Annotated in this window: 39 protein-coding genes, 1 pseudogene and 1 CRISPR repeat array (1 of these 41 running past the window's edge); of the genes and pseudogenes, 16 read left to right on the top strand and 24 right to left on the bottom strand. The window is 69.2% G+C overall.

The annotated features are described in order from the left end of the window. A CRISPR array of direct repeats spans positions 1-1,614; the repeat unit is 28 nt; unit sequence GTTCGCTGCCGCGCAGGCAGCTCAGAAA; it begins 3,461 nt to the left of the window's first position. Positions 1,615-1,884: 270 nt separating this feature from the next. Beyond that, complete coding sequence (locus ACFO6Q_RS04455; protein WP_380019340.1) at positions 1,885-4,245, top strand: winged helix-turn-helix domain-containing protein; 2,361 nt, start codon at positions 1,885-1,887, stop codon at positions 4,243-4,245. Between the two features lie 160 nt (positions 4,246-4,405). Next, a complete protein-coding gene (locus ACFO6Q_RS04460; protein ID WP_380019341.1) occupies positions 4,406-7,399 on the top strand; it encodes a choice-of-anchor Q domain-containing protein in 2,994 nt (997 codons plus the stop codon). 61 nt (positions 7,400-7,460) lie between these two features. Here ACFO6Q_RS04460 and ACFO6Q_RS04465 read toward each other — a convergent pair whose 3' ends face one another. Then, complete coding sequence (locus ACFO6Q_RS04465; protein ID WP_380019342.1) at positions 7,461-8,927, bottom strand: SdrD B-like domain-containing protein; 1,467 nt, start codon at positions 8,925-8,927, stop codon at positions 7,461-7,463. Positions 8,928-9,466: 539 nt separating this feature from the next. Here ACFO6Q_RS04465 and ACFO6Q_RS04470 point away from each other — a divergent pair. The 4 genes and pseudogenes from ACFO6Q_RS04470 to ACFO6Q_RS04485 form a co-directional block, all read left to right on the top strand. Beyond that, positions 9,467-9,646, top strand: a pseudogene (locus ACFO6Q_RS04470) (hypothetical protein); the annotation flags it as partial. Between the two features lie 144 nt (positions 9,647-9,790). Beyond that, complete coding sequence (locus ACFO6Q_RS04475) at positions 9,791-11,557, top strand: SIR2 family NAD-dependent protein deacylase (RefSeq protein ID WP_380019343.1); 1,767 nt, start codon at positions 9,791-9,793, stop codon at positions 11,555-11,557. After that, positions 11,550-12,965, top strand: coding sequence for an argonaute/piwi family protein (locus tag ACFO6Q_RS04480; protein ID WP_380019344.1), 1,416 nt, complete (start codon positions 11,550-11,552; stop codon positions 12,963-12,965). The genes ACFO6Q_RS04475 and ACFO6Q_RS04480 overlap by 8 nt, the downstream gene beginning before the upstream one ends. Positions 12,966-13,013: 48 nt before the next feature. Next, positions 13,014-14,258, top strand: coding sequence for an SIR2 family protein (locus tag ACFO6Q_RS04485; protein ID WP_380019345.1), 1,245 nt, complete (start codon positions 13,014-13,016; stop codon positions 14,256-14,258). A 421-nt stretch (positions 14,259-14,679) separates the two neighbouring features. Here ACFO6Q_RS04485 and ACFO6Q_RS04490 read toward each other — a convergent pair whose 3' ends face one another. The 8 genes from ACFO6Q_RS04490 to ACFO6Q_RS04525 all read right to left on the bottom strand — a co-directional run bounded on the left by ACFO6Q_RS04490 (position 14,680) and on the right by ACFO6Q_RS04525 (position 24,541). Continuing rightward, positions 14,680-14,886: a hypothetical protein gene (locus ACFO6Q_RS04490; protein ID WP_380019346.1), complete on the bottom strand. Its 207-nt coding sequence runs from the start codon at positions 14,884-14,886 to the stop codon at positions 14,680-14,682. Between the two features lie 277 nt (positions 14,887-15,163). Next, positions 15,164-15,652 (bottom strand): TPM domain-containing protein, encoded by a 489-nt coding sequence (locus ACFO6Q_RS04495; protein ID WP_380019347.1) that lies wholly within the window; start codon positions 15,650-15,652, stop codon positions 15,164-15,166. Continuing rightward, positions 15,652-16,560, bottom strand: a complete 909-nt coding sequence (locus tag ACFO6Q_RS04500) for a TPM domain-containing protein (RefSeq protein ID WP_380019348.1) — start codon at positions 16,558-16,560, stop codon at positions 15,652-15,654. Before ACFO6Q_RS04500 ends, ACFO6Q_RS04495 begins: the two co-directional genes overlap by 1 nt. A gap of 236 nt (positions 16,561-16,796) precedes the next feature. Next, the gene (locus ACFO6Q_RS04505; protein WP_380019349.1) at positions 16,797-17,426 is read right to left on the bottom strand and encodes a LemA family protein; all 630 of its coding nucleotides are present in this window, start codon (positions 17,424-17,426) and stop codon (positions 16,797-16,799) included. Between the two features lie 137 nt (positions 17,427-17,563). Continuing rightward, positions 17,564-18,322, bottom strand: a complete 759-nt coding sequence (locus ACFO6Q_RS04510; protein ID WP_380019350.1) for a TerC family protein — start codon at positions 18,320-18,322, stop codon at positions 17,564-17,566. A gap of 65 nt (positions 18,323-18,387) precedes the next feature. Next, positions 18,388-18,750: a diacylglycerol kinase gene (locus ACFO6Q_RS04515; RefSeq protein WP_380019351.1), complete on the bottom strand. Its 363-nt coding sequence runs from the start codon at positions 18,748-18,750 to the stop codon at positions 18,388-18,390. Positions 18,751-18,911: 161 nt separating this feature from the next. After that, positions 18,912-21,632, bottom strand: a complete 2,721-nt coding sequence (locus ACFO6Q_RS04520) for a protein kinase domain-containing protein (protein WP_380019352.1) — start codon at positions 21,630-21,632, stop codon at positions 18,912-18,914. Between the two features lie 158 nt (positions 21,633-21,790). After that, the gene (locus ACFO6Q_RS04525; RefSeq protein WP_380019353.1) at positions 21,791-24,541 is read right to left on the bottom strand and encodes a protein kinase domain-containing protein; all 2,751 of its coding nucleotides are present in this window, start codon (positions 24,539-24,541) and stop codon (positions 21,791-21,793) included. A gap of 452 nt (positions 24,542-24,993) precedes the next feature. Between ACFO6Q_RS04525 and ACFO6Q_RS04530 the strand changes: the two genes are divergently transcribed. From ACFO6Q_RS04530 to ACFO6Q_RS04545, 4 genes are all read left to right on the top strand, one after another. Beyond that, a complete protein-coding gene (locus ACFO6Q_RS04530) occupies positions 24,994-25,689 on the top strand; it encodes a response regulator transcription factor (RefSeq protein ID WP_380019354.1) in 696 nt (231 codons plus the stop codon). A gap of 46 nt (positions 25,690-25,735) precedes the next feature. Further along, the gene (locus ACFO6Q_RS04535) at positions 25,736-27,199 is read left to right on the top strand and encodes an ATP-binding protein (RefSeq protein ID WP_380019381.1); all 1,464 of its coding nucleotides are present in this window, start codon (positions 25,736-25,738) and stop codon (positions 27,197-27,199) included. A 76-nt stretch (positions 27,200-27,275) separates the two neighbouring features. After that, positions 27,276-28,565, top strand: coding sequence for an ATP-binding protein (locus ACFO6Q_RS04540; protein WP_380019355.1), 1,290 nt, complete (start codon positions 27,276-27,278; stop codon positions 28,563-28,565). Further along, positions 28,562-29,113 carry a response regulator transcription factor gene (locus ACFO6Q_RS04545; RefSeq protein WP_380019356.1) on the top strand — a complete coding sequence of 184 codons (552 nt, stop codon included), beginning with the start codon at positions 28,562-28,564 and terminating at the stop codon, positions 29,111-29,113. Before ACFO6Q_RS04540 ends, ACFO6Q_RS04545 begins: the two co-directional genes overlap by 4 nt. Positions 29,114-29,137: 24 nt before the next feature. Here ACFO6Q_RS04545 and ACFO6Q_RS04550 read toward each other — a convergent pair whose 3' ends face one another. The 8 genes from ACFO6Q_RS04550 to ACFO6Q_RS04585 all read right to left on the bottom strand — a co-directional run bounded on the left by ACFO6Q_RS04550 (position 29,138) and on the right by ACFO6Q_RS04585 (position 38,154). Further along, positions 29,138-30,208 (bottom strand): winged helix DNA-binding domain-containing protein, encoded by a 1,071-nt coding sequence (locus ACFO6Q_RS04550; protein WP_380019357.1) that lies wholly within the window; start codon positions 30,206-30,208, stop codon positions 29,138-29,140. Then, a complete protein-coding gene (locus tag ACFO6Q_RS04555; RefSeq protein WP_380019358.1) occupies positions 30,205-30,609 on the bottom strand; it encodes a DUF3037 domain-containing protein in 405 nt (134 codons plus the stop codon). Before ACFO6Q_RS04555 ends, ACFO6Q_RS04550 begins: the two co-directional genes overlap by 4 nt. Next, positions 30,593-31,363, bottom strand: coding sequence for a HipA family kinase (locus tag ACFO6Q_RS04560; RefSeq protein ID WP_380019382.1), 771 nt, complete (start codon positions 31,361-31,363; stop codon positions 30,593-30,595). The genes ACFO6Q_RS04555 and ACFO6Q_RS04560 overlap by 17 nt, the downstream gene beginning before the upstream one ends. 438 nt (positions 31,364-31,801) lie before the next feature. Then, the gene (locus ACFO6Q_RS04565) at positions 31,802-32,782 is read right to left on the bottom strand and encodes an isoaspartyl peptidase/L-asparaginase family protein (protein ID WP_380019359.1); all 981 of its coding nucleotides are present in this window, start codon (positions 32,780-32,782) and stop codon (positions 31,802-31,804) included. A 55-nt stretch (positions 32,783-32,837) separates the two neighbouring features. Next, on the bottom strand, positions 32,838-34,145 hold the full coding sequence (locus ACFO6Q_RS04570) for a sensor histidine kinase (RefSeq protein WP_380019360.1): 1,308 nt from the start codon (positions 34,143-34,145) through the stop codon (positions 32,838-32,840). Positions 34,146-34,219: 74 nt separating this feature from the next. Then, positions 34,220-34,951, bottom strand: a complete 732-nt coding sequence (locus tag ACFO6Q_RS04575) for a response regulator transcription factor (protein WP_380019361.1) — start codon at positions 34,949-34,951, stop codon at positions 34,220-34,222. A gap of 310 nt (positions 34,952-35,261) precedes the next feature. Further along, positions 35,262-37,418 (bottom strand): peptidyl-dipeptidase Dcp, encoded by a 2,157-nt coding sequence (gene dcp / locus ACFO6Q_RS04580; RefSeq protein WP_380019362.1) that lies wholly within the window; start codon positions 37,416-37,418, stop codon positions 35,262-35,264. Positions 37,419-37,536: 118 nt separating this feature from the next. Further along, on the bottom strand, positions 37,537-38,154 hold the full coding sequence (locus ACFO6Q_RS04585; RefSeq protein WP_380019363.1) for an arylesterase: 618 nt from the start codon (positions 38,152-38,154) through the stop codon (positions 37,537-37,539). On the opposite strand from ACFO6Q_RS04585, the gene ACFO6Q_RS04590 reads away from it, so the two are divergent. Both ACFO6Q_RS04590 and ACFO6Q_RS04595 read left to right on the top strand, forming a co-directional pair. Next, complete coding sequence (locus ACFO6Q_RS04590; protein ID WP_380019364.1) at positions 38,153-38,839, top strand: ABC transporter ATP-binding protein; 687 nt, start codon at positions 38,153-38,155, stop codon at positions 38,837-38,839. The two genes, ACFO6Q_RS04585 and ACFO6Q_RS04590, sit on opposite strands and share 2 nt — an antisense overlap. Next, complete coding sequence (locus tag ACFO6Q_RS04595; protein WP_380019365.1) at positions 38,836-41,316, top strand: ABC transporter permease; 2,481 nt, start codon at positions 38,836-38,838, stop codon at positions 41,314-41,316. Before ACFO6Q_RS04590 ends, ACFO6Q_RS04595 begins: the two co-directional genes overlap by 4 nt. A 40-nt stretch (positions 41,317-41,356) precedes the next feature. On the opposite strand, the gene ACFO6Q_RS04600 is transcribed toward ACFO6Q_RS04595, so the two are convergent. Next, on the bottom strand, positions 41,357-41,698 hold the full coding sequence (locus tag ACFO6Q_RS04600; protein WP_380019366.1) for a hypothetical protein: 342 nt from the start codon (positions 41,696-41,698) through the stop codon (positions 41,357-41,359). Positions 41,699-41,825: 127 nt separating this feature from the next. Here ACFO6Q_RS04600 and ACFO6Q_RS04605 point away from each other — a divergent pair, with 127 nt between their 5' ends. From ACFO6Q_RS04605 to ACFO6Q_RS04620, 4 genes are all read left to right on the top strand, one after another. Next, the gene (locus ACFO6Q_RS04605; RefSeq protein WP_380019368.1) at positions 41,826-42,164 is read left to right on the top strand and encodes a DMT family protein; all 339 of its coding nucleotides are present in this window, start codon (positions 41,826-41,828) and stop codon (positions 42,162-42,164) included. Between the two features lie 4 nt (positions 42,165-42,168). Beyond that, positions 42,169-42,972 (top strand): DUF4097 family beta strand repeat-containing protein, encoded by an 804-nt coding sequence (locus tag ACFO6Q_RS04610; RefSeq protein WP_380019369.1) that lies wholly within the window; start codon positions 42,169-42,171, stop codon positions 42,970-42,972. Positions 42,973-43,053: 81 nt separating this feature from the next. Then, positions 43,054-45,969, top strand: a complete 2,916-nt coding sequence (locus ACFO6Q_RS04615; protein ID WP_380019370.1) for a hypothetical protein — start codon at positions 43,054-43,056, stop codon at positions 45,967-45,969. A 161-nt stretch (positions 45,970-46,130) separates the two neighbouring features. Beyond that, entirely contained in the window at positions 46,131-46,844 is a 714-nt protein-coding gene (locus ACFO6Q_RS04620; protein WP_380019371.1) for a DUF3761 domain-containing protein, read from the top strand. A gap of 57 nt (positions 46,845-46,901) precedes the next feature. On the opposite strand, the gene ACFO6Q_RS04625 is transcribed toward ACFO6Q_RS04620, so the two are convergent. The 6 genes from ACFO6Q_RS04625 to ACFO6Q_RS04650 all read right to left on the bottom strand — a co-directional run. Next, positions 46,902-47,744, bottom strand: coding sequence for a DUF4097 family beta strand repeat-containing protein (locus ACFO6Q_RS04625; protein WP_380019372.1), 843 nt, complete (start codon positions 47,742-47,744; stop codon positions 46,902-46,904). 70 nt (positions 47,745-47,814) lie between these two features. Continuing rightward, positions 47,815-48,888 carry a choice-of-anchor Q domain-containing protein gene (locus ACFO6Q_RS04630; RefSeq protein ID WP_380019373.1) on the bottom strand — a complete coding sequence of 358 codons (1,074 nt, stop codon included), beginning with the start codon at positions 48,886-48,888 and terminating at the stop codon, positions 47,815-47,817. Between the two features lie 149 nt (positions 48,889-49,037). After that, a complete protein-coding gene (gene mazG / locus ACFO6Q_RS04635) occupies positions 49,038-49,847 on the bottom strand; it encodes a nucleoside triphosphate pyrophosphohydrolase (protein ID WP_380019374.1) in 810 nt (269 codons plus the stop codon). Positions 49,848-50,025: 178 nt separating this feature from the next. After that, positions 50,026-50,832, bottom strand: a complete 807-nt coding sequence (gene cysQ, locus ACFO6Q_RS04640) for a 3'(2'),5'-bisphosphate nucleotidase CysQ (RefSeq protein ID WP_380019375.1) — start codon at positions 50,830-50,832, stop codon at positions 50,026-50,028. Next, positions 50,829-51,389 (bottom strand): ADP compounds hydrolase NudE, encoded by a 561-nt coding sequence (gene nudE / locus ACFO6Q_RS04645; RefSeq protein WP_380019377.1) that lies wholly within the window; start codon positions 51,387-51,389, stop codon positions 50,829-50,831. Before nudE ends, cysQ begins: the two co-directional genes overlap by 4 nt. 40 nt (positions 51,390-51,429) lie before the next feature. After that, the coding region (locus ACFO6Q_RS04650; RefSeq protein ID WP_380019378.1) for a FecR domain-containing protein at positions 51,430-52,213 on the bottom strand (784 nt) is incomplete at its 5' end.

Here is a 52,213-nt window from a genome sequence, read left to right on the forward strand (position 1 = left end):
AAGCTGCCGGAGATCACCGACATGGTTCGCTGCCGCGCAGGCAGCTCAGAAAGTGTGGAACGACAGCGGCTGCGGGCTCGGCCCGTTCGCTGCCGCGCAGGCAGCTCAGAAATTACCCATGTTCGTGACTCCTCGATTGTTGGTGTTCGCTGCCGCGCAGGCAGCTCAGAAAAGCGTGACGGTCAGGGTCTGCGGAACGACATCGTTCGCTGCCGCGCAGGCAGCTCAGAAAGACAAGGCGGGCAAGGCGCCGGCCAAGAAGGCGTTCGCTGCCGCGCAGGCAGCTCAGAAAATTCGGGAGAGGTCACTTCCGTGCTGCCGCACGTTCGCTGCCGCGCAGGCAGCTCAGAAATTGTACGCCGCAGCCAGGACCTTGGCCGACAAGTTCGCTGCCGCACAGGCAGCTCAGAAAATCGGCCAACGCTGTACGCACTGTTGAAGCGCGTTCGCTGCCGCACAGGCCGCACAGAAAAGCTGGGAGAGGGAAGTCCCAAGAGTCTTTCGCGTTCGCTGCCGCACAGGCAGCTCAGAAAAGACAAGCGCCCAGATCATCATGGAGAGTGTGGTTCGCTGCCGCACAGGCAGCTCAGAAACTCTGACTCCCCCGAGTTCCCCCGGATACCCCGTTCGCTGCCGCACAGGCAGCTCAGAAATACGCCGATCCGCTCGGCCCCGCCCTCATCGAGTTCGCTGCCGCACAGGCAGCTCAGAAAATTGTAGAGGCCGAGGACGAAGGCAGCGGCGAGTTCGCTGCCGCACAGGCAGCTCAGAAAAGCACAAGCACCGCGGCGAGCACCGACAGAATGTTCGCTGCCGCACAGGCAGCTCAGAAAATAACGGAATTGGACCGAGCCGCGTACATCGTCGTTCGCTGCCGCACAGGCAGCTCAGAAAGGCTGGAACTGCGCGATGAACTGCCGATAGTTGTTCGCTGCCGCACAGGTAGCTCAGAAATGCGCGTCGATCGACGACTTAATGAACCCGGCGTTCGCTGCCGCACAGGCAGCTCAGAAAAAGGAGAACGCGGCCGTCTCCCTGCGCAACGAGTTCGCTGCCGCACAGGCAGCTCAGAAAATGTAGAACTGCCGGCTGATCGACGCGTCGATGTTCGCTGCCGCACAGGCAGCTCAGAAAGATCAGGTCGATCTTGATCTGCGTGCTGGCGAGTTCGCTGCCGCACAGGCAGCTCAGAAAGAGTGCAGCCGTTTATAGAACTGGCTGATGAGGTTCGCTGCCGCGCAGGCAGCTCAGAAAAAGACTACGCAGGCGACATCCTCGCGGAGTTGGTTCGCTGCCGCGCAGGCAGCTCAGAAAAGCGAATGCGATCGCTGGGCATTCACCCTGAGGTTCGCTGCCGCGCAGGCAGCTCAGAAATTCGCCTTGTTCTTGGGATTCGGCGCCGCCTTGTTCGCTGCCGCGCAGGCAGCTCAGAAATTTGGGGCCGCATGGCGGTGATCTACGGGGGAGTTTGCTGCCGCGCAGGCAGCTCAGAAAAACTCAGCCCCCGTCGACGCAATCGATTTCTGGTTCGCTGCCGCGCAGGCAGCTCAGAAAGTGGACGAGTCGCAGGCCGTGACCGTGGACGAGTTCACCGCCGCGCAGGCAGCTCCCAATCCATCGCGTAAACACTCCCCCGTCCGAAGCGCCCTGCCCGGCATCCTGCAGGCCCAGGCACATCGCGAAGGCGGCGTCGCCTACGTCTGCCACGGCCTGCATTGCGAGCCGCCCGCGACCGAGCCGGATGTGCTGGCCGCGTACTGACCGGCGCATTCCGCGCGGAGCGTGCCGCGCGCGCATCGGCACCCGCCCTCATGCCCATGGGCGCTGGGCTAAACTGCCTGCGTGAAAGAAACCTTGTGGGCCTTTGGCGAATTTCGTCTGCACGTGGCTGCGCGCGAGCTCCACCGCGGCGATCGGCTCGTCGAGCTGGGGCCGCGTGCGTTCGACGGGCTGGTCTGGCTGCTGCAGCACGCCGATCGCGCGGTCGGGCGCGACGAGCTGGCGGCGGCCGTATGGGGTCGCGCCAACGTCACCGACACGCAGATCGACCAGCTCATTCGCAAGCTGCGCCGCGTCCTCGGCGACGCCGGCGGCGAACAGCGCCTCATCCGCACGGTGCCGCGCTTCGGCTATCGCTGGGTCGCGCCGACGCATCCCGTCGAAGACGTCGAAGGCCTCACCCGCGAGCCGCCGGCGCACGCACCGGCGCCGCCGCATCCCGGTGCGCTACGCAGACGGCCGCCCCGTTCCGTGGTGCTCGCGTCGGTACTGGTCGCGACCGGGCTGGCGCTGAGCGGCTCGGGCGACCGCGGCGGAGTGCTGCGCGCCGACGCGCCGGCGGACGGCACGTACGCGGTAGCCGTCATGCCGACGCGCGTCGACGAGGACACCGACGAATCCTGGCGCTGGCTGCGCATGGGGCTCATGGACCTCGCCGCGTCGCGGCTGCGCGAAGCGGGCCTTCGCGTGGTGCCGCTCGACAACGTGCTCGTCCTGGCCGATGCGGACGGCGGACGAATCGATGCCGACGGCGTGGCCGCCGCCACCGGCGCCCGGCAGGTGATCGAGACGCGCATCCAGCGGACGTCGCTGGGATGGCGCCTGCACGCCACCCTGCACGACGGCGCGGCCGACGAACGCGATGCGGAAGCGCAGGCGCCCGATCCGATCGTCGCCACGCGCGACGCGATGGATCGCCTGATGTTCACGATCGGCCGGCCGCTGAAGGCACCGTCGGGCGACGCGGGAATGGGATCTCCCGATGCCTGGCTGCATCGGCTCGACGCGGCGCTGTACGCGCGCGACCTGGACAACGCCCAGGCGCTGATCGACCAGGCGCGCGACACGCTGTCGTATCCGGATCATCCCGAGCTGATCCTGCGCCAGGCCGAGGTGGCGCGCGAGCGCGGCGACTTCGAGTTCGCCCGCGAGCGCTACGCGGCCGCGCTGTCCTCGCGCACGCCGCAGCGCCTGGACGCCCGGTCGCGCGCGCGCGCCTTGCTCGGCCTGGCCGTGACCGAAGTCAAACTCGACAACGCGGCGCGCGGCAGCGAACTCCTCGCCGAGACCGTTTCCGCGACGGAAGAGGAATCGCTGGTCGACCTGCACGGCATGGCGCTGGCGAACATCGCCGTGCTGCAGGCCCTGCGCGGCAGCAGCGACGGCGCGACCAGGGTCTTCGCCGACGCGCGGGCTGCACTGAAGATGGCGGGAGACTCGCTGACGCTGGCGCGCGTGGACGCCAACCAGGCCGCGTCGCTCGCGCTGATGCACAGGCACGCCGAGGCCAGCCTTCTGCTGGACGGCGCGATCGAACGCATGCGGCGATTCGGGCCGACCGACACGCTGGCTTCCGCGCTCGGCAACCGCATCCACCTGGATCTCGCCCTGCTCCAGCCGCTGCATGCGCTCGCCGTCGCCGAACAGGCCGAAGACTTCCTCGACAAGGTGGGCGAACCGCGGCAGAAGGCGATCCTGCGCCTGCAGCAGATCCGCGCGTTCCTGGCCAACGGCCGCTACGCGCAGGCGCGGGCGCACCTGGCCGCCATCGAAGTCACCGTGCCGCAATCGGATCTGGACGCGCTCGCCTCGAGCCTCAAGGAAATGAAAGCCAGGCTCGCCTGGGCCGAAGGCGACGAGAACGCGGCGATCACGCTGGCCGGCGAGGCGCTGGACGCGGTCACGCCGGACAAGCCGCCGACGCTGGCGACCTCGCAGCGGCTGAGCGCCCTCAGCCTGGAACGCCTGCGCGCGCTGCACCGCGCCGGCCGCCTCGACGAGGCCGCCAGCGAGGCGAAGCGATTGGCCGGCTGGGCCGCTTCCCGTTCCGATCCGCTCGTGCAGCTGCGCGCGGACGTCGCCGCTGCCGAGCATTCCCTCGCCCGCGGCGACCGGGCCCGGGCGGATGGACTGTTCCGCAAGACACTCCAATCCACCGCCTCGATCGCCGTCGCCGACCGCGTGGACGCGATCCTCGCCTGGGTCGGCGCCCTCCTCGACGGCGGAGCCGTCGACGAAGCCGGCCGGGTGATCGCGCGGATCACGCCCTGGGTGGACCAGTGCTTCGAATGCAGCCTCGCGCAGGCGCGGCTGTACCGCGAGCTGGGCCAGTGGGCCGCCGAATCGGAAGCCCTGCGCAGCGCGCGACGCCTGGCCGGAGAACGCGCGATCCCGCCGGCGGCCGTGGCCTGGCGCGCGGCGCCCCTGCCCCTGCAGGGCGCGGCGGGCGCTCCGGGCCCGGATTGACGTCGGCCAGAAATCCCTTTGTTCACAATGCGTTGCCGGGCGCGATCAGGCGCAATCTAGGGTGCGTGCATGCGCCTCGTCCGCAATGCACGCAGAGTCGGGCGATACCGCCCGAGCGATGGCCGGGCGGCACACCGCACCCAGGAGCGAAGTCGTGTCCATGCCCATCCGTCTCATGTTCCATTGCGCCGTGCTGGTGTCGCTGTGCATTCTCGCCGCCGCTTCGGCGCGCCCGCTCTCCGCCGCCACGCTGGCTGTCGACACCTGCCTGGACGACGGCAGCGCCGGCAGCCTGCGCGCCGTCGCCGCGGCGGCCGCGAACGGCGACGTCGTCGACCTGTCCTCGCTCACCTGCGGCACGCTCACGCTCAGCCAGGGCGCGATCCAGATCGGCACGCTCGGCGAGTTCGATCCTTCCGCGCCGCCCTTCGACCTGGTGTTCCGCGGCCCCGGCGCGGCGCAGCTCACGCTGGCCGGCTCCGGCAGCGACCGCCTGTTCGCCGTGCTGCGCATGGGCCAGCTGCGCTTGGAAGGACTCACGCTGAGCGGCGGCGTGACGCCGGAGGTCGATCCGATCGACGCCAGCCTGGCCGCCATGGGCGGCTGCCTGTTCGCGGTCGACGACCTGTACCTGAAGGATTCGGTGCTCGGCAACTGCCGCGCCATGTTCGGCGGCGGCGCCTTCTCGGTGATCGGCAACATCACCGCGGAGGACAGCGAGATCTTCGGCAACGTCAACGAAGTGCCGCCCGGCGTGTCGAGCTCGCAGGCGGCCGGCAGCGCGGCGATGGCGATGAACGGCGGCCAGTTCGGCAAGGGCGACGTCACCCTGATCCGCAGCCGCGTGCACGACAACGTCGCCACGGCGCCGGCCGTGCTCGGCGGCGCCCTGTTCGTCAACGGCAACCTGACGCTGACCGACAGCCGCCTGCACGACAACCAGGCGCACGGCACGACGGCCGGCGCGCAGGGCGGCGGCGCGGCGGTGGTGCGCAACACGACCATCACGCGCAGCCGCATCGACCACAACGCCGCCTTCGGCGCCGCGCTCGGAATGGGCGGCGGCCTCTACAGCGCGAACCTGGCGCTGACCGTCACCGACAGCGTGATCGACGCCAACCGCGCGGCCGGCTCCAACCAGGCCATCGGCGGCGGCCTCTACACGCAGAGCCTCTCCGATCCGGGCCTGATCGTGAACAGCACGTTCTCGGCAAACCGCGCCGAGATCAGCAGCGGCGCCGGCGCCGCCGCCGTCGACGCCGAAACGCGACGCCTGCTGTCCGGCTTCGGCATCGGGCAGGCCTCGCTCGACGGTTTTCCGGTGGGCTCGGCCACCGGCGGCGCGATTTCCGCGCAGCAGGCGCTGACGGTGAGAAACAGCACGATCGCCTTCAACTACAGCTCCGGCACCGGCGGCGGCCTGATGCAGACCGGCGGCAACGAAGCCCTGCAGTTCGAGGCGCCGCTGGTGCTGGAAAGCTCGATCGTCGCGCGCAACGACGCGCAGTCGGAGAACGACCTCACCGGCGCGGTCAACGCCGGCTTCGTCGTCGATCTCAGCGGCAGCCACAGTCTCGTGCAGATCGTGCGACCTGCCATCGCGCTGCCGCCCGACACCTTGCGCGTGGACCCGCAGCTCGCCGCGCTGGCCGACAACGGCGGCGGCACGCTCACCCACGCCCTGCGCTTCGGCAGCCCGGCGATCGACGCCGGCAGCAATCCGTCCGGACTGCCCTTCGACCAGCGCGGCGACGGTTACGCGCGCACGCTGGGCGCGGCCACCGACATCGGCGCCTGGGAGTTCAACCTCGACGACGTCCGCTACCTCGTCACGCCGACGGTCGCGGGCAACGGCACCCTCTCGCCGGACACGCCGCAGGAAACCGTGCCCGGGGAAACCGTCGCCTTCGTGCTGACGCCCGCACCCGGACACCAGATCTGGGCGATCGACGGCAGCTGCGAGGGCGCCCTCGTCGACGACGTCTACACCACCGCACCGGTCACCGGCGACTGCAGCGTGAACGTGCAGTTCGTCGACAGCGCACAGATTCCGCTGGCGAACATCGCCCCCGGCACGATCGACCTGTCGCTGGCCTCCGGGGAAACCGGCGGCGGCATTCTCGCCATCGGCAACGTCGGCACCGGCCTTCTGGAGTGGTCGCTGCACGACGCGCTGGCGAAGAGCCTCCGCACGCCGCTCGCGCCGGCGGAAAAACCATCGCAGCGCGGCGACGTCACGCTCGGCACGGCCGCGACGCGCAGCGGCCCGGCGCCGGTTTCATTGACCGGCCTCGGCTCCGTGCGCGGCGCGCTGGCGCTTTCGCAGACCGGCAATCTGACGCCTTCGCCGACGACCTCCGCCGCGTGCAAGGAAGACAACGACCTGTACACGGTTGAAAACCACTATCTGCGGCGCTTCTACTTCGCCGACCACGCGGGCGTCGGCACCGCCGTGAGCATCCAGAGCGTGGACGTCGGCGTCGAGTCGAGCACCGGCCAGACCATTCACGTCAACCTGTACACGGTGCCGGCCGGCACGGTGGCCGAGACGATTCCGCTCGCCGACCTGGTGCCGATCGGCTCCGGCAGCATCACCGTTCCGGCCGGCATGGCGCTGACGACGATCAACGTTCCGGTCAGCGCGATCGTCGCCGACACCGCAGCGAACGACCTCGTCGTCGAAGTGGTCGGCGACGGCACCGGCGACGGCACCCACTTCTACATGGGTTCCACGCCGTCACCGGAAACGCATCTGAGCTTCTTCATGGCGCCGGAGTGCGGCATCGACACGCCGGTCACGCCGGCCAGCATCGGCTTCCCGAACATGCACGTGATCCTGGTCGTCAACGTCGACGACGAGCCGCCCGCGCTGCCCGGCTGCCAGAACCCGAACGACATCCCGTGGCTGAGCGCGTCGCCGGCATCCGGCAGCACCGCCGCGGGCGACAGCAGCGAGGTGAACATCGAGGTGGATGCCGGCGGACTCGCGCCGGGCGACTACAGCGCACTCGTGTGCGTGGCCAGCAACGACATGGGCGGGCACCCGCTGACGGAAGTGCCCGTCCACCTGAGCGTGACGCCGCCGGTCGATACCGACTGCCTGTTCGCCGACGGCTTCGAGGAAGGCGGCGACGGGCGATGCCCCGGCCGCTGATGCCGCTTGAGGAAATTCCCGTTGCGCGCGCCGCAGGCGGTGCGCGCAACGGGGCGACGCGTCACTCCACCTCGAAGCTCTGCAGCGAGACCGGCGTGCTCGTGCTGGTGGTGCTGGCGTTGTTGTCCTCGTCCGGATCGGGGATGCCGGATGCCGGCGTGACGGTGCCGGTGTTGGACAGGATCGCCACCGCGGCGGGCGTGATGCCCTCGATGGTGATGCGCACGCTGCCGCCGACCGGCAGCGTGGGCAGGGTGCCGGAGACGTCGTTGCCGTTCACCTGCACCGGGCCGCACACGGCGCCGCCGGCTTCGCTGCCGCAGAAGGCGCTGACGCCGGTGATCTCCACCGGCACCAGGTCGCCCCAGCTGGCGCCGTCGGCGGCGGTCGGGCCGGGGTTGGTGATGGTCAGCGTGTAGGTGATCGGCTGTCCGCCGCCGACGCTGGCCGGGCCCTGCTTGACGATCTGCACGTCGGCGCTGACGAAGCCGAAGTCGGCCGCCGCCTGACTGCCGCTGGTGACGGTCACCGCCACGTCGTTGGGCGTGTGCAGGGCGACGTCGGCGGGCACGTTCGGATCGGTGGTCACCGCGTGCACGACGTAGTCCGCGCCGGCCGGGATGTTCGCGAACGCGTAGTGGCCGCTCGCGTCGGTCTGCGTGGTTCCGACGATCACGTCGTCGCCGGTGTCCGGCGTACCCCGCGTGTCGACGATCTGCACCGGGATGTTCGCCGGCAGTCCGGGCTCGCCCGCCTGCAGCGCGCCGTCGAGGTTGGCGTCGTAGTACAGCGTGCCGGCGATCGCGCCGGCGGCGAGCGTGCACGGCGCCAGCGCGATGTCGTCGAGGGCGAAGTCGTTGCCCAGGCCGCCGCTGCTGTTGTTGTCCAGGCGCAGCTCGATCTGCGTCGCGCTCGCGCTGTTGAATACCGCGGCGTACTGGTGCCAGAACGGCGGGTTCGCCTCCGGGATGTCGCCGGTGGTGGCCACCACCACGCCGCCGCCCGGCGGATCGACGCCGACGCGGCGGATCACCGTGGCGAGGTTCGGCAGCAGCAGGTCGTTGACGTTGCTGTTGACGTTCATCACCCAGAAGCTGACTTCGAAGTTCGTGTTCGGCGCGACGGTCAGCGTCTGCGAATAGAACGTGCCCGGCTCGATGCTCGCGTTGAACACGGCGAAGCGGTCGTCGTCCAGGCCGGTGGTGTGGCCGAGCAGCTGGCTGTGCCAGGTGCTCCACGGGCTGTCCGGCCCGGTCGCGTTGACGATCACGTATTCGCCGTCGTCGGGGCGGTAGCTGACCCACGGCGCGTACAGGTAGGTGGTCTGCGTGCCGAGCCCCGGCGCCGGCGCCGCCTCGCCGTAGGTGCCGCTGCCCGTGCCGAACGTGCCGTCGATCAGGTTGGCGCCGACGACGCCGCCCTGCGCCGAGCAGGTGTCCGGCGACGGCACCGGCGGACCCGGCGGACCGTTCGCGTGGGCATTGGCCATCGCCAGCAGCAGCGCCGTCAGCAGCATCGTACGTTTCATGTCGCTCACCTCGATTTCGTGAAAAAAGGCGCGCGCAGCCGCATTCCCGGCTGCGGGCTCGAATGCCATCAGGGATTGGCGATGCGCGGCCAGGCACCGCGCGGAGGAACGCCGCCGACCGAGGCGATCGGTGCGAGCCGGCCCGGCGCGCCTGGGGCGCGCCCGCGTCGGTCGGAGGCGTTCATGACCGCGGCGGGGCGCGTCTGCGGAAGCGTCATGCCGCTCGCGGAGGCGCCCTGTCACGGGACAGGGAGGAGGCTAACAGAGAACTACGTCACAGTTTTGATGGGGTGACGGTTGTTCATGATTGACCCGAGGGGTGGGGAGCACGGAGAGGCCTGCGCAGCGAGGCGTGCGGGTCGGGAGGCATTCGAACGGTGCGCGGCGCCCGATAGCTAGCACCGAAGGCAATTCGGTGCCTTTCCTACCTTCGGGGGAATGAAGAGATCCAGCTGCGACTGGAGTGGCGGCTTGCGACCCAAAGCAGACATTGATGAAATAAGCCTGCCCTTTATCTCTCGGCCCAGATGAGGTCCTAAGGCTTCCGCTCGGACTTCATCGAGCATCAGCTCGCACATACGGTACGCGATCCACTGGGCCACGCCTAGAACCGTGCGACTATCTTGCTTGCGCGTCAGAAGATGATGCAGGCATGGGCCGACTTTCTAGACACTTTAGGCATTGGTCAAGAGGGCCCAGATAGAGCACGGATTGCTTGACCCATGCACTTGGCGTCCGTCCAGGGAATAGTTCAGGAGGTCCTTAGCTCCCGACTCAAGTTCGCCTCGGATATAGTCGAGGAATGGGAAGATGGCTACGCATTGAACCTTCCGCGTTCAACGCACGGAATACAGGGGTTTCAAATGACGTCAGAGATTGCGGAAACGGAGTTCCTGCGGAACTTCAGTCAGGACGGACCGCGCTTGATGTGGTTCTTGGGGGCTGGTGCGTCACGCAGCTCCGGTCTCCCCACAGCCACGGACATCATCTGGGATCTGAAGTGTAGGCTCTACTGCGCGCAACAGAATCAGGATATTCAATCTCACGATGTAGGTAACAAGGCCATACGCGCCCGAATTCAGGGCTACATGGATAGCCAAGGGTATCCGCCTCTCTGGGACCCCCATGAGTATTCGTTCTATTTCAACCAGCTGTTCGGTGCCGACTACGGCGCACAGCAGAGATACTTAAAAGAAGTACTGTCGACTGGCAAGATTGCTTCCAGCATCGGTCACCGCGTTCTTGCCTCATTACTTAAGATGGGAAAAACTCGGCTAGTATTCACTACGAACTTCGATGAAGTCGTGGAAACTGCCTACTCAGCGGTCGCAGGCGCCAACCTTCCCGTCTTTCACCTCGAAGGCTCCTATGCCGCAGTAAATGCGCTCAACGCGGACCAGTTTCCGATTTATGTGAAGCTGCACGGTGACTTCCGCTACCAGAGCATCAAAAACCTCGCCAACGATCTGCGGCATAACGACGAGGAACTCCAGAGATGCTTCGTGGCCGCCGCCACCCGATTCGGCCTCATTGTTTCTGGGTACAGCGGGCGGGACGAGAACGTCATGTCGATGTTCAAAGAGGCCATGGATCAGAACAACGCATTCCCGCAAGGGTTCTACTGGAGCGCACCACGGCTCGCCGATGTCGCAACCAGCGTTACTAATCTGATCGACTACGCTCAGACCAATGGAATCAACGCTCGGCTGGTGCAGACCGGCACGTTCGACGAAATGCTTTCAAAGATCTGGCGGAACACATCGGGAAAACCCGCTAACCTCAATGCGAAGGTCCGGAGTGCGACGGCCAAGCCCGCGGCCATCACGCTACCACCTTTAGGTAATCAATACCCGATTCTTCGCACGAATGCGCTGCGAATCAGCAGGCTGCCGGAAGCATGCGCAGAAATTGCGTACGACGGTGAAATCGACATCGGCGACGTGCGCTCCAAGTTGTTCGAGGTTCAACCAGATTGCACGGTGGCTTACACCGACCGCATACTGTTCTGGGGCGATAGGGCCAATGTCGAGAAGGTCCTCGACCCTGCGCGGGTCCGAGCGATCGATACATTCAAGCTGGATGACTTGACCAAGTCCATCAATGAATCTGGCATCATCAAGTCGTTCGTCGAGGAGGCAATTGCCAAGGCGCTGATTGCCAACAAACCATTGCTTCTGCGAAGAGCCAAGAGAACGTGGTACGCAGTGGTCAAGCATGACAAGACCAATAGCGAGACCTTCAACGTCCTGCGCAGAACTCTTGGGTTCAACGGCGGGCTGGGTAGCATCAGCGCCAGCATCCGCGGCTTGGCGGACGTGCATTGGGCCGAAGCCGTGTCGATACGCGTCGAGGAACGCAACGGCGTACTTTGGTTGCTACTGCGACCAGATATCTGGATATCGCCCTTGAAGGCGCGGCAAGAGGCTGCGGAGTTCCTTCGCCAGAAAAAACTTAAGCGATATAACAACCAATCCTACGAGCTGCTCAGTGCTTGGATCGGCATTCTTGTTGGGCCCGTTGGCGGTCCCGGGTCGGCCGAGTTGGTTGCCCATCCAGGCAGCCAGTATCCAGCGTCGTTCGAGATCAACATGCGCTCCGCTTATAGCCGACGGGGAGCCGCGAATGGCTAACGATGCAAACGAACTCCCAGGCCACTTCGCCATCAGGGAGCCCTCCCTGCTGTTCGCCAAGAGCCGTACGGACACTCATCCTCTGCGAGGCTTGAGGGATATCGGACCGTACAGTGCAGACTTTGGACTGCCCAGCCAAGTCCGGCTGGCCTATCTGGCACCTGGCAACCTGATGCGCAAGATCGATTCGATCGTCAACGAGCTAGGCGGACAGCATCGGCCTAGGGAGGCGCGGAACTACTACATCGCCTATGACGGGTTTGAGCAGGTATTTCGCTGCGCGCTCGTCCCCGCGACAGATGCATTGCGTATCGCCACTGCTCCGGAATGCGATGCATTGGCAGCGGCAGGCGACGGAAAGGCGCTCACCGAGGCGATCTTTCGGGGGCTCGCCGGCCTATTGAGACTTAGACACGCTTTCGACGTGCTGATCGTCTATTTGCCCGCCACCTGGAAGGCGTCTTACCAGTACGAAGGATTCGACCTTCATGACTGGATTAAGGCCAAGTTAGCACCATTAAATGTCCCGATTCAGATTATCAACGAAACAGCCTTACAGCGCACCTGCCGGGCAAACGTAATGTGGGGCATTAGCGTTGCTCTTTATGCGAAGGCGGGAGGCATTCCATGGAAGCTGGCCGACTGGGACAAGGACGAGGCGTACATTGGCTTGAGTTACGCCATCAAGCAGCTTGACGACGGTGTCGAGTACAGCACCTGCTGTAGCCAGGTCTTTGATCCTGACGGCACTGGATTCGAGTTTGTGGCCTACGACACTCGCGAGTTCACGACTGATAGGAAGGGCAATCCTTATCTAAGCTACCAGGAGATGCAGTCGGTTCTCTCGAAGAGCCTCCTGCTGTACCAGAACGCGCACGGCGGACGAACTCCGAAGAAGATCTACGTCCATAAGTCCAGTCATTTCACCGAGGATGAGATCCAGGGCGCTTTCGACGCGTTTGATGTAAACACAGAGCTGGAACTGGTTCAGGTTGTTCGTGCCAATAACTGGTACGGCCTGAAGGTTGACCGCGGGCGAGAGGGATCTGGGCCGGCCGGATATCCCGTAGATCGCGGCACCTGCCAGCCGCTTACGGAGAACGAGTGTCTCCTGTGGACACAGGGCAGCGTAGGTGGAATAAATCAAGAGCACGCTAACCGGCCGGTTTTCAAGGAGGCTCCCTTGGCGCCGCTACCCAAACCTATCTTGCTGCGTCGTTTCACTGGCGACGGCGGCTGGTACGCAACCTGCTCAAGCATCCTCGCGCTGACCAAAGTAGATTGGAACAACAACACGCTCTACAAAACACTCCCCGTGACGTTGGTCTACTCGCAGATATTCGCAGAAGTAGTGAAGCAGTCGTCAGCTATCGTCAACGACGTTTACGACTACCGGTTCTTTATGTAAAGAGGTATCGCTGTGCTCGGCGATATAAAGCGTTCGAGCGGGAACTGCGTGCGTCCGAAACGCAAGAACATTACGGGGGCTGCGAAGTCGATGAAAGTGTTTTTATTGGGCGCCGGCGCATCTAAGAGCTATTCGGAGTCTCCCACCGGAGTGCGGATGCCCATCGCGCGTGATTTTTTTGAGACCTTTGACACGCTAAACATCAGCACAAATTCCTGGGTTCTGCAGGAAGGATTGATTGGATATTTGGGTCAACAAGGGATTGACGCCTTCACGCACCTCCGATCAGGCATAGACATTGAAGATCTGCATTCGACAATTGCTCGTGACCTCTATACCGCCAAGGCGTCGGATAATCCACTCGCCTGGATATGGCCGTGGAAGGCGTACAACGAGCTTGTCTTTCTATTCGCCAGCGTTCTCAACGAGATTCAGAATGGTCCTGTTTCATCCCCGCACCTCAGGCTTGCGCGTGCGATATCGGCCACCGATACAATCGTGACGTTCAATTGGGACACATTGATGGACCGAGCGCTCGAAGCGCAAACGTCGTGGACAATCGAGCGTGGCTACGGCATCACGCCCAGACAGATATTCGATCATGGGTGGCGTGATCCAATCCCTGCCGATACCGACGTGGCAGTGGGGCCGCGCCTATTGAAGCTCCACGGGTCGACGAATTGGCTGACAGCCCATCCGACCATGGAAAGAGGCCAGTTCGAACTCACACATAGTTTGGACCCGGCCACGGTACATGTCTTTAGGCATGCGGCAGGCCCATACGCATGCTACGCCGGCCGCTACATGCCGGGCTACGTCCCCTTCTCCTATGGCTACTACCCACCGAACCTTGATGCACCTGGTCGAGAAGCACCGCCAGGCCATATCCTTGTCCGCGCGAGAACCAAGGGCTTGAGGCCGGAAGGAACTGCCAGCGATGACGGGCTCGTGTCGATGCCGCTGATCATCCCGCCTGTTCGTGAGAAAACCTACGACTTGTACGGAGGGTTGTTCGGTGAGCTTTGGAGCGTTGCCGAAGACGGTTTGGCTCAGACTGACGAGATCATTGTCATTGGATATTCATTTCCTCGCACTGACGTTCGTTCGCGAGCGCTCTTCACCAACGCATTCATGCGACGCCGGACCATGCCAAAAGTTACGATTATTGATCCGGCGCCAGAGCGTATCGCCGAACTGTTCGGCATCGAGTTCGGGATCCAGTCTTCCCATCTGCGGGTGATAAAGGACTATTTCACTGACCAGTTCGACATCGGTGCTGCGCTTCAGCCGTGACCTGGTACTCCATCTAGCCGATAACGGCCTTCGCGCAAGTAGGGTGCACGCGAACTTCTAATTCGACGCCAAGCACAACATCTGAAGGAACGGCGTTGAAGTGCACCGAATAGAGTGCTTTGCACGACAACAAAATGTTGGCGGTAGCCAACAAACATACACGGGGCACACCAACCACCATGCGTGCGATCAAGCATCACGACTTCTTCGGAAATCTCCGGAGTGGCGACGCTTAGCTAGGGAGGGATTTCGGGGCGACTGTCCGCTTCTGGCCGAAAGCAGTCGCTTCCCAACCAGCCACCTGACCAATTCAAGGCTCTCGTCGCTCTTCCCCCGAGTCGACGTGACCAATATTCCCAGGCGGACAGCTTCTCAGCTAAGGAGAAACCGCCGGGCGGCGCGAGCCGCCCGGCGCGACGCGCTAGCGTCGTCCGCCTTTGCTTTCCAGGCGCTGCAACCGCCGCCGCAGGAGTTCCTCGCACAGCGCCGTGATCTTGCGCGCTTGCGGACCATAGAACTCGACCGAGCCATAGCCGGTATGAATCCGTACGCGGCGCTTCATCGCCGGAATATGGCAGGACAACGCGTAGCGCAGGTTAGCGATCAGCAGAGCTTGTTCGTCATTCATGACGCTTCTCCGATTCGCCCGCGATCCGGAGTGGGTCGCTGTGGGCGAACCCTCCCAGCGCCGCGCGCAGGCGGGTCAAGGCCGCGCGCAGCGCGCCCGAAGGGCCTGGCCTTGACGCGCCGAGCACGGCGCTACACTGCGACGACCACAGCGAGCCCTTCTTACAACCTCGCCTCGTGTGAGCTCGCGATGCCAGCGCGACGAAGCGACGGCGCACAATCTGTGCGCAACGCTCCTCCCCTCGCGCCAATCACAACGCCATGCGCCGAGCGCGCAACTACAACAACACCGGCCGATCCGGCAACTCATCCGGATTGCTGCGCCCATCGGCCGGGAAGTGCCGCACGAGGATCGCGGTGATCGCCTCGACGCCGGCGATGGCGCCGCGCTGGTAGTCGCCGGCGGTGAAGTGGCGCTGGATCAGCGCGCAGACCTCGTGCCATTCGTCGGCGGCCACCTTCGCGGCGATGCCGCGGTCGGCGAGGATCTCGATCGCGTGGTCGGCGAGCAGCACGTAGACCAGCACGCCGGTGTTGCCTTCGGTGTTCCACACGCGCAGGCGGGCGAAGGCCTCCTGCGCGCGTTCGCGTGCGCCGACTCCGCGCAGCGCGTCGAGCGGCGGGAGGGAGCCTTCGACGGCGAACACGATCTCGCCGAGGTGGCGGTGCTCGCTGGCCTTGATGGCGTGCTGGATGGCGTCGAGCACGGCCGGCGGAAAATGCCGCCGCGCGGAGCCGAGATCGAACAGGTGCCTGAGTGCGCGCATCACCAGCTCCCCGAGGCGCCGCCGCCGGAGAATCCGCCGCTGGAGCCGCCGCTGAAGCCGCCTCCGCCGCCGCTCCAGCCGCCGCCTCCTCCACCGCCCCAGCCGCCGCCTCCGCCGCCGAAGCCGCCCCAGCCGCCGCGGTTGGCGAAGCCGCCGCCTCCGCCGCCGCCGAGCAGGCCGAGGAACAGCCCGAACAGGCCGGCGCCGATGCCGATCGGAATCCATCCGCTGAGCAGCCAGCCGGCGCCGCCGGTGAGTGCGGCGACGAGGCCGGCGCGCGGCGGCGTGGACAGGCGTCCGAACATGCCGCGCGCCCAGAAGCCGATGAAGATCGCGATCATGAACGCCGCGCCGGGGTCCATGCCCTCGCCGCGCTTGCTGTCCTCTTCGGTCAGCGGCGGCGGCAGCGGTTCGTCGTTGATCAGCTTGGTGAGCGCGCCGAGCGCGTCCTCGATGCCGCCGTAGTAGTCGTTGGCGCGGAACTTGGGCGTGACGTACTCGCGGATGATGCGCGCGGCGGCGGCGTCGGGGATTGCGCCTTCCAGGTCGCTGCCCACTTCGATGCGCACGCGGCGGTCGTTCTTGGCGACGATGAACAGCACGCCGTCGTGCGTCTTGCCGTCGCTGCGCGACAGCTTCCACACGTCGGTGACGCGGATGCCGTACTGCGCGATGTCCTCGGGCGCGGTCGTCGGCAGCATCAGCACGGCGACGCGCGAACCCTTGCTCTGCTCGAGCGCCTGCAGCTGCGATTCCAGCGTCTGCTTCTGCTGCGCGTCGAGCGTGCCGGTGAGGTCGGTGACGCGCGGGCCGAACGGCGGAACCGGCTGCAGGTCGCCGTCGGCCGCGAATGCGGCGACGGCGACGAGGCAGAACAGCGCGGCCAGCAAGCCATGCAGCGCGCGCATGGCCAGGCGCCTTGGGCCGCTCGGGTTCACGTGTCCGCCTCCTCGACGGGTGGCGAACTGGCCTGTTTCGCGTGCGGGAGAAAGCCCGCGCGAGCTCGCCCCGGGTGAGCCTCCGGAAGCTCCCTCATCCGCCTTCGGCACCCTCCGGCCGCCGGCAGGCGGCCGTCGATCCCGCAAGCGGGCGAAGGGGAAGTGGAACCCTGGATGCTCACGCCCGTGTTTCCAGCGAGAGCGTTCTAGTGCGCAGGTTGCGGCTGCTGCGGCTGCGGCTGCGAGGGTTTATTGAAGTCCACCGTCGGCGCCGTCGAAATCTGCTTCTCGTTCTCGACCGAGAAGTTGGCCTTGGTCTTGTAGCCGAACAGCATCGCGGTCAGGTTGGTGGGGAACGAGCGGATGTAGGTGTTGTAGTCCTGGATCACCTGGATGTAGCGGTTGCGTGCAACGGTGACGCGGTTCTCGGTGCCTTCCAGCTGCGCCTGCAGGTTCTGGAACAGGCCGTCGGCCTTGAGCTGCGGGTAGTTCTCCGAGATCGCCATCAGGCGCGACAGCGCGCTCGACAGTTCGCCCTGCGCCTGCTGGAAGGCCTTCATCTTGTTCTCGTCGGAAAGGTCGTCGGCGCTGAGGTTGATCTGGCCGACCTTGGCGCGCGCCTCGGTCACCTTGGTGAAGACCTCTTCCTCGTGCTGCGCGTAGCCCTTGACCGTGTTGACCAGGTTCGGCACCAGGTCGGCGCGGCGCTGGTACTGGTTGAGCACTTCGGACCAGGCGGCCTTGACGGCCTCGTCCTTGGACTGGATCTGGTTGTACCCGCAACCGCTCAGCAGCGTGGCGAGCAGCAACAACGAAATGAACCGGATCGCGCGCATGTTCCCTCTCCGTTGACGGCCAGGCCCGGGCTGCCGGGGGCGTGCGCTACTCTGGCGTGGAGGCCGTTCGTGCGCAAGCGGGCGTAGGCATTTCTGACAATCGGACGCCCCGGCTCCCGGCCGGCGGCGGCCGCGCCTCAGCCGTCGCCGACGCCGATGCCGCGCTCGTGCCGCTGGCGGCGGCGGCGTTCGGCCAGCAGGTTGAGCGATTCGACCGCGGCGGAGAACGCCATCGCGAAGTAGATGTAGGCGCGCGACACGTGCACGCCCAGGCCGTCGCACACCAGCACGACGCCGACCAGGATGATGAAGGCCAGCGCCAGCATCTTGATGGTCGGGTGGCTGTCGATGAAGGCGCCGACGGGGTTGGCGACGAAGATCATCACCAGCACGGCGAGGATGATCGCCGCGACCATCACCGGCAGGATGTTGACCATGCCGACCGCGGTGATGACCGAATCGAGCGAGAACACGATGTCGATCAGCGCGATCTGCGCGATCACCAGCGCGAAGCTGGCCGAGGCGCGGCCGCCGGCCTCCTGCTCCCCGCCGCCGATCGCGTCGAGGATTTCCATCACGCCCTTCACCACCAGGAAGATGCCGCCGCCGATCAGCACCAGATCGCGGATCGAGATGACCTGGTCGAACAGGTGGAACAGCGACGAGGTGCGGTCGTCCATGCCGGCCAGGTGCGCCAGCGAGAGCAGCAGCAGGATGCGCGTGACGCAGGCGAACGCCAGGCCCAGGCGGCGCGCGCTCGACCGCCGCTCCGGCGCGAGGCGGCTCACCGCGATCGAGATGAAGACGAGGTTGTCGACGCCGAGCACGATCTCGAGCGTGGACAGGGTCAGCAGCGCAATCCAGGTTTGCGGGTCAGTCAGCAGATCCAACCGCAACTCTCCACGTGCGTCCGGGACCGGTCAGTGCATGCATTCCCGCGATCACGCACGATCGCGAGGAATCACCGCCAGAGTATCAGGCCCCAGCACAGCAGGACATTGAACATCAGCAACAGAACGGCGGCCGAGCCCATGTCCTTGGCGCGGCCGGCGAGTTCGTGGAACTCCGGGCTGGCCTTGTCGACGATCGCCTCCACGGCGGAATTGAGCAGCTCCGCCGACAGCACCAGCAGCAGGCTGCCGCAGAGGATCGCCTTCTCGATCGGGCCGTGGCCGAGCCACAGGCCGAGCGGGAAGAAGATCACGAACAGGTAGCCTTCCAGGCGGAACGAGGCCTCGTGCCGCCAGGCCGCGCGCAAGCCGGCCATGGACCACTGGAAGGCGCGCCAGATCTGGCGCGGACCGCGCGGTTCGGTGCTGGGCATGTCAGGAAGCTGCGCGCCGGTGGTCGACGACGATGCGGAGTGACGGCGACCGTTCGGGGATCGGCATGGCGCTGGCAAGGGTACGGACGAGGGCTCGCTATGATGCCATCCGCAATCGCCGCACGCACCGGGCGCGGCGGGCCGGCGACCGGGCCGCCCGCTCAGCGCGTGGCCTGCAGCTGCGCCAACGCCTTCCGGACGCGTTCGTAGGTGCTGCCTTGCGCCGCGTCCTGCTGCTCGTACCCGGCCATCGCCGACTGCAGCAGGGGGATGGCGGCCTTCGGATCGGTGGCCGCCTTCACCAGGCCGTGCAGGGCGTCGAGCCTGGCCTTCCACAGCTGGTCTTCGCCGCCGGTCTTGAGTCCCTCTTCGTCGATGGTGTCGAGCAGCCTGGCCGCTTCGTCGAACTTCTTCAGGTCGATCTTCGTCGCGGCGAGGAAGAACGTCGCGTACTGCGTGTCGGTGTTGTCCGGCGATCGCAACTCGCCGAGCCGGCGACGGACCAGGGTCAGGGTCGCCTCGGCCTCAGGCAGATCGCCGTGTTCGTACCGGAACTGGCCCACCGGCAGCAGCGCCGCGTAGGTGTGCGGGCTGTCGTCGCCGAACCGGGCGCGCACGCCCTCGTAGCCCAGTTGCGCGTAGTGCAGCGCCTTGTCCAGGTCGCCGCGCTGAAACTCCAGGTAGGAAAGATCGCTGAGCAGCCCGAGCGTCCTGCTGTGCTGCGGCCCCAGCAGTTCCATCATCGGTCCTTCGGCTTGGGCGAAGAGCTTTCCGGCGGCGTCGGATTCGCCCGCGAAGGAATGCGCCTTGCCCAGCATCTGCCGGGCGAAGGCGAGCTGGAGCTTCTGGTCGCCGGGGCGCGCGGCGATGTCGTCGACCAGCGTCTGCGCTTCCCGCTTGGCCTCGTCGAATCGTCCCAGCCCGGTCAGCGCGATGACGACGTTCGAGCGCAGGTTGTCCATCGCGGCCGTGTCGTCCGGTCCGGATCGGCGCAGCAGCGCGATCGCGTTGCGGCACTGCTCCAGTCCCTTCTCGTACTCCTTCTGGTTCATGTAGTAGAGCATCCAGGCCGATGCGACCCGGTATTTCACCGCAGGGTCGGTCGTTCCCGACGTCGCCGCGTCGAGCACGTTCAGCTCCGCCAAGCTCGCCTCCGGCGTGGAGGTCTTGGTCAGGTATCCCGCCAGCAGGGAACGCGCCTTCAATGTCCCCGGCCCCGTCGGGCCCTCCTCGCGTTCGTACAGGACCAGGCCGCGCCGTATGGCCGTCTCGGCTTCCTTGTGCAGGCCGATGGCGGAGAACAACCCGGCCAGATTCGTTCGGATCGAGGCTTCGGTGGCCGGCTGCGCGTCGAAGCGTTCGGCGATGCGGTCCTGCGCGCTGAGCAGCACGTCCTTCAGGGTGGCTCCGGCGCCCTTGGCGGCGACGAAGGGATTGGCGCGGCTGATCAGGTCGTCTTCGAGGAAGCGGTTGATCGCGTTGGCGCGCTCGAGTTCGCGCTGCGCCGCGTCGCGCGCGCGCGAGGCGTCGCGGTAGAAGCCGAACGAAACGATCACGCCGAGCAGGAGCGCGCCGACGAGCGCGACCAGGTACGGCCGCCGTGCGCGGCTCCTGGCCAGCTGTTCGCGCGCGATCCGCGCCTGCGCCTCGTCCTCGCGCAGCCGCTGCGCCTGCGCATGCCGCGCCTCGCGGCTGCGCAGCCGCGCCGCCAGCTCGCCCGCGCCGGCCAGGCGACGCGCCGGATTGCCGTCCGTCGCCAGCCGGATGTCCTCGCGCACCAGCTCGTCGCCGATGTCCTGCTCCCAGCCCGAGGCCATCGGCCGGCTCAGGTCGCCCGCCAGCATCTGGTACAGCAAGATGCCCAGCGCGTACACGTCGCTCTGCACCGTCGGCGCATGGCCGGCGAACACTTCCGGTGCCACGTACAGCGGTGTACCCGTCGACGAGTCCGTGCCGATGCTCTGCGTCGCGGTCAGGCCGAACTGCGTGATGCCCAGCTCCTCCAGCCGCTCCGGGTCCAGCAGGCGTCCGCTGCCGAAGTCCGTCAGGCGGATCCGCCAGCCGTCCTCCTGCCCCGCGATCAGCACGTTCGCCGGCTTCAGATCCTTGTGCAGCACGCCCACGCCGTGCGCCGCCGCCACCGCGTCGGCGATCTGCAGGAACAGGCCCAGCCGCGCCTCCGTCGACAGCGACGCCAGGCCTTCGCGCGACCAGTCGTACAGGCTCTCGCCGCCGTACTCGCATTCCAGGAAGAACGGCGCGCTCTCGAAGTTCCAGTCGATCAGCTCGACGAAGTGCTCGCGGTCTTCCAGTCCTTCCTGCAGCACCCGCGACAAGGTCGCTTCGCGCTTGAGTGCGCGCAGCCGTTCGCCGTCCACGCCGAACTTGTACACGCGCCGCTCGTGCGTCTTGGCGTGCTCGGCCAGCCACACCTCGCTGCCGCGGCTGCCGCCGAGCTGGCGCTGCAGCACGAAGTTCTTCCGCCCGGGCACCGCCTGCCCCGCGCCCAGCTGCAGCTGGCTGGCCAGCTTGCGTCCCATCTTGCTGCGCTCGACCGTCGCGTTCAGGCGGTAGCCCACGCGCGGCTGGGTCAGCAGCAGTTCCGCGTTCGCCTCGCCCAGCGCGCGGCGCAGCTTGGTGATCGCGTTCGGCAGCACCTTGTCCACCGTCACGCGGCCCGCCCACACCTCGCGGAACAGTTCTTCCTTGGTCACCACCTCGCCTGCGTGGCGCAGCAGGTACGCCAGCACTTCCAGCGCACGACGCTCCACTTCCACGCGCAGGCCCGACACGCGCAACTCGAACGTCGCCTCGTCGAACTCGGCGCTGCCGAACCGATAGCGATACCAGGTGGGCGCCGAGGCGCCCGCATCGTTGCTCATGGCCTTCGCTCCTGCGACCCGTCCGATACGGCGCGGGCAAGCTCCCTCCCGCGCGGCGCACGAGGCTGCGCGCCGAGGCGATCATACGACGGCCGGCGCCGTCAACGAATGTCTACGTACGGAAGAACCGCTAGATCGCCGCGGGCGTCATGCACGGTTCAGGCCGGCTTGCGCCCGATCGCCGCCAGCGCCTGGCTGGCCCGCTCGTACAGCGCGCCTTCGGCGGCCGATTTCTGCTGCAGGCCCTCGAGGGCGGATTTGAGCAGCGGCGCGGCGCCGCGCGCGTCGCCGCGCCTGGCACGCAGCAGGCCGCGCAGGGCATCGCAGCGGAACGCCCATGCGCCGTCGGACGGGCCGCCGACTTCCAGCGCCTTCGCATCCAGCGCATCGATCAGCGCGGAAGCCTCGTCGAGTTCGCCCTGGTCGAGTTCGACCGCGGCCAGCCAGAACGTGGCGATCTGGGTCTGCGGATTGTCCCTGGACAGCTGCTGCGAGAGCTTGCCGTACGCCGGGCGCAGCCGCGCCTCGGCCTCCTTCGCCCGGCCGCTCTCGTACAGCGCCTGGCCGAGGTTGATCAGCGTGAGATTGGTGATGTTGTGGTCGGGCCCGAGCTTGGCGAGGAAGCCGTCGCTGACGCGCTGCGCGTACTCCAGCGCCTTCGGCCAGTCCGCGCGCCGGACCTCGATGTCGTAGAGGTCGCTGAGCAGGACCAGGTTGCGCGTGTGGTCCGCGCCGAGCAGGCCGACGATGGTCTTCTGCGCGTCGAGCAGCTGCCGCTCGGCGGTCGTGTCGTCGCCCTTGGCCGTGTAGGCGCGCGCGACGCTGGCCTTGGCGAAGGCGAGCACGAGTTCGTTGCCCTCGCCGCGCGCGGTGATCTCGTCGATCAGGCTCTGCCCTTCCTGCAGCGCCTCGTCGGGCTTGCCGACCTGGGTCAGGATGCTGATCAGGTCCATGCGCATCGAATCGCGCGTGGCGACGGCGTCGGGGTCGGCCTCGCGGATGGTCGCGATCGCGGTGCGGAATTCCGGCACCGCCTTGGTGTATTCGCCGCGATTGGCGTCGTAGGTGGCCTTCGCCGAGGACAGCAGGTACTTCGACCACGGATCGGATGAGCCCGCGGTCAGCGCCTCGAGGGTTTCGACTTCCTTGCGCGCCTCGTCGAACTTCGACGTGCGCGTGAGGATGCGCGCGAGCATCGAGCGCGTCTTCAGCGCGTCGCGGCTGGTCGCGCCTTCCTCGCGTTCGTAGAGCGCCAGCGCCTGCTGCGCTTCGGCGGCCGCTTCGGGAAACAGCTCCAGCATGTTCAGCGGGGCGACCAGACTCGCGCGGATCGAGGCTTCGGTCAGCGGCTGCGCGGCGAAGCGCCTGGCGATGCGGTCGCGCGCGCCGAGCAGCGCGTCCTTGAGCGAGACGCTCTGCCCTTTCGCGGCGACGAACGGATTGGAGTTGCTGATCAGTTCCTCGTTGAGGAAGCGGTTGATCGCGGTGGAGCGTTCCAGCTCGCGCTGCGCCGCGTTGCGCGCATCCTGCGCCGCGTCGCGCGCGTTCAGCGCTTCGCGGTACAGCAGCAGCACCACGGCGACACCGGCGATCACCGCCGCCGCCAGCGCGACCAGATACGGCCGCCGTGCGCGGCTCTTCGCCAGCTGCTCACGCGCGATCCGCGCCTGCGCCTCGTCCTCGCGCAGCCGCTGCGCCTGCGCATGACGCGCCTCGCGGCTGCGCAGCCGCGCCGCCAGCTCGCCCGCGCCCGCCAGCCGACGCGCCGGATTGCCGTCCGTCGCCAGCCGGATGTCTTCGCGCACCAGCTCGTCGCCGACGTCCTGCTCCCAGCCCGAGGCCATCGGACGGCTCAGGTCGCCCGCCAGCATCTGGTACAGCAGGATGCCCAGCGCGTACACGTCGCTCTGCACCGTCGGCGCATGGCCGGCGAACACTTCCGGCGCCACGTACAGCGGCGTGCCGGTCGACGAGTCCGTGCCGATGCTCTGCGTCGCGGTCAGACCGAACTGCGTGATGCCCAGCTCTTCCAGCCGCTCCGGGTCCAGCAGGCGTCCGCTGCCGAAGTCCGTCAGGCGGATCCGCCAGCCGTCCTCCTGCCCCGCGATCAGCACGTTCGCCGGCTTCAGGTCCTTGTGCAGCACGCCCACGCCGTGTGCCGCCGCCACCGCGTCGGCGATCTGCAGGAACAGGCCCAGCCGCGCCTCCGTCGACAGCGGACCCAGACCTTCGCGCGACCAGTCGTACAGGCTCTCGCCGCCGTACTCGCATTCCAGGAAGAACGGCGCGCTCTCGAAATTCCAGTCGATCAGCTCGACGAAGTGCTCGCGGTCTTCCAGTCCTTCCTGCAGCACCCGCGACAAGGTCGCCTCGCGCTTGAGCGCGCGCAGGCGTTCTCCGTCCACGCCGAATTTGTACACGCGCCGCTCATGCGTCTTGGCGTGCTCGGCCAGCCACACCTCGCCGCCGTGGCCGCCGCCGAGCTGGCGCTTCAGCACGAAGTTCTCGCGTCCCGGCACCGGTTCGCCGGGGCTCAGTTCCAGCTGGCTGGCCAGCTTGCGTCCCACCACGACCCGCTCCACCAAGCCGCTGAGGCGATAGCCCACGCGCGGCTGGGTCAGCAGCAGCTCCGCATTCGCCTCGCCCAGCGCGCGGCGCAGCTTGGTGATCGCATTCGGCAGCACCTTGTCCACCGTCACGCGGCCCGCCCACACCTCGCGGAACAGTTCTTCCTTGGTCACCACCTCGCCCGCGTGGCGCAGCAGGTACGCCAGCACTTCCAGCGCACGACGCTCCACCTCCACGCGCAGGCCCGACACGCGCAACTCGAACGTCGCCTCGTCGAACTCGGCGCTGCCGAATCGGTACCGGTAATAGGTGGGCGCCGCGGCGCCTGCGTCATGGCTCATGGTCTTCGACGTCGTTCCAGGACCCGCGGCGAAAGCAGGTCGTCGATTCGGGTGCCCGCAGCGCGCGCCACACGGCACCGGCCCGCGCGCTCCCGCGGCCGCGAATGATACGACGCCTGGCCCGGCCGACTGACAGCGCCAGTCGTTACCCAATCGTTACCGAAACGTTATTCAGCCGTGCCGACACGCGCCGGTTCGTTACCGACGCTGACGGCGTCCCAGGCCGCAACGAGGGGGCCGCAGGAGGCCTCGGAGACTCATGACACAGAATGTTGCATTTCACCGGCCGGCGTGCGACCGGCCGTTCCTCCACGCGGACAGGCGGCCTGGCCACGGCCGCATTCGTCCCGACCGGCACGCCTGTCGACGCCCCGGCGCCCGCGCCGGGACCGCCGCGTAAAACCGTGCAAAGGCCGGGCCGTGACCCTGTCGCAGGACGATATGCTGTCCGCATGAGTCGCATCCTGCTGGTCGACGACGATCGCGAACTGGCGCAGCTGCTGCGCGATTTTCTCGCGCGCGAAGGTTTCGACGTCGCCCTCGCGCACACCGCCGACGCCGCGGTCGCGACCGCCCGCAGCGAACCGTTCGACGCGATCGTGCTCGACGTCATGATGCCCGGCCGCACCGGCCTGGATGCGCTGCGCGAGCTGCGCCGCGAATCGGCCGTGCCGGTGCTGATGCTGACCGCGCTGGGCGAGGACATCGACCGCATCCTCGGCCTGGAACTGGGCGCCGACGACTACATCCCCAAGCCCTGCAATCCGCGCGAACTCGCCGCGCGCCTGCGCGCCGTGCTGCGGCGCGCGCGCGGCGAAGGCGGCGAGGCGCTGACCGACCTGCGCAACGGCCCGATCTGGCTGCGCGCCGCCTCGCGCAGCGTCAGCGTCGACGGGCGCCCGATCACGCTGACCGCGACCGAATTCGACCTGCTCGCGCTGCTGATGCGCGAGGCCGGCCGCGCGGTGAGCAAGGAGCGCATCTCGCAGAGCGTGCTCGGCCGCGCGCTGGGGCCGTTCGACCGTTCGATCGACGTGCACGTGTCCAACCTGCGCCGCAAGCTCGGCGACGCGCCCGACGGCAGCTCGCCGATCACCACGATCCCGCGCAACGGCTACCTGCTGCGCCGTTTCGGGGAAGAGGAATGACGCGCCCGCCCGCCGCCGCGGCACGCACGCGGGGAACGCCGCCGTGATGCGGCGGCTGTTCTGGCGCCTGTTCGCCGCGTTCTGGATCGCGACCGTGGTCGTGCTGCTGGCGTTCGCGTGGATCTCCACCAGCCGCTTCGAGAACGAGCGCATTCCCGGCCTCGACGTGACCCGCCTGCAGGCCAAGATGGACGACCTGCTCGGCCGCACCGCGCGCGAACTGCGCCACGACGGCGAGGCCGACGCGCGCGTCTGGCTGCGCAACACGCCCGACGTCAGCGCGATCAGCGTCTACGTCTTCTCCGCCGACGGCAAGGAACTGCTCGGCCGCACCGCCTCGGAGCCGGTGCGCGACGCGGCGCAGGCGATCCTGGCCCAGGCGGCCGCCGCCGACCCGCCGCGTGGCAGCGTGGACGCCGACGGCGAGCGCCTGCGCGCCCGCGCGCTGCGCACGCGCGACGGCCGCTTCTACGCGGTGGTCGCCGCGCTGGAAGGCAATTTCCTGACCCGCCTGCTGCTGCGCCGGCCGGGCGCGTTCTGGACCCATCTGGGCATCGCGATGATCGTCAGCGCGCTGTTCGCCGCGCTGCTCGCCTGGTACGTGAGCGCGCCGCTGACGCGCATCCGCGTCAGCACGCGGCGCTTCGCCGAGGGCGATCTCGACGCGCGCGTCGGCCGCCTGCGCTTCGGTCGCAGCGCCGAGGTCGCCGCGCTGGCGGCCGAATTCGACACCATGGCCGAGCGCATCAGGACGCTGGTCGACAGCCATCGCCTGCTGGTGCGCGACGTCTCGCACGAGCTGCGTTCGCCGCTGGCGCGGCTGCGCGTGGCGCTCGAACTCGCGCGCGACGGCGACGGGCCGCAGGTCAGCGCCGCGCTCGACCGCATCGAGCACGAATCCGACCGCCTGGAGACCATGCTGGCGCAGGCGCTGGAACTGTCGCGCCTGCAGACCGCCACGCATGCCGCGCGCGACGACGTCGCGCTCGACACCCTGCTCGAGGACGTCATCACCAACGCCGACTACGAAGGCGCGCCGCGCGGACGCAAGGTGGTGCTGGCCGAATGCGAGCGGCTGTCGATGACGGGCTCGTACGCGGCGCTGCACAGCGCGTTCGAGAACGTGATCCGCAACGCGCTGGCCTACACCGCCGACGGCAGCACGGTCGGCGTGCGCCTGCAACGCGACGAGTCCGGCCACGCGGTCATCCGCGTGCGCGACCACGGCCCCGGCGTGCCCGAGGCGGAACTGACGCGCATCTTCGAGCCGTTCTACCGCACCGACGCGGCGCGCACGCGCTCCAGCGGCGGCACCGGCCTGGGCCTGGCCATCGCGCGCCGCGCGATCGAACGCCACGGCGGCCGCATCGTCGCGCGCAACGCCGACGGCGGCGGGCTCGAGGTGCTGATCCGCCTGCCGCTGCCGCGCGAACCCGGCGCGGCGCGCGCGGGCGCGACGGCCAAGGACGCGCCCGCGCGCCATCGCATCGAGGCCGGGCACCCGCTCTAGAGCGCTCCGGACGAAGGCTCGGCCGCGAAGCGATCCTCGCAAGCCGCAAGCCGGCAATGGCAGAATGCGCGGCCCGATGAACGCCCTCGTCTCTCCGCGCAAGGCCACCCCGCATCACGCCCGCGAACTGACCGAAACGCTGGCCTGGCTGCGCCTGTGCGCGGTGTCGGGTCAGGCGCTCACCGTCGCCGTCGTCGCGTTCGCGTTCCGGCTGCCGATTCCGCTGCTGCCGCTCGCCGGCGGCATCGCCGCGCTGGCCGCGTTCGGCGCATTCGCCTTCTGGCGCCTGCGCCAGCCGTGGCCGGTCAGCGCCGCCGAGGCGTTCGGCCACATCGCGGTGGACATCGGCGTGCTCGCCTTCCTGCTGTACTGCTCGGGCGGCGTGACCAATCCGTTCGTCTCGCTGCTGGTGATGCCGATCGCGCTGGCCGCGGCGGCGCTGCCGCGCCGGCACGTGATGGCCGTGGCCCTGCTCGCCTCCGCCGCGTACCTGGCGCTGATTCCGTGGCATCTGCCGCTGCCGTCGCTGCCCTCCGCCGCGGGCGGCAACTTCAACCTGCACGTGGTCGGCATGGCGATCAACTTCGGCGTCATCGCCGCGGTGCTGGCGTTCTTCATCTCGCGCCTGGCGCGCGCGCTGCGCGAGCGCGAGGCGCAGATCCAGCGCGAGCACGAGCGCGCGCTGCGCGACGAGGGCATTCTCGCCATCGCCACGCAGGCCGCCGGCACCGCGCACGAGCTGAACACGCCGCTGTCGACGATCCGCACCCTGCTCGGCGAACTGCGCCGCGAACGGACCGACGGCGCGCTGGCCGGCGACCTGGACCTGCTGATCGGCCAGGCCGACCGCTGCCGCGACATCCTGCGCGAACTGGTCGCGATCGGCCGGCGCCAGCTCGCCGGCACGCCGCGCAAGATGCCGCTGGCCGAGTTCGTGCGCGACTGCGAATCGCATTTCCACCTGCTGCGCCCGGAAGTGGAGCTGCGCACCTCGATGGGCGAAGGCGCCGAGGTGCGCATCATCGAGGCGGAGCCGAACCTGCGCCACGCCGTCATCAACCTGCTGAGCAACGCGGCCGACGCCTCGCTCGCCGCCGGCTCCAGCGTGATCGAGCTGGGCGTGGTCGCCGGCCGGCGCGTCGCCGAGGTGTTCGTGCGCGACCACGGCAAGGGCAGCAGCATCGCACCGGGCACCGGCACCGCCTTCCAGACCAGCAAGCAGCACGGCCTCGGCCTGGGCCTGGCGCTGGCCCACGCCACCGCGGAACGGCTCGGCGGCGACCTCAGCGCCGAGGCCCTCGCCGACGGCGGCTGGCTGCAGCGATTGCGCGTGCCGCTGTCGGCAGCCGACAATCGCGGGTTATGAACCTCGCCACGAACCGCCATGTGATCGTGATCGACGACGACCTCGTCTTCAGCGCCGTGCTCGCGCGCGCGCTGAACGCACGCGGCCTCGTCGCATCCACCGCTCCCGACCGCGCGACCGCGCTGGCGCAGGTGCGCCAGAACGCGCCCGACTACGCCGTGCTCGACCTCAAGCTCGGCGCCGAGAACGGCCTCGCGCTGATTCCCGAACTGCTCGCCGCGCAGCCGAACCTGCGCATCCTGCTGCTGACCGGCTACGCCTCGATCGCCACCGCGGTGGAGGCGATCAAGCGCGGCGCGCACGACTACCTGGCCAAGCCGGTCGACGCCGACCAGGTTGTACAGGCGCTGCTCGGCGACGCGGGCGAGGAAACCGACGCGCCGCTGGAAGTGCACACGCCGCCGCTGAAGCGGCTGGAATGGGAGCACATCCAGCGCGTGCTGACCGAATGCGGCGGCAACATCTCCGAGACTGCGCGCCGGCTCGGTCTGCACCGGCGCACGCTGCAGCGCAAGCTGTCGAAGCGGCCGGTGCGCGAATCGCACTAGGCGCGCGTTGTAAGGCGATCCGCCTCAGGCGATCCGCGGCGCGCCGAGGAAGGCCGCGTAGCGCTCCGCCGCCTCGTCGAAGGCCTGGCGCAGCGGCGCCTTCGGCGCGTCGAACCAGTCCGCGGCGATCGCGACACCGGCTTTGGACACGCTGCGCTTCCAGGTCCCGGCGATGCGGCCGTCGGCGAGCAGCACCGGCTTGAAGATGCCGTTGCCGGCGCGGTCCGCGTGGGCCGCGTCGAGGAACGCGCCGCGCTCGCGATAGGCGACGGTGTATTCGTCCCAGGCCGGCAGCAGGTGCACGCGCGCGCCGCCTCCTGCCGCGGCGTCCGCCGGCGCGTACCAGTACTCGACGCCATCGACGCGCTCGGACGCGAACTGCGCACGCACGCTCTCGTGCGCCGCGGCGGCGTCGGCCGCGGCGAGCCCCGACCACCAGGCGAAGTCCTGCACGCCGGCCGGGCCGCGGCTGGAGAAGTAGCGCCGCGCAAGCGCGGCGAGCGCGTCCTCGCGCGACGGGGCCGGCGCCGGCGGCAGCCAGTCGTCGAGCCGGACGAAGGTGTGCTGCTTGCCGGCGCGCGGGCCGAAGCACAGCGTTCCCTCGTGCGCCAGCCACCAGACCAGATGCAGGCCGCGCGACGCGGCGGTGGCGATGCCGGCGGCCTCGAACTGCGCGTACAGCGCGTCGCGCGCGAGCGCGCGGCCGCCGCCGAGCGCGTGATCGCAGACCTGGCGCGCACGCTCGACGACGCGCTCGTCGAGGTCGAAGTCGCGCTGAAGGCGGCGCTTCTGCCTCTGCAGGGTGCGCGCGCCGTCCAGCGCCAGCAGCCAGCGCAGGTCGGCCGCCGCGACGAAGTGCAAGGTGCCGCGCAGCGGCCAGCTGCGCACGATGCGCCGTTCGGCCAGCGCGCGCTCGATCGTCGCCTCGTCGGCGCCGCGCACGCGCTGGCCGACGCCCCACAGCGCGCCGAGGTAGTCCTGCGCCTGCACGGCGAGCTGTGTGGCGACCGCCTGCTCGGCGTCGGCGAAGGGATTTGCGGCGAGGCGATGTCCGCGCAGGCGCTCGCGCAGGACGTCGAAGCGGGCCGCCTTCACGCGGGCGGATCGCCGGGCACCGGCACGCGCACCATCGTGTCGAGCAGGCGTTCGAGCATCGTCGCAGCGTCGCTGCAGCGGCCGGTGTGCACCGGCGAGGTCTGGATCATCGTGCTGCGCGGCGCGGTCAGCCAGTAGAAGCGTTCGCGCTTGGGCAGGCGGCCGATCGGGCCGGCCTCCTCGCCGCCGGCGCAGATCGCCGGAAACGCGGCGAGGTGCCGGCGCACGGCGTCGAGGTCCAGCCCCGGCGCGAGCGCGAGCAGGCGCGCCTCATCGAGCTCGACGCGCGCCTGGAGGAAATCGCCGGACTTGGACGACAGCACGACGCCGGCGTTGAGGAATTCGCCGCGTTCCACGCGCGGCACCACGCGGATCAGCGCGTAGTCATACGTCGCGAGCACGGATCGCCTCCTCGACGAATTCGCGCGGCTGGCGCAGGCGCCGGCACAGGTACTGCGCGTACGCATCGCGGTGCGCGGCGGCATCGGCGAACGGCGCATCGCCGAGCAGCCATGCGTCCGGAACCTGCGCGACGATGCGCCGGATCGTGTCCTCGTCCAGCAGGCCGGTCAGCCGCGCGTCGGCTTCGCGCAGCGCGCCGGCGTACGGCAGCAGCACGTGGTCGCGGATGCGCGCGAACGGCGCGTTCGCGCGCTCCAGGTAGCCGCTCCAGTCGTGGTGGAAATACAGCGCCGCGCCGTGGTCGATCAGCCACAGCCGGCGGTGCCACATCAGCATGTTGGTGTTGCGCGCGGTGCGGTCGACGTTGCTGACGAAGGCGTCGAACCAGACCACCGCCGACGCCAGCTCCGCATCGACGCTCTCGACCACCGGATCGAACGTGACCGATCCGGGCAGGTAGTCGAGCGCGAGGTTCAGGCCGGCACTGGCGCGGATCAGGTGCTGGATCTCCGGGTCGGGTTCGGTGCGCGCGAGATCGCCGTCGAGTTCGACGAACACGATCTCCGGCACGCGCAGACCGAGCGCACGCGCGATCTCGCCGGCGACCAGCTCGGCGATCAGCGCCTTCGGCCCCTGCCCGGCGCCGCGGAACTTCAGCACGTACAAGCCGGCGTCGTCGGCCTCGACGATCGCCGGCAGCGAGCCGCCTTCGCGCAGCGGGGTGACGTAGCGGGTGGCGGAGACGGTACGTATGGTCATCAATTGGACTCTGTCTGCGTACCCTTCCGCCTAACCGAATGTCTTGAAAGAACGAACTCGAGCATGCAGGCGAACCCGAGCACGGCCCCGACAAGAATCAAGAGCACCGATTGCGAACGCTCCATTCGACGAAGGTTGTCCCGAGCGGAAACGTAGCTCTTCGCAAGCCCTTCGACTTTCAGCAACAGCGGATCGGGTGAAGTCGTCTGCAGATTTCTTTCTACTACCTCAGCGTAGACTGCGTGCCCGGATTCGTCGTTCCTCGATCGATCCGGAAACGGATAGGTCACCAGCCCGCTCAAAATCAGAGCGCCTCCCAAAAGCATCGGGATCCACTTTAGAAGTGCTAACACGAGACCTCCGGATTTTTCTCGCGAACCAGTGCGGACGAATGTGGTGCCCGACAACTACGGAGGCATCCAAAGCGATACTCTAGTTTCCGAGGATCGCCACGTGCACCTTGCCGTCCTTGTCGACCCAGCCGCGGTACATGCCGTCGGTGTTGAACGGGGTGGCGAAGTTGCCGTCGGAATCCAGCGCGATCACGCCGCCGTCGCCGCCGAGCTTGGGGATCACGTCCATCACGACCTGCCTGGCCGCGTCCGCCACCGGCGTCTTGGCGTACTCCACGCGCGCGCAGATGTCGCGCGCGGCGGTGGCGCGGATGTAGTACTCGCCCCAGCCGGTGGCCGACACCGCGCAGCGCGCGTCGGCGTAGGTGCCGGCGCCGATGATCGGCGAATCGCCGACGCGGCCCCAGCGCTTGTTGGTCATGCCGCCGGTCGAGGTGCCGGCGGCCAGGCGCCCCTGCGTGTCGAGGGCGACCGCGCCGACGGTGCCGTGGTGCGGCGTCTTGCCCGGCTCGGCCTTCTTCTTGCGCTCCTCGCGCAACGCGCTCTGCAGTGCCTGCCAGCGCTCCTCGGTATAGAAGTACTTCGGATCGACCAGCTCGATGCCGGCGGTCCTGGCGAACACCTCGGCACCGTCGCCGACCAGGAACACGTGCTCGGACTTCTCCATCACCGCGCGCGCCAGCAGGATCGGGTTCTTCACGCGGTGCACGGCGGCGATCGCGCCGGCGCGCAGGGTGGCGCCGTCCATGATCGCCGCGTCGAGTTCGTTCTTGCCGTCGTGCGTGAACACCGCGCCCTTGCCGGCGTTGAAGCGCGGCGAATCTTCCAGCACCACGATCGCCTTGCCGACCGCGTCGAGGCTGCTGCCGCCGGATTTCAGCACGCCGTAGCCGGCCTCCAGCGCGCGCTGCAGGTCGGCGCGCACGAGCTTTTCCTTTTCCGGCGTCAGCTCGGACTTGACCACGCCGGCGCCGCCGTGGATGACGAGCACGGGCACGGCGGCCTCCGCGGTCAGGGCGAACAGCAGGCAACCCACCAAGAACAGAGGACGAAACCGCATGAATGCACTCCTGCCAGGGCCGATCGGCGATGATCGGCGCGCAGTATAGTGCGGCTCACTCCTGCTCCTGCACGAGCGCGGGAAAGTCGACGCGGATGGTGGTGCCGGCGCCGAGCTGGCTGGAGATGCCGATCTCCCAGCCGAAGCGGTCGGCCAGGCGCTTGACGATCGACAGGCCGATTCCGTGCCCTTCGCCCTTGCTGCGCACCGAGCCGCGGTAGAACGATTCGAACAGGTGTGCGAGGTCCTCCTCGCTCATGCCCACGCCGGTGTCCTGCACGATCACGCAGGCGTCGTCGATGGTGACCGTGATCGAGCCGCGCTCGGTGTACATGCAGGCGTTGCGGATCAGGTTGCCGATCAGCACGCCGAACGCGCGCGGCGAGGTGTGCAGCGTGTACACCGCGCGCTCCTCGACGCTCAGGTGCACGGGCTTGTCGTCGATCAGCGGCCGCGCGCGCTCGACCTCCTCGCGCACGGCCTCGTTGACGGTGAAGTCCTCCTCCGGCAGGCCGACGCCGTCCTCGCGGGCGAGGATCAGGAACGAATCGATGAGCGCCTCCATGTCGCGCGCGGCGCGGCGGATGCGGCCGGCGGTGCGGCGCGCGAATGCGGGCAGTTCGTCCTCGTCGAGCAGGATGTCGGCGCCGACCTTGATCACGGTCAGCGGCGTGCGCAGCTCGTGGCTGGCGTCGCGCGTGAAGTTGCGCTCGCGGTCGACGAATTCCTCCAGCCGCACGGCGAAGCCGTGCAGGGCCTGGGCGAGGCTGCCGACGTCCTCGTCGACCTCCAGCTGCACCGGCAGGTTCTCCGGCAGCAGCGCGTCGATGTCCGGCGCCTTGGGATCCCAGCTGCGCACGGTCTCGGCCAGCACGACGATCGGCGCCAGTGCGCGCCGCGAGGCGCGGTAGGCGAGCCAGGCGGTGACGTAGACCGTGCCGAGGATCATCGCGAACAGGCCGAAGCCGATCCAGAACACGAAGGCGTGCAGGCGGCGCTGCTCGGAAACGACGTAGAGACGCCCGGCCGGCGTGTCGGCGATCGACACCGCCGGCCGCTTGGCGTTCGGGCCGTGGTAGCCGGGCGGCAGCGCGGCGATCTCCGCCGGCAGCTCGGGCACGTCGCCGGCCGCACCGCGCAGGTAGCCGCGCACGAACGAGTTCTGCGGCGGCGGCGCGTTCGGATCGTCCGCCTGCCGCTGCGTGAACTGGGCGGTTTCGCGCACCACGATCTCGCGCAGGATCAGGTTCTCGATCAGGCTGGCCACGACGTAGACGCCGAGCAGGCCGGCCAGGCTGATCGCAGCCATCTGCTGGATGAAAACGGCCCAGATCTTGCGGCGGATACCAATCGGGCGGTGCATTCCGTGTCTCCGCGGCGCGCCGCGTCAGTGCGTCCGGACGATCGGCCTCCCGCCTGCGCGGCGCGGACGGTACCTCAGGCGCTGCGGCGGTCCGGTGCCGCCTCCACGCCGAGGTCGGCGAGGCGGTATCCGGAACTGTGGATCGTGTGCAGCAGCTGGTTGGTGAACGGACGATCGATGATTTTTCGCAAATTGTACAAATGGCTACGCAACGTGTCCGAATCGGGCAGCAGATCGCCCCAGACTTCGCGCTCGATGTCGCGGCGGCTGACCACGCGCGGCGACTCGCGCATCAGGATCATCAGCAGCTTCACGCCGATCGGCGCCAGCTGCAGCTCCTTGCCGGCACGCGTCACGCGCAGGGTGGCGGTGTCGAGCACGAGGTCGCCGACCTTGAGCACCTCGTCGCTGACCTGGCGACGGTTGCGCCGGATCAGCGAGCGCAGGCGCGCTTCGAGTTCGCGGATCTCGAACGGCTTGACCAGATAGTCGTCGGCGCCGGCGTCCAGGCCGACCAGCTTGTCCTCGACGGTGTCACGTGCGGTCAGCATCAGCACCGGTGTGGCGCGTTTTTCCTCGTGGCGCAGGCGTCGGCACAGCGAGATGCCGTCCAGGCCGGGCAGCATCAGGTCGAGGACGATGACGTCGTAGCTGTTGGTGGAAGCCAGCCGCAGGCCGCTGATGCCGTCCGCTGCATAGTCGACCGAATAGCCGCGCCGTTCGAGGAATTCGCCGACGGTTTCCGAGATGCCTCGACTGTCCTCGACGAGCAGGATCGCACCGGTGTGACTGTCGCGCTTGTCCACGAAACCCCCTTTTGCACGCCATTTTCACCTTCGTGAAAATTACGGACCGGACGCCGTGATCGAGACGTGAAAAAGTAGGCCCGAATCGGTTTCGTTTTGCAAACGGCGGCGAATGGTACCGAGGCATCGTCCGCAATCCGGCCGACTGGAAGAACGTCGTCATCCCCGCGAACGCAGGGATCCACCGTGATTCTTCTCCGGCTCGCCCGAAGGCGAGAGGGATTGCCGCGCTCGCGGGAATGAAGGCCTTCGGGCTTCGAGGTGCCGCATGGGCGGCACCTCTCGCCCGGATCGCTTCAGCCCGCGCGCATCACTTCAGGCCGCGCTGCTCCAGCAGCGGCTCGACGCTCGGATCGCGGCCGCGGAACGCGCGGTACAGCGCGGCCATGTCCTGCGTGCTGCCGCGCGACAGGATCATGTCGCGGAAGCGCTGGCCGTTCTCGCGCGTCAGGCCGCCGTGCTCGCGGAACCAGTAGAACGCGTCGTGATCGAGCACCTCGCTCCACAGGTAGGCGTAGTAGCCGGCTGCGTAGCCGCCGCCCCACACGTGCGCGAAGTACGAGGTGCGGTAGCGCGGCGGCACCTCGTAGACGTTCACCTTGTACTGCTCGAGCGCCTTGGTCTCGAACGCGTCGACATCCTGCTTGGGCGTGCCGGCCGGCTGCGTGTGCCAGGCCATGTCGAGCAGGGCCGCGGCGAGGTACTCGGTGGTGGCGAAGCCCTGGTCGAAAGTGCGCGACTTGTTGATCTTCTCCACCAGCTCGGCCGGCATCGGCGCGCCGGTCTGGTAGTGCTTGGCGTAGTTGGCGAACACCTTCGGATCGCGCGCCCAGTGCTCGTTGAACTGCGACGGGAACTCGACGAAGTCGCGCGGCACGTTGGTGCCCGACAGGGTCGGATACTGCGTGTCGGCGAACATGCCGTGCAGCGCATGGCCGAACTCGTGGAACATCGTGGTGACGTCGTCGTAGGTGATCAGCGCCGGCTGCCCCGCCGCCGGCTTGGTGAAGTTGCAGACGTTGTAGACCACCGGCTTGGTGCCGAGCAGGCGCGACTGTCCGACCAGGTTGTCCATCCAGGCGCCGCCGCGCTTGCTGTCGCGCTTCCAGTAGTCGGCGTAGAACAGCGCCAGCGACTTGCCGTCGGCGTCGAACACCTCGTACACGCGCACGTCCGGCTGATAGACCGGAATGTCCTTGCGCTGCTTGAAGGTCAGGCCGTAGAGCTGGTTGGCGGCGTAGAACACGCCGTCGTTGAGGACGCGGTCGATCTCGAAGTACGGCTTGATCTGCGCCTCGTCGAGGTCGTACTCGGCCTTGCGCACCTGCTCGGCGTAGAACTGCCAGTCCCACGGCGCGAGCTTGAAGCCGCCTTTGTTCTTGTCGATCAGGGCCTGCATCTTGGCCGCCTCGCCCTTCGCCTTGGCGGTCGCGGTCGGCACCATGTCGGTCATCAGCTTGATCGCGTTCGCCGGCGTCTTGGCCATCTGGTCGGCCAGCGTGTAGGAGGCGAAGTCCGCGTAGCCGAGCAGCTTGGCGCGGTCGGCGCGCAGCACGGCCAGGCGCTGGATGATCGCGCGCGTGTCGTTGGCGTCGCCGTGCTCGGCGCGCTCGGTCGACGCCTTGAACAGGCGCTCGCGCACGCCGCGGTCCTGCAGCGAGACCTGCGCCGGCTGCTGCGTCGTGTTCTGCAGCGCGACGAGGTACTTGCCGTCCTTCTTCGCCGTCTTGGCGGCATCGGCGGCGGCGGCGACGTCGGCGTCGGAGAAGCCGGCGAGGTCCTTCTTGTCATCCACCACCAGCGCGCCGCCGTTGTTCGCGGCGAGCAGCTTGTTGGAGAAGTCCGTGGTCAGCGTCGACTCTTCCTTGTTCAACTCGCGCAGCTTGGCCTTGTCGGCCTCGCCGAGCTTGGCGCCGGCGCGCACGAAGTTGTCGTAGTAGCGCTCGACCAGGCGCTTCTGCTCGGCGTCGAGGCCGAGCGTGTCGCGCGTGTCGTAGAGCTTGCCGACGCGCGCGAACAGCTTGTCGTCGAGGTAGATCGCGTCCTGGTGCTCGGCCAGCTTCGGCGCGATCGCCTCCTGCACCTTCTGCAGCGTGTCGTTGGTGTCGGCGCCGGTCACCGCGTTGAAGGCGACGGCGACGCGGGTCAGCATCTGGCCGCTGCGCTCCAGCGGCACGAGGGTGTTGTCGAAGGTCGGCGCATCCTTCTGCGCGGCGATCTTGGCGATCTCGGCCAGGTGCTCGCGCATGCCGGCCTCGAAGGCCGGCTGGTAGTGGGCGTCCTTGATCTTGTCGAACGGCGGCGCCTGGAACGGCAGCGTGCTCGCCTTGGCGAACGGGTTGCCTGCGATGGCCGCCGTCGCGGCCGCGGGGTCCTTCGCCGAGGCGTCCGGCGCCGACGCCAGGATGCCGAAACCGCTGACCAGAACCAGATTCATCGTCGTCACCAGGAGCCGTTTGCGCAGCATTGAGTGTCCTCGCTGAGGGGAGCGCCGCGCCCGCAGGCCCGGCCGGGGCGCGCAGCTTAGCGGACTGGCGCCGGCCCGACATAGGCCGTTAGGCCCGGTCGGCACCGGCGCGGCGGCCTCAGCGCAGGCCGTGCAGCGCCGGCTGCAGCACGGCCCAGACGTTGTCCAGCAGCCGCGGCTGCGCCTTCGCGTTCGGGTGCAGGCCGTCGTCCTGCATCAGGTCCGGGTCCAGGGCCACGCCGTCGAGCAGGAACGGCAACAGCGGCGCGTTGAATTCCTCGGCCAGGCCCCGATACATCGAACGCAGGCCGTCGCGATACTGCGGCCCGTAGTTGACCGGCAGCTCGATGCCGACCAGCACGACGCCGGCCTTGGCGGCGCGGATCGCGGCGAGCATCTTCGCTAGGTTCGCGCGCGCCTCGGCCAGCGGCAGTCCGCGCAGGCCGTCGTTGGCACCGAGCTCGACGACCACCAGCGCCGGCTTGTGTTCGGCGAGCAGGGTCGGCAGGCGCGCCAGTCCGCCGGCGGTGGTCTCGCCGCTGATGCTGGCGTTGACGACCGGACGCGGCGACGGCGAGGCTTGCAGGCGTTGCTCGAGCAGGGCGACCCAGCCGTCCTTCAGCGCGATGCCGTGCGCGGCGGAGAGCGAGTCGCCGAGCACCAGCAGCGGCGCCGGCGCGGCCGCGGCGAGCGAAACCAGACAGACCCATCCCAGTACGAAACGAAGCAGGAACATGAGCGCAGACACCATCGCCTTGAGTGCGAGCGAGATTAGCAAAGTCGTCGACGGCCCCGACGGACGGCTGACGATCCTCGACGGTGTCGCGCTCGACGTGGCGCGCGGCGACAGCCTGGCGATCGTCGGCGCGTCCGGATCGGGCAAGACCACCCTGCTCGGCCTGCTCGCCGGACTGGACCGTCCCAGCCGCGGCACGATCACGCTGGCCGGACAGTGCCTGGACGCGCTCGACGAGGAAGCACGCGCACGCCTGCGCCGGCGCCTGGTCGGCTTCGTGTTCCAGAGCTTTCACCTGCTGCCGGCGCTGAACGCGGAGGAGAACGTGATGCTTCCGCTCGACCTCGAAGGCCGCGCGGACGCGCGCGAACGCGCCGCCGAGGCGCTCGCGCGCGTCGGCCTGGACCGGCGCCGGCATCATTTTCCGCACCAGCTGTCCGGCGGCGAGCAGCAGCGCGTGGCGCTGGCCAGGGCCTTCGTGCACGAGCCGGAAATCCTGTTCGCCGACGAGCCGACCGGCAACCTCGACCAGCGCACCGGCGCCAGCGTCGGCGACCTGCTGTTCGCGCTGAACCGCGAACACGCCACCACCCTGGTGCTGGTCACGCACGACGAAAAGCTCGCCGCGCGCTGCGCGCGGCGCCTGCCGCTGCGCGAAGGACGCATCGCGGAGGAGACCCGGTGAGGCCCCTCGCCTTCGCCGCGCGCAGCCTGCGCCGCGAATTCCGCCAGGCCGAGCTGGCGACGCTGGCGGCGGCGCTGGTGCTGGCGGTGGCCGCGCTGACCGCGGTGGCGACCCTGGCCAGCCGCGTCGAGCGCGCGATCCTCGCCTCCGCGGCGGAGCTGATCGGCGGCGACCTCGGCCTGACCGCCGGCAAGCCGGTGCCGGCCGAGTTCGCCGACGAGGCGCGGCGGCGCGGCCTGGCCACGAACCGGCTGGCGGATTTTCCGAGCGTGGTGTTCGCCGGCGAGGCGAGCAAGCTGGCCGACGTGCGCGCCAGCGACGAAGCCTTTCCGCTGCGCGGCGAGCTGCGCGTGCTCGGCGCGGACGGCGTGGAGAAGGCCGCGCACGCGCCGCCCGCCGGCGCGATCTACGCCGATCGCGCGGCGCTCGCCGCATTGGCCGTCGAAGTCGGCGCGCACGTGCAGCTGGGCGGCCGCGATCTGGCGGTGGCCGGGGAAATCGTGCAGTCGCCCGACGGCGGCAACGTGTTCCGCCTGGCGCCGCGCGTACTGATGAATCTCGCCGACGCCCAGGCCAGCGGCCTGATCGGCGTCGGCAGCCGCGCGCGGCATCGCCTGCTGCTGGCCGGCGATGCCGCGGCGATCTCGGCCTTCGCCGCCTGGGCCAAGCCGCGCCTGCCCGACGGCGCCGAACAGACCACGGTGGAGGACGCGCAGCAGAACCTGCGCACCGCGTTCGAGCGCGGCGAGAGCTTCCTGCGCCTGGCGGCGCTGCTGGCCGCGCTGCTGTCGGGCATCGCGATCGCGCTGGCGGCGCAGCGCTTCGCCCGGCGCAAGGTGGAAGAGGTCGCGCTGCTGCGCTGCCTGGGCGCCAGCCGCGGCGAAGTGCTCGCCGCGCTGCTGCTCGAACTCGGCCTGCTCGCGCTGCCGGCCTGCCTGCTCGGCCTGGCGCTCGGCCTCGGCCTGCAGGAAGTGGTGCTGGGCCTGGCGCGCGGCCTGTTGCCGGGCGCGACGCCGGCGCTGCCGTGGGGTCCGCCGCTGGCCGCCGTCGCGGTCGGCCTGGCGGTGCTGTTCGGCTTCGCCCTGCCGCCGCTGCTGCGCCTGCGCGAGGTGGCGCCGATGCGCGTGTTCCGTCAAGAGCCGACGCGGCGCGCGCGCCGCTTCGATGCGCTGTACCTGCTGCCGCTGCTGGTCGGCGCGGTGCTGATCTTCTTCGGCGCCGGCAACGTGCGCCTGGCGGCGACGCTGGCGGCCGGCTTCGCCGGCGTCGCGCTGGCGACCTTCGCGCTCGGCCTCCTGCTGCTGCGGCTGGTGCGTACGGCCGCGACCCGCCTGCGCGGCGCGCTGCGCTTCGGACTGGCCAACCTGGCGCGCCGGCGCGCGCTGACCCTGCTGCAGGCCGGCGCGCTGTCACTGAGCCTGACCGCGCTGGCGGTGCTGGCGGTGGTCGGCCCCTCGCTGCTGGCGCGCTGGCGCGACGAGCTGCCCGGCGACACGCCGAACTGGTTCGTGCTGAACCTGCAGACCGAGCAGCGCGCCGCGGTCGAGCAGCGCCTGCGCGAACTGGGCGCGAGCAGCCTCAACACGCTGCCGCTGGCGGTCGGCAAGCTGGTCGCGATCAACGGCCGCGCGCCGAATCCGGACGACTACCAGGACCGCCGCGCGGCCGGCTGGATCAACGGCGAGACGCGCCTGAGCTGGAGCGACACGCTGCCCGGTTCGAACAAACTGCTGCAGGGCCGCTGGTTCGACGCGCCGGCGTCGACGCCGCAGCTGTCGGTCGACCAGATGTGGATCGACATGTTCCACCTGAAGCTCGGCGACACGATGACCCTGCGCGTGGGCGAGCGCGAGATCACCGCGACCATCGCCAGCATCCGCGGCGTCGACTGGGACTCGTTCCGCGTCAACTTCTTCCTGATGCTCGATCCGGCCAGCGGCGCCGGTCTGCCGCACAGCCACGTCGCCAGCTTCCATCTCGACGGCGACGCGACGCAGGCGCTGGCGGCGCTGTCGCGCGCGCATCCGAACCTGTCGCTGATCGACCTCAACGCGATCCTCGACCGCGTGCGCGACATCATCGCGCGGGTCAGCCGCGCGGTCGCCTGGGTGCTCGGTTTCAGCCTCGCCGCCGGCCTGCTCGTGCTGCTCGCGGCGCTTGCCTCGACCGCCGACGAGCGGCGCCACGAGACCGCCCTGCTGCGCACCCTCGGCGCGCACCGGCGCCAGCTCGACGTCGCGGTGCTGACCGAGTTCGCCGCACTCGGCCTGCTCGCCGGCTGCATCGCGATCGCCGGCGCCGGCGCGATCGGCACCCTGCTCGCGCGCCAGGTGTTCCGCCTGGGCGACTACCTGCCGCCGCTGGGCGAGCTCTCGCTGGTGGTCGTCGGCGCCGCGCTGGTGGTGGCTCTCGCCGGCTGGACCGGCACGCTGCGCATCGCGCGCACCTCGCCGATGAACGTGCTGCGGCGCGCCTGACCGCCGCCTGCGGCGCCTGGCGGCCGCAGGCGCTGCACGATTACGGGACGTCCGGGCTCGATTTCCACTCGAACGTCGTCTTCAGGTCGAACGTGCTGAACATGATGTGGCTGCGATTGATCTCGCGCCCCATCGCCGGCTCGCCCTCGAGCTTGCCGGACCACCAGCCGGTCTGCGACCTGCCGACGAACTCGATGCGCTGCTGGCCGGTGATGAACACCATCGTATGCGTGCCGTCGGCGGCCACGGTGTCGCTCATGCGGCAGACGTCCGGCTTGGAGTCGTTGATCTCGCAGCGGCCGGAAGGCCGCGTCTCGTCGGCCATCGCGGTGCAGGCCGCAAGGCCCAGGGACAGGGAAACGGCCAGCAATTTCCACGACATCGAAGCCTCCTGCGCGGCTCGCGCCGCATCGACGGGAACGCGTCGGAGCTTGCGCAAATCCGCCGGGCAAGTCCAGCGCACGCCGGCGCACTTAGAATGCCGCGATCTTCCGACCGCGAGCCCCGCCATGTGGAATGCCGTGCTGCCCGTCCTCCTGCTGATCGGCTCGAACGTGTTCATGACGTTCGCCTGGTACGGCCACCTGAAATACACCGACCGGCCGCTGTGGCTGGTGGTGCTGGCGAGCTGGGGCATCGCGTTCTTCGAGTACTGCCTGCAGGTGCCGGCCAACCGCTACGGCTACGCCGTGTTCAATCCGGCGCAGCTGAAGGCGATGCAGGAAATCATCACGCTGTGCGTGTTCGCCGCGTTCTCGGTGGCCTACCTCGGCACGGCGATCCGCTGGAACCACTGGGTCGGCTTCGCCCTGATCGTCGCCGCCGCATTCTTCATCTTCCAGGAGTGAACCGATGAGAATCCCTGCGACGGTTTTCCTGGCGATCGCCGCCGCGGCCCTGCTCGGCGGCTGCGCCGGCGTGCCGAAGGCGCCGGCCGGCGACGGCGTGCACACCGAGCGCGTCGACAAGGCGTTCGACCTCGCCGACGGCGTCGAGCGCGTCGCGCTCGACAATCCCTGGGGCATGATCAACGTGCGCAACCGCGACGAGCGCGAGGTCGGCATCCACGCGGTCGTGCAGAGCCAGGCGCCCGCTCCGGCCCGGGCCGCGTTCCGCGCGCGCCGCGACGGCACCACCCTGCGCATCGAGGTCGCGTTCGACGGCGATCGCGCGCAGCCCGGACGCATCGACGTCGCGCTGTACCTGCCCGACGACCTGGCGCTGGCGCTGACCACGCGCGACGGTCCGATCACGGCGAAGAAGCGCGCCGGTCCGGTCGAGGCGTCCAGCGACTCGGGCCGCATCGTGGCGTCCTCGCGCGAGCGCCTGGCGCTGCGCACGCGTGACGGCCTGATCCGCGCCGCCGCCGTCGGCGCGCGCTGGCGCGGCGCCAGCACGATCGAAACCGACGGCGGCCGCATCGTGCTGCGCGTGCCGACCTTCGGCGACATCGCGCTCGACGCGCGCACCGGCGGCGCGCTGCGCACCGATTTCGGCCTCAGCGTGCACGCACAGCCGGACGGCGGCCACGCCGCTCGGGCGCGCTACGGCGCGGGCACGTCGCCGCTGCAGGTGCGCAGCGCGCACGGGGAGATCGTGCTTGAACAACTCGTCCTGCTGGGTGAGGATAAGGAACCTCCCGAGGACGACGACTGACTCCGCCCAAAGGCCGAGCGCCGCGACCTCGTTTCCGGCTCCGGCCTCGCCGCCCGGCTCGCTCGCCACTGGGGTGCTCGCATGAAGTTGGGATACCGTTTCCTCGCCGCGGCCGCCCTGATGGCCGCCGGCATCGCCTCCGCTGCGGCGGCGGACGCACCGGCCGTGTCGCGCGGCGCCGACTACGTCAGCCCGCCGTCCGTGCCGGAGCGCTTCTTCCTCGACGCGCGCACGCGCCCGGTGATCCCGGCGTGGAAGCCGGGCGACCCGATCCGCGAGATCCCGCGCCAGTTCCACGGCGAGGAGGAACGGCAGAAGCACCCGCCCGAGCCGGTGAACCCGGTCGTGCAGGGCATCGACGTGCTGGTCGAACTGCAGCGCACGTTCGACGCGCGCCGCGGCCCGCGCGGCGGCGGCTTCACCACGCCGCTGGCCAACGCCGACGGCCAGGACTTCAGCGGCTTCGTCCCGCCCGACTCGTCCGGCGACGTCGGCGGCGGCTACTACGTCGAGGTCATCAACGGTCCCAGCGGCGGCGCCACCTACACGATCTACGACACCGCTTCCGGCACGCTCGCCGCCGGTCCGTTCATCATGGACGACCTCGGCGGCGGCGGTGCCTGCGCCAACGGCGGCGGCGACGGCGTGGTCGTCTACGACCATCTCGCCGAGCGCTGGCTGTTCACCGAGTTCACCAGCGGCAGCAACGACCTGTGCGTCTACCTGAGCGCCGACGGCAACCCGGTGTCGACGACCTGGACGCGCTACGTGTTCACGCCGCCGAGCTTCCCCGACTATCCCAAGTACGGCGTGTGGTCCGACGCGTACTACGTCGGCGCCAACGAAGGCCCGGCCGTGTACGCGATGGACCGCACGCGCATGCTCGCCGGCCAGACCGCGACGATGCAGCGCAAGGCGGTGCCGGAACTGGCCGGCCTCGGCTTCCAGATGACGCCGCCGGTGTCGCTGTTCGGCACCACGCCGCCGCCCGCCGGCGCGCCCGGCTTCTTCGTGCGCATCAACGACGACGAACGCAACAACGCCGGCTCGAACGATCCGGCCAACGACTTCATCGAGCTGTTCACGCTGGACGTGGACTTCACCACGCCGGCGAACACCGTGCTGACCGGCCCGATCCGCGTCGCCGAGAACGAGTTCGACTCGCGCTTCCAGATCGCCGGCGGCTTCGGCGCGATCCACCAGCCGGGCACCTCGACCACGCTCGATCCGCTGCTCGAAGTGCCGATGGTGCCGGTGCACTACCGCAACTTCGGCAGCTACGAAGTGCTGGTCGGCAACCACGTCGTGCGCCTGCCCGACGACACCACCAACAACGTCGCCGGCGTGCGCTGGTTCGAGCTGCGCCGCACCGGCGGCCCGGCGAACCCGTGGGTGATGTACCAGCAGGGCACCTATGCGCCGGACGACGCCGGCGGGCAGATCAGCCGCTGGATGGGCGCGATCGGCATGGACGAGTCCGGCAACATCGCGCTGGGCTACAGCGTCGCGCGCGATCCCGGCGTGTTCCCCGGCCTGCGCTACGTCGGCCGCGAGGCCGGCGATCCGCCGGGCGTGATGACCACCGGCGAGACCACGATCGTCGACGGCGCCAGCTCGCAGAGCGGCGCCGACCGCTGGGGCGACTACTTCGGCATGGGCGTCGATCCGGCGGACGGCTGCACGTTCTGGTTCACCGGCATGTACATGCCGGCCGGCGGCGACTGGCGCACGCGCTACGCCGCGTTCCGCTTCGATACCTGCGGCACGCCGACCTTCACGATGACCGCCGACAACCTCGGCCAGGACGTCTGCGCGGCAGGCCCCGGCGCGACCGCGCTGGCGCCGGTGACGGTCGCCGTCAACGCGCGCAACGGCTTCGCCGATCCGGTCGCGATGAGCTTCGTGCCGGGCCTGCCGGCCGGATTCGGCGGCGGCTACACGGCCACCACGGTCAATCCGCCGGGCACCACCGTCGCCAACCTGACGGTCGACGCCACCGCCGCGCCGGGCTCGCATACGATCGTCCTGCGCGGCAGTTCCGGCGCGATCGAGCGCGATCTCGAACTGGTCGTCGGCGTCGCCACGGCCGGCGCCGGCGCGACCACGCTGACCGCACCGGCCGACGGCGCCGACAGCGTGCCGCCGCAGCCGCTGTTCTCCTGGCAGGCGGTGGACCAGGCCACCTCGTACCACATCGAGATCTCCGACGCGGCCGATTTCTCCAACGTGATCCTGGCCCAGACCGTCACCACCACGACGTTCCAGCCGACCGCCGCGCTGCCGCTGAACGCGCAGATCTGGTGGCGCGTCACCGCGACCAACCAGTGCGGCGAGACGGTCAGCGCGGTGTCCTCGTTCACCACCCAGGCCGGCCCCGGCCAGTGCAGCGCCGGCACGCCGGTACAGACGCTGTTCGACGACGACGTCGAAGGCGGCGAGAACGGCTGGACGCACGACGCGGCGATCGGCAGCGACGGCTGGGCGATCACCACCGCGCGCCCGAACAGCCCGACCCATTCGTGGAAGACCTCGGCGCCGGGCTCGGTCTCGGACCGCCGCCTGCTGTCGCCGGTGGTCGCCCTGCCGGCGAGCCTGGGCGGCCTCAACCTGCAGTTCCAGCACTGGCGCCTGCTCGAAGGCTCGGCGACCGAGTGCAAGGACGGCGGCATCCTGGAGATCTCCCTCGACGGCGGCGCGTTCAGCCAGGTCCCGGCCTCGCAGCTGCTGTCCGACCCGTACACCGCGCCGATCGCCTCCGGCAGCGGCAATCCGCTCGCCGGCAACCGCGCCTGGTGCGGCTCGCAGCCGTACACCAACGTGATCGTCGACCTGTCCGCCTACGCCGGCCACGCCGCGCAGTTCCGCTACCGGCTGGCGACCAACAGCAGCGTCACGCGCGAGGGCTGGTACGTCGACGACGTCAAGGTGCTCGGCTGCGGCGAGCTGGCACCGGACGACACGATCTTCGAGGACGGCTTCGACGGCACGCCGCCGTAGAAATCTCCACCGGACCGGTCGCGTCCGCTGCCGCGGACGCGACCCCGGCACGCGAGGGTGCGCGACACCTTTCGTCACCGTCCGTCACGATCGCCGAAAGCATTCCCTAAGCCTGCGCGCGTAGCGTCGCTTCGCGTCCACGACCACGCAGGAGGAATGCCATGAACGTTTTCCCCGCCGTCTTCGCACTGCCCCTGGCGCTGCTCTTCGCCGCCGGCGCGCACGCGCAGGCCCCCACCGGCGCGCCGGCCGGCACCACCGGGCTGTGCAAGGACGGCAGCTACACCTCGGCCGAGGCCAAACGCGGCGCCTGCCGCGGCCACCAGGGCGTCAAGGACTGGTATGCCGCGAACGCCGCGCCGGCCGCGAAAAGCGACGGCGCCGGTGCCGGTGCCAGGGCATCGAGCAGCGCCGTTCCCGCGGCCACGCCCGCGGCCGCGCCGTCCGGTTCGACCGGGCTGTGCAAGGACGGCAGCTACACGGACGCCGACAGCAGGAAAGGCGCCTGCCGCGGTCACAAGGGCGTGAAGGAGTGGTACGGCGCGAGCGTCGCCGCCGCGGCCAGGCCCGCCGCTCCGCCGGTTCCGCCGCCCGCCGCCGCTCCTTCGATGCCGGCCGCCCCGCCGGCCACTGCGGCACCGCAGCCGACCACCGCACCGCCGAGCGTACGCAAGCCGGCCGAAGCCGATCCCGCCGATCGTGCGGCGGCGCCGGGTGGCGGCGCCGGCAAGGTCTGGGTCAACCTCGAAACGAAGGTCTACCACTGCCCGTCGGACCGCTACTACGGCAAGACCAAGCAGGGCGAATACCTGTCCGAAGCCGAGGCGAAGGCCAAGGGCAACCACGCCGCGCACGGCAAGGCCTGCACGCCGTAGCGCCCCTGCAGTGACGTCATTCCCGCGCAGGCGGGAATGACGGAGGAGCGCCGGTGATCAGCGACGCGGCGGCAGGCTGACCTTGCCGCCGACGTCCGAGTAGTGGATGTCGTCGACGTTCGCCTTCGACTCGACCGTGAAATCGCCGCGCACGCGGTCGGCGCGGATGTCGCCGGAGCTGTCGCTGCCGACGCCGGCATCGCCGCCGATGTCGTCGAAGACGATGTCGCCGGAACTGTCGTGGTCGATGCGCGCGCGGCCGCTGACGTGCCGGAATTTGACGTCGCCGGAGCTGTCGTTTCGCACGTAGGCGTCGCCGCGCACGTTGCGGATCTCGATGTCGCCGGAGCTGTCGGCGTCGACGGTGACGTTGCCCTCGACGCCGTCCGCCTCGATGTCGCCGGAGGTGTCGCTGATGCGCACCGCGCCGCCGAGGTCGCGCAGGTCGATGTCGCCGGAGCTGTCGGTCAGGTCCAGGCCGCCGCGCAGGCCGGCGATCTCGATGTCGCCGGAGGAATCGCGCAGCTCCAGCTTCAGCGTCTGCGGCATGCGCACTTCGACGTCGATGTAGGCGTAGCGGCTGCCGAACAGCTTCATGCCGCTGCCGCTGTCGGGGATGACGGTGGCCACCGTCGCCACGTCGCCCTGGCGTTGCTGCGTGAGCTGCAGCTCGGCCAACGTGGCCTCGTCGCTGGCGCAGGCCTTGCCGCGGACTTCGATGCGAGCCAGGCCAGGCACGCCCTTGACGTCGAGGTCGCCGGCGCCGGTGTCCAGCCTCAGCGTGGCGAGGGCCTGCACGTCGACGTCGACTTTGCGCTCGGCGCGGAACGCGCAGTCGTCGGCGAAGGCCGACAGCGGCAGCAGGAGCAACAGGGAGAAGGTGGCGGTACGGGACAGCATGGGACCTCCGGCGTGCGCTGTGGAACCTCGTTGGATACGCCGCAGCGCCGGAAGGTTTACACGGCCGGCATCAGAACTCGAATCCGTCCTGGAACACCACGTCGAGCGCGGCGCCGGCCTCGACCGCCCCGCTGTCGCAGCCCGCCCCGGCCGGCCGGCTGCCGCCGCGCTGGTCGACGCGGATCGGGCATTGCGAAGCCGGCACGCGATCGATCGCCGCGCTGCCGCCGCCCGGCAGCATCGTCTGCGTGGCACCGCCGTTGCTCGCCAGAGCACCCAGCAGCGGGTCGCCGGCGCCGTCGCCGGCCTGCGAGAACGGGCATTGCGTGGCGCCGGACCAGAGGTTGTAGCCGGCCGAGACCAGCACGCCGTCGCAGTTGCCGCCGGCGTTGCCGGCGAGGATCGAACGGCTGATCGTCAACGTCGCGCTGGCGCTGCCTTCGTTGTAGACGCCGCCGCCGAAGGTGGCGTCGTTGCCGGTGACGGTAGCGTGCTCGATGCGGCTCTCGCCGCTGCCCTCCTGGTAGAACGCCGCGCCGCCGACTGCCTCGTTTTCGGTGAAGGTCGAGTTGCTCACGCTCGTGCCCGAAGCGCTGTGGATCGCGCCGCCGTTGCGCGCAGCGACGTTGCCGACAAACGTGCTGGCGCGCACTACCAAGGTGCCGTTGCGGTTCGAGATCGCGCCGCCGTCGCCGCCGGACGCGGTGTTGCGGTTGCCGCTGAAGGTGCTCGCCTGCACGACCAGGATGCCGTCGTTGGCCACTGCGGGGCCGTCCGAGACGTTGTCGCGCACGCGCACGCGATCGAGCCGCAGCGTGCCGAAATTCTCCAGCGCGTGCACGTCGCCCTTCCGGCCGTGCTGCAGGGTCAGGCCGCGCAGCGTCGCGTGCGCGCTGAAGAACACCTGGAAGAACGGCGAGGCGTCGCCGCCGTCGAAGGTGATCGTGCCGCCGCCGTCGACGACGACCGCGCTGGCGATGGTCTTGTAGTGCGTGAACGCGATCGTCGCGGTGCCGCACTGGAAGGTGATCCGGCCGCCGCCGCTGCCGTCGACGGTGGCGAGCACGCTCTGGAAGCCGGCCTCGTTGCAATTGCCCGCCGTGACCACGCCGTCGGCCGCCTGCGCCGTCGTCGCGCAGGCCATCCAGCACGCCACGCAGAGCGTGCCGAGGCGCCACCCGGTTGTTCCGTTCCCGCGCATGTCGCTTCCCCTCATCCCCGGAATCGGGGTTCGTCGCTCGGAGAAACGCTCAATAAGGCCCGTTCGTGACACGCGCAGGCGCCATCCCCGCGCTACCGCGATTCCTCCGCCTTGGCGCGGTCCCACAGCGCGTCCTGCTCGGCCAGCGACTGCTGCGCCAGGCCGCTGCCGGCTTCGGCGGCCAGCGCTTCCATGCGCCGGAAGCGGCGCTCGAACTTCGCGTTCGCGTGACGCAGTGCCTGCGAGACGTCCACCTGCGCGTGCCGCGCGAGGTTGACGCAGACGAACAGCACGTCGCCGATCTCGTCGGTGAGGCGCGCGGGATCGGCGCCGGCGGCGAATTCGGCGCGCACCTCGTCGATCTCCTCGTGCAGCTTGTCGAACACCGGGCCGACGTCGGGCCAGTCGAAACCGACCCTGGCCGCCTTCTTCTGCAGCTTCAGCGCGCGCTGCCATTCCGGCAGGCCGCGCGACACGCCGGCCAGCGCGCTCGCGTCGGCCTCGCCCTTCGCCGCACGCTCGTCCGCCTTCAATGCTTCCCAGTTCGCCGTCTGCGCCGCGGCCGATTCCACGCGCGCGTCGGCGAACACATGCGGATGGCGGCGCACCATCTTGTCGCAGATCGAGGCGACGACGTCGCCGAAGGCGAAATGCCCGGCCTCCTCGGCCATGCGCGCGTGGAACACGACCTGCAGCAGCAGGTCGCCGAGCTCGTCGCGCAGGTCGGCATGGTCGCGGCGGTCGATCGCGTCGGCGACCTCGTAAGCCTCCTCGATCGTGTACGGCGCGATCGTCTCGAACGTCTGCTCGACGTCCCAGGGGCAACCGCGCTCGCGGTCGCGCAGGCGCGCCATGATGTCGAGCAGGGCGTCGATGGACGGCGGTGTCGGCGTCGGGGTCATGGTGTCAGGGCTGAGAGCTGATCTGAGGGCTGAGGGCTGAGGGCTGGGATTGTCGTCATTCCCGCGCAAGCGGGAATCCATTGTTGGTCTTTGGAAGCCCATGGATGACCCGCCCTGCGGCTGCCGAAAAGCGCCGCGTTCGCGGGAACGACGGCGGTATCGCCGACCGGCTTCCGCTTCAGGGCCTGGCCAGCAGCGCCGACCAGTCCGCCTCGCGCTCGCCGACTGCGAAGAAATCCGGATTCAGCAGCGAGTCGCGCGTGTTGTAGCGCAGCGGCTGGCCGTCGAAATCGAACACCGCGCCGCCGGCCTGCTCGAGCACGCACTGGCCGGCGGCGGTGTCCCATTCCGAGGTCGGGCCCAGGCGCAGGTACAGGTCGGCCTCGGCCGCGGCGATGCGCAGGAACTTCAGCGACGAGCCGAGCGGCAGCTTGGCGCAGGGACCGAGCCGCGCCAGCAGATGCGCCTCGTGCTCGGATCCGTGCGAGCGGCTGCCGGCCACCGTCAGCGGCGTCGCGCGCCGGCGCGTGCCGATGCGGCGCGGCTTCGCGCCGGCGCTGTCGGCGAGCCAGGCATCACCGCCGTCCCAGGCCACGGCCAGTTCGCCGCCGACCGGCTTCTGCACGACGCCGAGCACCGGCCGGTGCGCGTCGATCAGGGCGATGTTGACGGTGAATTCGCCGTTGCGCTTGACGAACTCGCGCGTGCCGTCGAGCGGATCGACGAGCCAGTAGCGCGACCAGCGCGAGCGCTCGCTCCACGGCACGTCGGCCGACTCCTCCGACAGCACCGGCAGCTCGGGCGTCAGCTCGGCCAGCGCGGCGACGATCAGGCGGTGCGCGGCGAGATCGGCCGCGGTCAGCGGCGATCGATCATCCTTCTGCGAAACCGCGAAATCCGATTCGTAGACCTCGAGGATCGCCGCCGCCGCGCGTTCGGCGATCGTTCCCGCGGCGCGCGCGAGCCGCTCCAGCGAGGCGCTCACGGCTGCGGCCGGAAGCGGCCGGCGAGGTATTCGCGCGCCATGAACAGCGCGGCGATCGAGCGGCCCTCGGTCACGTCGGGCCGTTCGAGCAGGGTGTGCAGTTCCGACAGTTTCCACGACACCACTTCCAGCTCCTCCGGTTCGTCGCCGACCAGGCGCTCGGGATACAGCTCGCGCGCCAGCACCACGTGCGTCATCGCGGTCATGTAGTTGGGCGACAGCGACAGCCGGCCGAGGATGTGCAGCTCGCGCGCGCCGTAGCCGACTTCCTCCTTCAGCTCGCGATCGGCGCCCTGCTCGACCGTCTCGTCGCGGTCCAGGCGCCCCTTCGGCAGGCCCAGTTCGTAGCGGTCGGTGCCGACCGCGTACTCGTGCACCAGCAGCACGGTGTCGTGGTCGAGCATCGGCACGATGATGACCGCGCCCAGGCCGGAGCTGCGCAGGCGCTCGAAGGTGCGCTGCTGGCCGTTGGAGAACTCCAGATCCACCTGCTCCAGGCGCAGGAAACGGCTCGAGTCGACGCGGCGGGTCTCGTGGATGATCGGCGGCTTTCGCATGCCGCGATTGTACGGGAGTGCGGCGCGCGGCGGCCGCCTCTCACGGCAGCGCGTCGGCCCAGTTCGACCACCAGTGCTTGGGCTGCACCGGCATGCGCTGCCACCAGGCGTCGATCGCCGACGCATCGCCGGCAAGCCAGGCGGCGCGATGCGCGGAGTCGCCGGCGGCGACACCGAGCGCGCGCGCCAGCCGCGGATACAGCGCGCCGCGCGCCAGCGACCGATGGCGCGTGAGCAGGCTGAGCAAGGTGAACGCGTCCGCGTCCGTAGCCGCGGCGGCGACGCGGCCGGCGGCCTCTTCGGCGGCGGGCATATCGGCCGCGCCGTCGAGCGCCCGCTCGAGTTCGCGCACCGCGTGCACGAAGTCTGGCGCCGCCTCCGGCCGCAGCGGCGTCGAGGCGCGTCGCGCGTCGAAGTCCATCGCGAAACCGGCGGGCAGCAGCACTTCCTGCGCGTCGAGGCGGTAGGCGACCCAGCCGCTGCGCACGTAGACCCTGCCGCGGCCGTCGGCATCCTTCCACAGGTCGAAATCGCAGCCGAGATCGACCACCTCGGCCGCGCCGGCGTCGACGCCGAAGTATCCCGGCGGCGCCCAGATGCGCGCGCGCAGGTGACCGCGATCCAGCGCGACGCGATGCTGGCCGCTGCGCGTCTGCACCAGGCGCAGCGCCGACTGCGGCGACAGGCGGAGGCTGCCGATGCGCGCGACCGCGATGGTCAGCGATTCCTGCGCGCCGGTCCGCACCGTCGCGCCGGGCGCGAGCTGCGCCGGCGCCGCGGCGGACGCGTCGATGCGCCACGGTTTTCCGTCGCTCCACGCCAGC

Source organism: Dokdonella ginsengisoli (genome assembly GCF_042652785.1).
Taxonomy (GTDB): Bacteria; Pseudomonadota; Gammaproteobacteria; order Xanthomonadales; family Rhodanobacteraceae; genus Dokdonella_A; species Dokdonella_A ginsengisoli.

What these genes read in the sequence shown, in the direction of transcription:
- ACFO6Q_RS04570 (WP_380019360.1), bottom strand. Translation starts at nt 34,145, where the DNA reads ATGCACCGCCCGATTGGTATCCGCCGCAAGATCTGGGCCGTTTTCATC.
- ACFO6Q_RS04480 (WP_380019344.1), top strand. Translation starts at nt 11,550, where the DNA reads ATGGCTAACGATGCAAACGAACTCCCAGGCCACTTCGCCATCAGGGAG.
- mazG (WP_380019374.1), bottom strand. Translation starts at nt 49,847, where the DNA reads ATGACCCCGACGCCGACACCGCCGTCCATCGACGCCCTGCTCGACATC.
- ACFO6Q_RS04460 (WP_380019341.1), top strand. Translation starts at nt 4,406, where the DNA reads ATGCCCATCCGTCTCATGTTCCATTGCGCCGTGCTGGTGTCGCTGTGC.
- ACFO6Q_RS04605 (WP_380019368.1), top strand. Translation starts at nt 41,826, where the DNA reads ATGTGGAATGCCGTGCTGCCCGTCCTCCTGCTGATCGGCTCGAACGTG.
- ACFO6Q_RS04615 (WP_380019370.1), top strand. Translation starts at nt 43,054, where the DNA reads ATGAAGTTGGGATACCGTTTCCTCGCCGCGGCCGCCCTGATGGCCGCC.
- ACFO6Q_RS04520 (WP_380019352.1), bottom strand. Translation starts at nt 21,632, where the DNA reads ATGAGCAACGATGCGGGCGCCTCGGCGCCCACCTGGTATCGCTATCGG.
- ACFO6Q_RS04500 (WP_380019348.1), bottom strand. Translation starts at nt 16,560, where the DNA reads ATGCGCGCGCTGCATGGCTTGCTGGCCGCGCTGTTCTGCCTCGTCGCC.
- ACFO6Q_RS04590 (WP_380019364.1), top strand. Translation starts at nt 38,153, where the DNA reads ATGAGCGCAGACACCATCGCCTTGAGTGCGAGCGAGATTAGCAAAGTC.
- ACFO6Q_RS04495 (WP_380019347.1), bottom strand. Translation starts at nt 15,652, where the DNA reads ATGCGCGCACTCAGGCACCTGTTCGATCTCGGCTCCGCGCGGCGGCAT.
- ACFO6Q_RS04565 (WP_380019359.1), bottom strand. Translation starts at nt 32,782, where the DNA reads ATGCGGTTTCGTCCTCTGTTCTTGGTGGGTTGCCTGCTGTTCGCCCTG.
- ACFO6Q_RS04525 (WP_380019353.1), bottom strand. Translation starts at nt 24,541, where the DNA reads ATGAGCCATGACGCAGGCGCCGCGGCGCCCACCTATTACCGGTACCGA.
- ACFO6Q_RS04530 (WP_380019354.1), top strand. Translation starts at nt 24,994, where the DNA reads ATGAGTCGCATCCTGCTGGTCGACGACGATCGCGAACTGGCGCAGCTG.
- ACFO6Q_RS04515 (WP_380019351.1), bottom strand. Translation starts at nt 18,750, where the DNA reads ATGCCCAGCACCGAACCGCGCGGTCCGCGCCAGATCTGGCGCGCCTTC.
- ACFO6Q_RS04475 (WP_380019343.1), top strand. Translation starts at nt 9,791, where the DNA reads ATGACGTCAGAGATTGCGGAAACGGAGTTCCTGCGGAACTTCAGTCAG.
- nudE (WP_380019377.1), bottom strand. Translation starts at nt 51,389, where the DNA reads ATGCGAAAGCCGCCGATCATCCACGAGACCCGCCGCGTCGACTCGAGC.
- ACFO6Q_RS04540 (WP_380019355.1), top strand. Translation starts at nt 27,276, where the DNA reads ATGAACGCCCTCGTCTCTCCGCGCAAGGCCACCCCGCATCACGCCCGC.
- dcp (WP_380019362.1), bottom strand. Translation starts at nt 37,418, where the DNA reads ATGCTGCGCAAACGGCTCCTGGTGACGACGATGAATCTGGTTCTGGTC.
- ACFO6Q_RS04620 (WP_380019371.1), top strand. Translation starts at nt 46,131, where the DNA reads ATGAACGTTTTCCCCGCCGTCTTCGCACTGCCCCTGGCGCTGCTCTTC.
- ACFO6Q_RS04535 (WP_380019381.1), top strand. Translation starts at nt 25,736, where the DNA reads ATGCGGCGGCTGTTCTGGCGCCTGTTCGCCGCGTTCTGGATCGCGACC.
- ACFO6Q_RS04625 (WP_380019372.1), bottom strand. Translation starts at nt 47,744, where the DNA reads ATGCTGTCCCGTACCGCCACCTTCTCCCTGTTGCTCCTGCTGCCGCTG.
- ACFO6Q_RS04630 (WP_380019373.1), bottom strand. Translation starts at nt 48,888, where the DNA reads ATGGCCTGCGCGACGACGGCGCAGGCGGCCGACGGCGTGGTCACGGCG.
- ACFO6Q_RS04610 (WP_380019369.1), top strand. Translation starts at nt 42,169, where the DNA reads ATGAGAATCCCTGCGACGGTTTTCCTGGCGATCGCCGCCGCGGCCCTG.
- ACFO6Q_RS04490 (WP_380019346.1), bottom strand. Translation starts at nt 14,886, where the DNA reads ATGAATGACGAACAAGCTCTGCTGATCGCTAACCTGCGCTACGCGTTG.
- ACFO6Q_RS04600 (WP_380019366.1), bottom strand. Translation starts at nt 41,698, where the DNA reads ATGTCGTGGAAATTGCTGGCCGTTTCCCTGTCCCTGGGCCTTGCGGCC.
- ACFO6Q_RS04585 (WP_380019363.1), bottom strand. Translation starts at nt 38,154, where the DNA reads ATGTTCCTGCTTCGTTTCGTACTGGGATGGGTCTGTCTGGTTTCGCTC.
- ACFO6Q_RS04545 (WP_380019356.1), top strand. Translation starts at nt 28,562, where the DNA reads ATGAACCTCGCCACGAACCGCCATGTGATCGTGATCGACGACGACCTC.
- ACFO6Q_RS04505 (WP_380019349.1), bottom strand. Translation starts at nt 17,426, where the DNA reads ATGCGCGCGATCCGGTTCATTTCGTTGTTGCTGCTCGCCACGCTGCTG.
- ACFO6Q_RS04465 (WP_380019342.1), bottom strand. Translation starts at nt 8,927, where the DNA reads ATGAAACGTACGATGCTGCTGACGGCGCTGCTGCTGGCGATGGCCAAT.